The sequence below is a fragment of the Pseudomonas sp. IT-P258 genome (assembly GCF_949767825.1).
GTDB lineage: Bacteria > Pseudomonadota > Gammaproteobacteria > Pseudomonadales > Pseudomonadaceae > Aquipseudomonas > Aquipseudomonas monachiensis.
Map to the genome: position 1 here is coordinate 171,318 of NZ_CATKPU010000076.1, position 56,178 is coordinate 227,495.

54 protein-coding genes and 3 pseudogenes (1 of these 57 cut by a window edge) are annotated in these 56,178 nt (G+C 56.6%); 39 read left to right on the top strand and 18 right to left on the bottom strand.

Features of this window, described 5'->3' with window-relative positions:
* A protein-coding gene (gene sthA, locus ACM6G4_RS23310; protein WP_007984277.1) for a Si-specific NAD(P)(+) transhydrogenase crosses the window boundary here: on the top strand, positions 1-909 show its 3' portion. The gene continues 486 nt to the left of window position 1, outside the view; only the last 909 of its 1,395 coding nucleotides appear in the window; the start codon falls outside the window, past its left edge; its stop codon occupies positions 907-909.
* Between the two features lie 42 nt (positions 910-951).
* Here sthA and ACM6G4_RS23315 read toward each other — a convergent pair whose 3' ends face one another.
* Positions 952-1,674, bottom strand: coding sequence for a glycerophosphodiester phosphodiesterase (locus ACM6G4_RS23315; RefSeq protein ID WP_056722015.1), 723 nt, complete (start codon positions 1,672-1,674; stop codon positions 952-954).
* A 14-nt stretch (positions 1,675-1,688) separates the two neighbouring features.
* A complete protein-coding gene (locus ACM6G4_RS23320; protein ID WP_414914701.1) occupies positions 1,689-2,270 on the bottom strand; it encodes a PilZ domain-containing protein in 582 nt (193 codons plus the stop codon).
* 94 nt (positions 2,271-2,364) lie between these two features.
* Between ACM6G4_RS23320 and ACM6G4_RS23325 the strand changes: the two genes are divergently transcribed.
* From ACM6G4_RS23325 to ACM6G4_RS23335, 3 genes are all read left to right on the top strand, one after another.
* Positions 2,365-3,615, top strand: a complete 1,251-nt coding sequence (locus tag ACM6G4_RS23325) for a lipoprotein-releasing ABC transporter permease subunit (RefSeq protein WP_056722020.1) — start codon at positions 2,365-2,367, stop codon at positions 3,613-3,615.
* Between the two features lie 7 nt (positions 3,616-3,622).
* Positions 3,623-4,306 (top strand): lipoprotein-releasing ABC transporter ATP-binding protein LolD, encoded by a 684-nt coding sequence (gene lolD / locus ACM6G4_RS23330; protein WP_173677889.1) that lies wholly within the window; start codon positions 3,623-3,625, stop codon positions 4,304-4,306.
* 63 nt (positions 4,307-4,369) lie between these two features.
* Positions 4,370-5,614 carry a lipoprotein-releasing ABC transporter permease subunit gene (locus ACM6G4_RS23335; protein WP_414914702.1) on the top strand — a complete coding sequence of 415 codons (1,245 nt, stop codon included), beginning with the start codon at positions 4,370-4,372 and terminating at the stop codon, positions 5,612-5,614.
* Positions 5,615-5,734: 120 nt separating this feature from the next.
* On the opposite strand, the gene ACM6G4_RS23340 is transcribed toward ACM6G4_RS23335, so the two are convergent.
* Entirely contained in the window at positions 5,735-7,084 is a 1,350-nt protein-coding gene (locus ACM6G4_RS23340) for a heavy metal sensor histidine kinase (RefSeq protein WP_414914703.1), read from the bottom strand.
* Complete coding sequence (locus ACM6G4_RS23345) at positions 7,084-7,764, bottom strand: heavy metal response regulator transcription factor (RefSeq protein ID WP_007995297.1); 681 nt, start codon at positions 7,762-7,764, stop codon at positions 7,084-7,086. Before ACM6G4_RS23345 ends, ACM6G4_RS23340 begins: the two co-directional genes overlap by 1 nt.
* Before the next feature lie 155 nt (positions 7,765-7,919).
* Here ACM6G4_RS23345 and ACM6G4_RS23350 point away from each other — a divergent pair, with 155 nt between their 5' ends.
* Positions 7,920-8,456 (top strand): plastocyanin/azurin family copper-binding protein, encoded by a 537-nt coding sequence (locus tag ACM6G4_RS23350; RefSeq protein ID WP_056722025.1) that lies wholly within the window; start codon positions 7,920-7,922, stop codon positions 8,454-8,456.
* Positions 8,457-8,517: 61 nt separating this feature from the next.
* Positions 8,518-9,348, top strand: coding sequence for an NADPH-dependent 7-cyano-7-deazaguanine reductase QueF (gene queF / locus ACM6G4_RS23355; protein WP_414914704.1), 831 nt, complete (start codon positions 8,518-8,520; stop codon positions 9,346-9,348).
* A gap of 186 nt (positions 9,349-9,534) precedes the next feature.
* On the opposite strand, the gene ACM6G4_RS23360 is transcribed toward queF, so the two are convergent.
* Both ACM6G4_RS23360 and ACM6G4_RS23365 read right to left on the bottom strand, forming a co-directional pair.
* Complete coding sequence (locus ACM6G4_RS23360) at positions 9,535-9,798, bottom strand: DUF4404 family protein (protein WP_008053327.1); 264 nt, start codon at positions 9,796-9,798, stop codon at positions 9,535-9,537.
* Positions 9,799-9,923: 125 nt separating this feature from the next.
* The gene (locus tag ACM6G4_RS23365) at positions 9,924-10,544 is read right to left on the bottom strand and encodes a hypothetical protein (RefSeq protein WP_056722029.1); all 621 of its coding nucleotides are present in this window, start codon (positions 10,542-10,544) and stop codon (positions 9,924-9,926) included.
* A 201-nt stretch (positions 10,545-10,745) separates the two neighbouring features.
* Here ACM6G4_RS23365 and ACM6G4_RS23370 point away from each other — a divergent pair, with 201 nt between their 5' ends.
* The 3 genes from ACM6G4_RS23370 (at position 10,746) to rssC (ending at position 13,487) form a co-directional block, all read left to right on the top strand.
* Positions 10,746-11,435: a VacJ family lipoprotein gene (locus ACM6G4_RS23370; protein ID WP_056722030.1), complete on the top strand. Its 690-nt coding sequence runs from the start codon at positions 10,746-10,748 to the stop codon at positions 11,433-11,435.
* Between the two features lie 388 nt (positions 11,436-11,823).
* On the top strand, positions 11,824-13,005 hold the full coding sequence (gene rssB, locus ACM6G4_RS23375) for a two-component system response regulator RssB (protein WP_056722032.1): 1,182 nt from the start codon (positions 11,824-11,826) through the stop codon (positions 13,003-13,005).
* Positions 13,005-13,487 (top strand): anti-sigma factor antagonist RssC, encoded by a 483-nt coding sequence (gene rssC / locus ACM6G4_RS23380; protein WP_046038063.1) that lies wholly within the window; start codon positions 13,005-13,007, stop codon positions 13,485-13,487. The genes rssB and rssC overlap by 1 nt, the downstream gene beginning before the upstream one ends.
* A gap of 263 nt (positions 13,488-13,750) precedes the next feature.
* Here the strand turns inward: rssC and tal are convergent, their stop codons facing one another.
* Both tal and ACM6G4_RS23390 read right to left on the bottom strand, forming a co-directional pair.
* Positions 13,751-14,677: a transaldolase gene (tal, locus tag ACM6G4_RS23385; protein WP_056722034.1), complete on the bottom strand. Its 927-nt coding sequence runs from the start codon at positions 14,675-14,677 to the stop codon at positions 13,751-13,753.
* Positions 14,678-14,878: 201 nt separating this feature from the next.
* Entirely contained in the window at positions 14,879-15,844 is a 966-nt protein-coding gene (locus ACM6G4_RS23390) for a glycosyl hydrolase family 5 (RefSeq protein WP_414914705.1), read from the bottom strand.
* 291 nt (positions 15,845-16,135) lie between these two features.
* Here ACM6G4_RS23390 and ACM6G4_RS23395 point away from each other — a divergent pair, with 291 nt between their 5' ends.
* The 8 genes from ACM6G4_RS23395 to ACM6G4_RS23430 are packed head-to-tail and all read left to right on the top strand — an operon-like array spanning position 16,136 to position 25,623.
* Positions 16,136-16,576 carry a low molecular weight protein-tyrosine-phosphatase gene (locus ACM6G4_RS23395; RefSeq protein WP_414914706.1) on the top strand — a complete coding sequence of 147 codons (441 nt, stop codon included), beginning with the start codon at positions 16,136-16,138 and terminating at the stop codon, positions 16,574-16,576.
* Between the two features lie 39 nt (positions 16,577-16,615).
* A complete protein-coding gene (locus ACM6G4_RS23400; protein WP_414914707.1) occupies positions 16,616-18,844 on the top strand; it encodes a polysaccharide biosynthesis tyrosine autokinase in 2,229 nt (742 codons plus the stop codon).
* Positions 18,845-18,884: 40 nt separating this feature from the next.
* Positions 18,885-19,967: a glycosyltransferase gene (locus tag ACM6G4_RS23405; RefSeq protein ID WP_056722040.1), complete on the top strand. Its 1,083-nt coding sequence runs from the start codon at positions 18,885-18,887 to the stop codon at positions 19,965-19,967.
* A 15-nt stretch (positions 19,968-19,982) separates the two neighbouring features.
* Positions 19,983-21,095 (top strand): polysaccharide pyruvyl transferase family protein, encoded by a 1,113-nt coding sequence (locus tag ACM6G4_RS23410; protein WP_414914708.1) that lies wholly within the window; start codon positions 19,983-19,985, stop codon positions 21,093-21,095.
* On the top strand, positions 21,092-22,321 hold the full coding sequence (locus tag ACM6G4_RS23415) for a polysaccharide biosynthesis C-terminal domain-containing protein (protein ID WP_414914709.1): 1,230 nt from the start codon (positions 21,092-21,094) through the stop codon (positions 22,319-22,321). The genes ACM6G4_RS23410 and ACM6G4_RS23415 overlap by 4 nt, the downstream gene beginning before the upstream one ends.
* The gene (locus ACM6G4_RS23420) at positions 22,312-23,415 is read left to right on the top strand and encodes a hypothetical protein (protein WP_414914710.1); all 1,104 of its coding nucleotides are present in this window, start codon (positions 22,312-22,314) and stop codon (positions 23,413-23,415) included. The genes ACM6G4_RS23415 and ACM6G4_RS23420 overlap by 10 nt, the downstream gene beginning before the upstream one ends.
* A 12-nt stretch (positions 23,416-23,427) precedes the next feature.
* Complete coding sequence (locus tag ACM6G4_RS23425; RefSeq protein ID WP_414914711.1) at positions 23,428-24,465, top strand: acyltransferase family protein; 1,038 nt, start codon at positions 23,428-23,430, stop codon at positions 24,463-24,465.
* Between the two features lie 27 nt (positions 24,466-24,492).
* A complete protein-coding gene (locus ACM6G4_RS23430) occupies positions 24,493-25,623 on the top strand; it encodes an SGNH/GDSL hydrolase family protein (RefSeq protein WP_414914712.1) in 1,131 nt (376 codons plus the stop codon).
* A 73-nt stretch (positions 25,624-25,696) separates the two neighbouring features.
* Here ACM6G4_RS23430 and ACM6G4_RS23435 read toward each other — a convergent pair whose 3' ends face one another.
* Positions 25,697-26,119, bottom strand: coding sequence for a mannose-1-phosphate guanylyltransferase (locus ACM6G4_RS23435; protein ID WP_414914713.1), 423 nt, complete (start codon positions 26,117-26,119; stop codon positions 25,697-25,699).
* A gap of 47 nt (positions 26,120-26,166) precedes the next feature.
* The gene (galU, locus tag ACM6G4_RS23440; RefSeq protein WP_008053311.1) at positions 26,167-27,000 is read right to left on the bottom strand and encodes a UTP--glucose-1-phosphate uridylyltransferase GalU; all 834 of its coding nucleotides are present in this window, start codon (positions 26,998-27,000) and stop codon (positions 26,167-26,169) included.
* A gap of 390 nt (positions 27,001-27,390) precedes the next feature.
* Here galU and galE point away from each other — a divergent pair, with 390 nt between their 5' ends.
* The 6 genes from galE to ACM6G4_RS23470 all read left to right on the top strand — a co-directional run bounded on the left by galE (position 27,391) and on the right by ACM6G4_RS23470 (position 33,595).
* Entirely contained in the window at positions 27,391-28,407 is a 1,017-nt protein-coding gene (galE, locus tag ACM6G4_RS23445; RefSeq protein ID WP_056722052.1) for a UDP-glucose 4-epimerase GalE, read from the top strand.
* Between the two features lie 232 nt (positions 28,408-28,639).
* The gene (locus tag ACM6G4_RS23450; protein WP_046038091.1) at positions 28,640-28,876 is read left to right on the top strand and encodes a hypothetical protein; all 237 of its coding nucleotides are present in this window, start codon (positions 28,640-28,642) and stop codon (positions 28,874-28,876) included.
* Between the two features lie 144 nt (positions 28,877-29,020).
* The gene (locus ACM6G4_RS23455; protein ID WP_056722054.1) at positions 29,021-30,082 is read left to right on the top strand and encodes a polysaccharide biosynthesis/export family protein; all 1,062 of its coding nucleotides are present in this window, start codon (positions 29,021-29,023) and stop codon (positions 30,080-30,082) included.
* Positions 30,083-30,096: 14 nt separating this feature from the next.
* Positions 30,097-30,762: a YjbF family lipoprotein gene (locus tag ACM6G4_RS23460; RefSeq protein ID WP_082562893.1), complete on the top strand. Its 666-nt coding sequence runs from the start codon at positions 30,097-30,099 to the stop codon at positions 30,760-30,762.
* Positions 30,759-31,520 carry a capsule biosynthesis GfcC family protein gene (locus tag ACM6G4_RS23465; RefSeq protein ID WP_414914714.1) on the top strand — a complete coding sequence of 254 codons (762 nt, stop codon included), beginning with the start codon at positions 30,759-30,761 and terminating at the stop codon, positions 31,518-31,520. The genes ACM6G4_RS23460 and ACM6G4_RS23465 overlap by 4 nt, the downstream gene beginning before the upstream one ends.
* Positions 31,517-33,595 carry a YjbH domain-containing protein gene (locus tag ACM6G4_RS23470; protein WP_056722059.1) on the top strand — a complete coding sequence of 693 codons (2,079 nt, stop codon included), beginning with the start codon at positions 31,517-31,519 and terminating at the stop codon, positions 33,593-33,595. The genes ACM6G4_RS23465 and ACM6G4_RS23470 overlap by 4 nt, the downstream gene beginning before the upstream one ends.
* A gap of 869 nt (positions 33,596-34,464) precedes the next feature.
* Here ACM6G4_RS23470 and ACM6G4_RS23475 read toward each other — a convergent pair.
* The 3 genes from ACM6G4_RS23475 to ACM6G4_RS23485 all read right to left on the bottom strand — a co-directional run bounded on the left by ACM6G4_RS23475 (position 34,465) and on the right by ACM6G4_RS23485 (position 37,931).
* Positions 34,465-35,859: an undecaprenyl-phosphate glucose phosphotransferase gene (locus ACM6G4_RS23475; RefSeq protein ID WP_056722061.1), complete on the bottom strand. Its 1,395-nt coding sequence runs from the start codon at positions 35,857-35,859 to the stop codon at positions 34,465-34,467.
* A gap of 390 nt (positions 35,860-36,249) precedes the next feature.
* Positions 36,250-36,909 carry a winged helix-turn-helix domain-containing protein gene (locus ACM6G4_RS23480; RefSeq protein ID WP_056722063.1) on the bottom strand — a complete coding sequence of 220 codons (660 nt, stop codon included), beginning with the start codon at positions 36,907-36,909 and terminating at the stop codon, positions 36,250-36,252.
* A 281-nt stretch (positions 36,910-37,190) separates the two neighbouring features.
* Positions 37,191-37,931: a winged helix-turn-helix domain-containing protein gene (locus tag ACM6G4_RS23485; RefSeq protein WP_056722065.1), complete on the bottom strand. Its 741-nt coding sequence runs from the start codon at positions 37,929-37,931 to the stop codon at positions 37,191-37,193.
* 558 nt (positions 37,932-38,489) lie between these two features.
* On the opposite strand from ACM6G4_RS23485, the gene ACM6G4_RS23490 reads away from it, so the two are divergent.
* Positions 38,490-39,323 carry an undecaprenyl-diphosphate phosphatase gene (locus tag ACM6G4_RS23490; protein ID WP_223542357.1) on the top strand — a complete coding sequence of 278 codons (834 nt, stop codon included), beginning with the start codon at positions 38,490-38,492 and terminating at the stop codon, positions 39,321-39,323.
* Positions 39,324-39,378: 55 nt separating this feature from the next.
* On the opposite strand, the gene dusA is transcribed toward ACM6G4_RS23490, so the two are convergent.
* Positions 39,379-40,389, bottom strand: coding sequence for a tRNA dihydrouridine(20/20a) synthase DusA (gene dusA / locus ACM6G4_RS23495; protein WP_414914715.1), 1,011 nt, complete (start codon positions 40,387-40,389; stop codon positions 39,379-39,381).
* A 101-nt stretch (positions 40,390-40,490) separates the two neighbouring features.
* On the opposite strand from dusA, the gene ACM6G4_RS23500 reads away from it, so the two are divergent.
* From ACM6G4_RS23500 to ACM6G4_RS23550, 11 genes and pseudogenes are all read left to right on the top strand, one after another.
* Complete coding sequence (locus tag ACM6G4_RS23500) at positions 40,491-41,603, top strand: tyrosine-type recombinase/integrase (protein WP_414914716.1); 1,113 nt, start codon at positions 40,491-40,493, stop codon at positions 41,601-41,603.
* A 27-nt stretch (positions 41,604-41,630) separates the two neighbouring features.
* Positions 41,631-41,759, top strand: a pseudogene (locus ACM6G4_RS23505) (flagellar motor protein MotB); the annotation flags it as partial.
* Positions 41,744-41,893: pseudogene (locus ACM6G4_RS23510) on the top strand (M48 family metallopeptidase); the annotation flags it as partial. The pseudogenes ACM6G4_RS23505 and ACM6G4_RS23510, both read left to right, overlap by 16 nt.
* A gap of 198 nt (positions 41,894-42,091) precedes the next feature.
* The gene (locus tag ACM6G4_RS23515) at positions 42,092-42,745 is read left to right on the top strand and encodes an HNH endonuclease (protein WP_414914717.1); all 654 of its coding nucleotides are present in this window, start codon (positions 42,092-42,094) and stop codon (positions 42,743-42,745) included.
* A 22-nt stretch (positions 42,746-42,767) separates the two neighbouring features.
* Positions 42,768-43,433: a hypothetical protein gene (locus ACM6G4_RS23520; protein WP_414914718.1), complete on the top strand. Its 666-nt coding sequence runs from the start codon at positions 42,768-42,770 to the stop codon at positions 43,431-43,433.
* Positions 43,434-43,799: 366 nt separating this feature from the next.
* Positions 43,800-44,561: a hypothetical protein gene (locus ACM6G4_RS23525; RefSeq protein ID WP_414914719.1), complete on the top strand. Its 762-nt coding sequence runs from the start codon at positions 43,800-43,802 to the stop codon at positions 44,559-44,561.
* Positions 44,562-45,065: 504 nt separating this feature from the next.
* On the top strand, positions 45,066-45,896 hold the full coding sequence (locus ACM6G4_RS23530) for a PD-(D/E)XK nuclease family protein (protein WP_414914720.1): 831 nt from the start codon (positions 45,066-45,068) through the stop codon (positions 45,894-45,896).
* Between the two features lie 14 nt (positions 45,897-45,910).
* On the top strand, positions 45,911-46,534 hold the full coding sequence (locus tag ACM6G4_RS23535) for a hypothetical protein (protein ID WP_414914721.1): 624 nt from the start codon (positions 45,911-45,913) through the stop codon (positions 46,532-46,534).
* A gap of 180 nt (positions 46,535-46,714) precedes the next feature.
* On the top strand, positions 46,715-47,773 hold the full coding sequence (locus tag ACM6G4_RS23540) for a hypothetical protein (protein ID WP_414914722.1): 1,059 nt from the start codon (positions 46,715-46,717) through the stop codon (positions 47,771-47,773).
* A 714-nt stretch (positions 47,774-48,487) separates the two neighbouring features.
* Positions 48,488-49,693 (top strand): hypothetical protein, encoded by a 1,206-nt coding sequence (locus tag ACM6G4_RS23545; RefSeq protein WP_414914723.1) that lies wholly within the window; start codon positions 48,488-48,490, stop codon positions 49,691-49,693.
* A 552-nt stretch (positions 49,694-50,245) separates the two neighbouring features.
* Entirely contained in the window at positions 50,246-50,761 is a 516-nt protein-coding gene (locus tag ACM6G4_RS23550) for a hypothetical protein (RefSeq protein ID WP_414914724.1), read from the top strand.
* 207 nt (positions 50,762-50,968) lie between these two features.
* Here the strand turns inward: ACM6G4_RS23550 and ACM6G4_RS23555 are convergent, their stop codons facing one another.
* Positions 50,969-51,790, bottom strand: coding sequence for an HNH endonuclease (locus tag ACM6G4_RS23555; RefSeq protein WP_414914725.1), 822 nt, complete (start codon positions 51,788-51,790; stop codon positions 50,969-50,971).
* A gap of 318 nt (positions 51,791-52,108) precedes the next feature.
* Between ACM6G4_RS23555 and ACM6G4_RS23560 the strand changes: the two genes are divergently transcribed.
* The gene (locus tag ACM6G4_RS23560) at positions 52,109-52,366 is read left to right on the top strand and encodes a hypothetical protein (RefSeq protein WP_414914726.1); all 258 of its coding nucleotides are present in this window, start codon (positions 52,109-52,111) and stop codon (positions 52,364-52,366) included.
* Positions 52,367-52,377: 11 nt separating this feature from the next.
* Here the strand turns inward: ACM6G4_RS23560 and ACM6G4_RS23565 are convergent, their stop codons facing one another.
* A complete protein-coding gene (locus ACM6G4_RS23565; protein ID WP_414914727.1) occupies positions 52,378-52,698 on the bottom strand; it encodes a hypothetical protein in 321 nt (106 codons plus the stop codon).
* Between the two features lie 192 nt (positions 52,699-52,890).
* Between ACM6G4_RS23565 and ACM6G4_RS23570 the strand changes: the two genes are divergently transcribed.
* The 3 genes and pseudogenes from ACM6G4_RS23570 to ACM6G4_RS23580 all read left to right on the top strand — a co-directional run bounded on the left by ACM6G4_RS23570 (position 52,891) and on the right by ACM6G4_RS23580 (position 54,624).
* On the top strand, positions 52,891-53,127 hold the full coding sequence (locus ACM6G4_RS23570; protein ID WP_414914728.1) for a hypothetical protein: 237 nt from the start codon (positions 52,891-52,893) through the stop codon (positions 53,125-53,127).
* A gap of 312 nt (positions 53,128-53,439) precedes the next feature.
* Positions 53,440-53,634, top strand: a pseudogene (locus tag ACM6G4_RS23575) (transposase); the annotation flags it as partial.
* Positions 53,635-54,405: 771 nt separating this feature from the next.
* A complete protein-coding gene (locus tag ACM6G4_RS23580; RefSeq protein ID WP_223542387.1) occupies positions 54,406-54,624 on the top strand; it encodes a hypothetical protein in 219 nt (72 codons plus the stop codon).
* A gap of 50 nt (positions 54,625-54,674) precedes the next feature.
* On the opposite strand, the gene ACM6G4_RS23585 is transcribed toward ACM6G4_RS23580, so the two are convergent.
* Both ACM6G4_RS23585 and ACM6G4_RS23590 read right to left on the bottom strand, forming a co-directional pair.
* Complete coding sequence (locus ACM6G4_RS23585) at positions 54,675-55,103, bottom strand: DUF2628 domain-containing protein (protein WP_056722089.1); 429 nt, start codon at positions 55,101-55,103, stop codon at positions 54,675-54,677.
* Positions 55,104-55,334: 231 nt separating this feature from the next.
* The gene (locus tag ACM6G4_RS23590; protein ID WP_411741812.1) at positions 55,335-56,096 is read right to left on the bottom strand and encodes a transporter substrate-binding domain-containing protein; all 762 of its coding nucleotides are present in this window, start codon (positions 56,094-56,096) and stop codon (positions 55,335-55,337) included.
* Positions 56,097-56,178: the final 82 nt, after the last annotated feature.

A 56,178-nucleotide genomic window follows, 5' to 3' on the forward strand; every position in this document is an offset into this window, starting at 1 on the left:
TACGATAGCGACACCATCCTCAGCCTCGGCCACACCCCGCGCAAACTCATCGTTTACGGCGCTGGCGTGATCGGTTGCGAATACGCTTCGATCTTCAGCGGCCTGGGCGTATTGGTCGAACTGGTGGACAACCGTGGCCAGTTGCTGAGCTTCCTCGACTCGGAAATCTCCCAGGCGTTGAGCTATCACTTCAGCAACAACAACATCACGGTTCGCCACAACGAAGACTACGACCGCGTCGAAGGCGTGGACAATGGCGTGATCCTGCATCTGAAGTCCGGCAAGAAAATCAAGGCCGACGCCTTGCTCTGGTGCAACGGTCGTACCGGCAACACCGATCAGCTCGGTCTGGAGAACATCGGCGTCAAGGTCAACAGCCGTGGCCAGATCGAAGTCGACGAGGCGTACCGCACCTGCGTGCCGAACATCTACGGCGCCGGTGATGTGATTGGCTGGCCGAGCCTGGCCAGTGCCGCCCATGACCAGGGTCGTTCGGCCGCCGGCAGCATCGTTGATAACGGTAGCTGGCGCTTTGTGAATGACGTGCCGACCGGCATCTACACCATTCCGGAGATCAGCTCGATCGGCAAGAACGAGCAGGAGCTGACCCAGGCCAAGGTGCCGTACGAAGTGGGCAAGGCGTTCTTCAAGAGCATGGCGCGGGCGCAGATCGCCGGCGAGCCGCAAGGCATGTTGAAGATCCTGTTCCACCGTGAAACCCTGGAAGTGTTGGGCGTTCACTGCTTCGGTTATCAGGCGTCGGAGATCGTGCACATCGGTCAGGCGATCATGAACCAGCCGGGCGAACTGAACACGTTGAAGTACTTCGTCAACACCACGTTCAACTACCCGACCATGGCCGAAGCCTATCGGGTAGCTGCGTACGACGGCCTCAACCGGCTTTTTTGACGGGCTCCGGCCGGTGGCCTGAGCCGGCCGGGGAGACCGATTTCAGCAATTCTCGAGCGTGGCAGTGGCCAAACCGGGAAAGTCTGTAATCAGGCTGTCAACGCCGAAGTCGGCGAGTCTGCGCATCAGCGCGGGCTCGTTGACGGTCCATACCGACACATGCAGCCCCTGACGCTGCGCCTTTTGCAGGCGTTCCGGCGTGCACAGGGTCCAGTTCAGCGCCAGAATCTCACAGCCATAGCTGGCCGCGACCTTCAGCGGGTCGAGCCAGGCATACTCGGCCACCAGCCCGCGGGACACGTCCGGCACCAGTTCCAGCGCAGCCTTGAGCACTTCACGGGAACTTGAGGTGATGGTCACCTTGTCCATCAGGCCATGACGCTGCGCCATTTCACGGATTGCCAGCACGGTGGTCGCGGCACGCATCCTCGATGCGCTTTTGACTTCCAGCTGCCAGTGATCGAAGTCGCATTTCTCGAACAGTTGTTCCAGCGTCGGAATCGGGCACGGCTTGATCCAGCCCGGGCCACCCTTGCGTGCGTCATACGTCACCAGCTCGGCCGCCGTGTGTTCGACGACCTTGCCGCGACGGTCAGTGGTGCGCTTGAGGGTCGGGTCGTGGATGACCATCAGCTCGCCGTCCATGGACAGGTGCAGGTCCAGTTCGCAGCGACGCACGCCGTGCTTGAGACATTCCTGAAAGCTGGTCAGGGTGTTTTCCGGTGCTTCGCCCTTGGCGCCGCGATGGCCGTAGATGAGGGTCACGGTTCTTCCTTAAATTAATTGCCTGATTCTAGTTGGTCGCGGGCCAGGCGTCGTTCCTGGGCCTGCTTCTGCAAGATGTGGCGGGCCAGCAGTTGGCGTTGGGCGTCGGTCAGGTGTTCGAACTCGGTACCGACGTCATAGCCGTCGTCCTTGCGGTCGCAATGGGTGACGCGGGCGCGCAGCAGCAGGCCCAGGGCTTGCGGCATCAGCACCAGCTTGACCGACAGGCGTGCGCCGGCGGCAAGGGGCGATGGATGCTGAAAGTCGATGCCGCCTTCGGAAATGATCACCGGCTGCGGTTCGCCGATCTGTCCGAGCACGGTGATGGCGATCACCTGGCTCAGCAGGTCGATGCGTTTGTTCTGGGATTTGAGGAACGCCGCGAGGTTGCGGTCGCGTTCGCTGATCTGGCGCAACAGGTGTTGCGACTCGAATTCGCTCAGGTGCAGTTCGCTGAGCAAGTTGAAGAGTGGGGAAGCATCCTGCAACACTTCCTGGCCTGTGGCTTCAGAAGCGGACAGGGGCCGAATTTCCAGTGCGATCGTATCCTCGATACGGTAGTATTCGCGGCGATCTTCTTCATCTAATGTCGACATGGCGAACCCATGGTAGCGGCGGTGGTCTGAGTGTAAAGCTGGTTATCGACCCCCGCCACAAGGACGTTCCTTTTCCCTCCGAACAAGCCCCGACATGTTCAGACCTCTCTTCGTATTTATCGGCACGCGTTACACCCGTGCAAAGCGTCGCAATCATTTTGTGTCATTCATTTCCCTGACTTCGATGATCGGGCTCGCCCTTGGCGTGGTCGTGATGATAGTGGTGTTGTCGGTGATGAACGGCTTCGATCATGAAATGCGCACCCGCGTGCTGGGCATGGTGCCCCACGCGACCATCGAGTCCGGCGAGGCCATCAGCGATTGGCAAAGCCTGGCCGCGAAGGTCAAGCAGAACCCGCAGGTGACGGCCGTGGCGCCGTTTACGCAAATGCAGGGTTTGCTGACCAACAACGGCAAGGTCTCGAAGGTCCTGCTCAATGCCATTGACCCGGTGCAAGAGCGCCAGGTGTCGATCATCGATCAATTCATGACCCAGGGAAAACTCGACGACCTGGTGCCGGGTGAGTTCGGCATCGTCATCGGCGATAAGGCCGCGGCCAAGCTCGGGGCCGCGATTGGCGACAAGCTGACCTTCGTCGCGCCGGAAGTCACCGTGACCCCGGCCGGGATGTTCCCGCGCATGAAGCGCTTTACCGTGGTCGGCATCTTCCATGTCGGCGCTGGTGAACTCGATGGCTATCTTGGCGTCACCAACCTGCAGGATCTGGCCCGGCTGCACCGCTGGAAACCGGATCAGGTCCAAGGCCTGCGCCTGAAGTTCGACGACCTGTTCCAGGCACCGCGCACCGCGTGGAGCATCGCCCGCGATCTCGGCGAAGACCGCTTCTACGCCCGCGACTGGACCCGCACCCACGGTAACCTGTACCAGGCAATCCGCATGGAAAAAGCCATGATCGGCCTGTTGCTGCTGCTGATCGTTGCCGTCGCCGCCTTCAACATCATTTCCACGCTGGTGATGGTGGTGAACGACAAGAAGGGCGACATCGCGATCCTGCGCACACTGGGCGCCACGCCGGGCACGATCATGCGCACGTTCATGGTGCAAGGCACCGTCATTGGCGTGGTCGGCACCGCAATCGGCGCCGTGGTCGGGATCTTCGCCGCGCTGAACGTCAGCGCCGCGATCTCGGCCCTAGAAGGCCTGATCGGGCACAAGTTCCTCAACGCCGACGTGTACTTCATCGATTACCTGCCGTCGCAGGTGCAGAGCCAGGATGTGGTGATGGTCTGCTCCGCGGCGTTGGTCCTGAGTTTCCTCGCCACCCTGTATCCAGCCTGGCGTGCCGCGCGCACCCAGCCTGCGGAGGCGCTACGTTATGAGTGAGTCGGGCATGAGTGATAAAGCAATCTTGAGCTGCCGCAGCCTGGGCAAGTCCTACGAGGAAGGCCCGGAATCGGTGGAAGTGTTGGCCGGCCTGCAGCTGGAGTTGCACCCGGGAGAGCGTGTGGCGATTGTCGGCAAGTCAGGCTCGGGCAAAAGTACCTTGCTCAACCTGCTGGGCGGCCTCGATACCCCGACCAAGGGCAGCGTCTGGCTCGACGGTGAAGAACTGTCGGCGCTGAGCGAGAAGAAACGCGGCCTGCTGCGCAATCGCGCCCTCGGCTTCGTGTACCAGTTCCACCACCTGCTGCCGGAATTCACCGCCCTGGAGAACGTCTGCATGCCGCTGCTGATCGGCAAGACCGCGATCCCCGAAGCGCGCCAGCGTGCCACGGCGTTACTGGAGCGGGTAGGGCTGGGCCATCGCCTGGAGCATAAACCGGCCGAATTGTCCGGTGGTGAGCGCCAGCGCGTGGCCATCGCTCGCGCCCTGGTGAACAATCCGGGCCTGGTGATGCTCGACGAGCCGACCGGCAACCTCGATTCCCACACCGCCCAGGGGATCCAGGACTTGATGCTGGAGCTCAGCACCTCGATGCGCACGGCATTCCTGGTGGTGACCCACGACATGAACCTGGCCCGCCAGATGGATCGCGTCCTGCACCTGCAGGAAGGTTGCCTGACTCCCATCTGATTGGCTTAAACCCGATGCCTGAAAAGGCGTCGGGTCATTTATTTCCATACGGTGCCCCAGCGAATGTTCAGACCGTTATCGATCTTTATCGGCACGCGCTATACCCGCGCCAAGCGCCGCAATCGCTTTGTTTCCTTCATCTCGATGACCTCGATGATCGGTCTCGCCCTCGGCGTGCTGGCGATGATCGTGGTGCTGTCGGTGATGAACGGCTTCCAGCGCGAAATGAGCTCGCGCATCCTCGGCATGGTGCCCCACGCCACCATCGTCGGCGTCAATCCGATTGATGACTGGAAGCCCTTGGCGGCGGCCGCGATGAAAAACCCGCAAGTGACGGCGGCGGTGCCGTTCACCGAGATGGAGGGCATGCTGTCCTACAAGGGCACGATGCAGCCGATCCAGGTCAGCGGTGTCGACCCGGCGATGGAAGGCCAGGTGTCGATCGTTGCCAAGCACATCGTTCAGGGCAGCCTCGAAGCCCTGAAACCGGGCGAATTCGGCGTGGTGATCGGTGAGATCACGGCGCGCCGTTTCCGCTTGAATGTCGGTGACAAGATCACCCTGATCGTGCCGGAAGTCAGCAATGCGCCGGGCGGCATCACCCCGCGCATGCAACGGCTGAACGTGGTCGGCGTGTTCAAGGTGGGCGCCGAACTGGACGGCACCATGGCGCTGATCCACATGGCCGATGCCGCGCAGATGCAGCACTGGGAGCCGAATCAGGTGCAGAGCGTGCGCCTGGCGGTGAAGGACCTGTATGCCGCGCCGCAAGTCTCGAACGACATCGCCACGGGGCTGGGCGCCGCCTACAAGGCTGACGACTGGACCCACACCCAGGGCAGCCTGTTCAGCGCGATGAAGATGGAAAAAACCATGATCGGCCTGCTGTTGCTGATGATCGTCGCGGTGGCGGCGTTCAACATCATCGCGACCCTGATCATGGTGGTGAACGACAAGGGCGCGGACATCGCGATCCTGCGCACCATCGGCGCCACGCCCCGGCAGATCATGGCGATCTTCGTGGTGCAGGGCACGGTGATCGGCATCGTCGGCACCCTGATTGGCGGTGTGTTGGGCGTGATTGCAGCGCTGAACGTCAGCCAGATCGTGGGCTGGATCGAGCGGGTCAGCGGGCAGCACATCTTCAGTTCCGACGTGTATTTCGTCAGCAACCTGCCGTCCGAGCTGCAAGGCGCGGATGTGGCGCTGATTTGCACGGCGGGGTTTGTCATGAGCTTCCTGGCCACGGTTTACCCGGCCTGGCGGGCGGCGAAGATCGAGCCGGCTCATGCGCTGAGATATTCGTAACCAGTAACACCGCCTTCGCGAGCAAGCCCGCTCCCACATTAGATCTGAGTCAACTCGGTCAACTGTGGGAGCGGGCTTGCTCCGGGCGGCGTTCCGACGAAGAGGCCGGTACTGCCAGCCTCAATCCCCCCTTGGCAACTCGATCACAAACCGCGTCCACCCAATCTCCGATTCACAACGAATCTGCCCGCCATGGGCGCGGATGATCGACTGGGTAATCGCCAGTCCCAGTCCCGCATGTTCACTGCTGCCTTCGCGGCGCGCAGGATCGGCCCGGTAAAACCGGTCAAACAGGCGCGGCAATAAATCTTTGGAAATCTGTTGGCCCGTGTTTTCAACGGTCAGGCGCAACTGTTTTGGCTGATCGACGATTCGCACCCGAACCTCACCATCGGCCGGCGTGAAGCGCAGTGCGTTGTCCAGCAGGTTCGACAGCGCCCGCCGCAACATGCTGCGGTCACCTTCGATGCGGGCATTGCCGTCACGACTCAGTTTTACCTGCGCGTCTTCGGCCAATGGCGCAAAGAACTCCAGCAACAGATCCGCTTCCTCCGCCAGTTCCAGTGGCTCGCATTTGGGCATTAACAACCCGTGATCGGCTTTCGCCAGGTAGAGCATGTCGTTGACCAACTGCGCCATCCATTGCAGCTCTTCGAGGTTGCTGTGCAGGGCTTCGCGGTAATCCTCGATGGGGCGAGGGCGGGTGAGGGTGACCTGGGTATGGGTCAGCAGGTTCGACAGTGGCGTGCGCAGTTCATGGGCAATGTCGGCGGAAAAGGCCGACAGCCGCTGAAACGAGTCGTCCAGGCGTCCGAGCATGGCGTTGAAGTTGTGGGACATTTCCGCCAGTTCCGGCGGCATGTTTTCCTCAGGCAACCGCGCGTTCAGCGATTGCGCGGAAACACCGCTGGCCACCGCGCTGATCCGCCGCAACGGGCGCAAGCCGCTGCGTGCCGCCCAGGCGCCCAGCAGTGCGGTGGCCAGGGCTGACAGGCCGACGGTCAGCCAGATCAGATGCTGCATGCGTTGCAGGAAGTGCTGGTGGTGGGTGATGTCCAGCAGCAACGTCAGTTGCGGTGAGTCGGATTTGTCGGCGAAAAGCGGCGCATTCAGGACGCGGTAATCCATGCCCTCATGGCTCACCGTCGATAACCCGGGCTGGCGCGGCAGTGCCTGGGGAATGTTGGCCGAGCTGTCATACCAATGCTGGCCGTCGCTGCCGGTGATTCGCAGGGACAGGTCCGCCTGCCGGCTCAGTTCTTCGGCCAGTTTCACCTCGCTGTCACTCGACTGAAGGTCGTGCAGGGCCCGACGCAAGCCAATCAGCTTGCCGTCCAGCAGTTGCTGGTCGAGCTCAACGAAGTGCGCCTCGCTGGCGCGACTGAACAGCACGCCGGCGAACAACGACACCACGGCGGTGCACGCGGCAAACAGCAGCGCCAGGCGGCTGCTCAAGGAGAGGCGGCGCATCAGGCCGGGCGCTCTTCAAGGACATAGCCCATGCCGCGCACGGTATGAATCAGCTTGTTGGGGAATTCATCGTCGATCTTCAGGCGCAGGCGACGGATCGCCACTTCGATGACATTGGTGTCGCTGTCGAAATTCATGTCCCACACCTGGGACGCAATCAGCGACTTGGGCAGGACTTCGCCCTGGCGGCGCAGGAGCATTTCCAGCAGGGCGAACTCCTTGGCGGTCAGGTCGATGCGCTGGCCGCTGCGTTCGACCCGGCGCCGGATCAGGTCCAGGCGCAAGTCGGCCAGTTGCAGGCTGGTTTCCTGCGGCGTGGCGCTGCCGCGGCGCAACAGGCTGCGAACCCTGGCCAGCAGTTCGGAGAAGGCAAACGGCTTGACCAGATAGTCATCGGCGCCCAGTTCGAGGCCGTGAACCCTGTCTTCCACGGCGTCCCGGGCGGTCAGGAAAAGTACCGGCGTGTCCAGGCCGGCGCTGCGCACCGCTTGCAGGATCTGCCAGCCATCACGACCTGGCAGCATCACATCGAGAATCAGCAGGGCATATTCGCCGCTGAGGGCCAATTGCTGGCCGGTGTTGCCGTCGGCTACCAGTTCGGTGTTGAACCCGGCCTCGGCCAGGCCCTGGCGCAGGTAATGGCCGGTTTTCGGTTGGTCTTCGACGATCAGCAGTTTCATGGGCGACTCTTGGCAAGTGGAACGAACGCTTTATACCGTGGGCAGCATTGGCACAGGGCAACCTGACAAAGTTGTAATCTGGCTGTCAGGTTACGGGCAGTGGCAGCAGTTTAGAGTTTTGCCCATGCTGAGCCTTATCTTGTTGGAGTATGACGATGTTTTTACACAAAACCGTGGCGCAAATCCTGTGTTTGCTGGCGCTGAGTTCGCCGGTGTGGGCGGACGCCGGGCATACCTTCGATTTCGGTCAGCCGGCCCCGGCGGCCAAGGCGACCCGCAGCATCGAGGTGGTGATGGAGGACATGTCCTTCACGCCGCGGGCCATCGACATCAAGGCCGGGGAAACCGTGCGCTTCGTGCTGGTCAATAAAGGCCAGTTGTTGCATGAGCTCAACCTGGGGGATGCGGCGATGCACGCCAAACACCAGCAGGAAATGCTGCAGATGCAACAGAGCGGCATGCTGACGCCCACCGGCATGAAAGCAATGGACCACGGCAACATGGCCGGCATGGATCACGGCAAAATGGACCACGGCATGAAGCATGACGACCCCAACAGCGTGCTGGTGGAGCCAGGCAAGACCGCCGAGCTGACCTGGACCTTCAGCAAGGCCACCAGTCTTGAATTTGCCTGCAACATTCCCGGTCATTATCAAGCCGGCATGGTCGGCAAATTGACTGTCAGTCAGTAAGCACTCAAAGGCGGGAGCAAAGGCTGATAGAATCCGCTGATTCTTCAGTCAGGTTTCCGTCATGCATCCCGCAGCCGAACATTCGCCGCTGGGCAAGTCCAGCGAATACATCGCCACCTACACGCCGTCCTTGCTGTTCCCGATCCCGCGCACCGCGAAATGGGCGGAACTGGGCCTGACGGCGCAAACCCTGCCGTACAAAGGCGTGGACTTCTGGAACTGCTTCGAGCTGTCCTGGCTGCTGCCTTCGGGCAAGCCGGTGGTGGCGATCGGCGAATTCAGTATCCCGGCGGACTCACCGAACATCATCGAGTCGAAGTCGTTCAAGCTGTACCTCAACTCCCTGAACCAGACGCCGTTCGCCGATACCGCGAGCCTTGAGGCGACGCTGGCCAAGGATTTGTCGGCGGCTGCCGGCAAGCCGGTGGGTGTGCGTATTCGCAGCCTCAAGGATGTCGAGAACGAAGGCGTCGTGGCCTTGCCGGGCGTGTGCATCGATGAGCTGGATATCAGCGTCAGCAACTACGAGCATCCACGGCCGGAACTGCTGCGTTGCGATTATTCGCGCATTGTCGAGGAGAGCGTGCACAGCCATTTGCTCAAGTCCAACTGCCCGGTCACCAGCCAGCCGGACTGGGGCAGCGTGGCGGTGGAGTACCGTGGCTCGGCGCTGGATCACGCGAGTCTGCTCGAGTACATCGTCAGCTTCCGCCAGCACTCGGACTTCCATGAGCAGTGTGTGGAGCGGATTTTCCTCGACCTGCAGCGGTTGCTCAAGCCGGAGAAACTGACGGTGTATGCGCGTTATGTGCGCCGTGGCGGGCTGGATATCAACCCGTATCGCAGCACTGAAGAGGTGCAACTGCCGAACCATCGTCTGGTCCGTCAGTAAAGATCTAATGTGGGAGCGGGCTTGCTCGCGAAAGCGGTGGGTCAGTCAACATCATCGTTGAGTGTGAAGCCGCCTTCGTCGGAGCGCCGCCCGGAGCAAGCCCGCTCCCACAGGGGATTTGTATTGCCAGGCGCAGAAACGAAAAAGCCCTGCTGGCGATAGCAGGGCTTTTTTTATCAGCAGGGTTCAGATCCCCATGTTGGCCAAGGCCTGCCCGATGTTGCGCAAGGTGCCAGCAAGGGTAGGGTGTTCGAGTTCGAAGCGTTCCACGGCCAGGTTGACGCCATCGGCGAGGCTGGAATCCTGGGTTTTGGTTTCGAGCTCAAGCTTCAACTCGATCTGTTGCATCAGTTCGTGTAGCTCGGCGCGTTCGGCTTCAGACAATGGAGGATTCTGTTCCAATTGCTCGCGCAGGGCATTGAGCTGTTCTTGCAGTTCGCGGGCAGGCATGGCGTTCTTCCTTCTTTAATCGATAGGCACTGGCATAGACCATGGCGGCACGCCAAGGCGGCGCGCCAAAGGTCGATGGCTGACCTTTAGATTAATCCACTCGCGCCCAACGTGCATGATCTCGATCAGGGCTTTTCGCCCTTGAGCCGACGCAAGCTGATATCCGCCAGGCAGGTGTCGAGTTCACCGAGATGATCGATCACCGAATGCACGCCCAGGCCGAACAGTTGCATCGTCGCCTTGGCGCGTTTGATGTCGCGTTCCTGCGGGGATAAGGCTTGCCATTGCTCGGGCGCCAGGCCGCACAGCGAGCCGCAGGAGGCCAGGCCGATGGTCCACAACCCGGCATTGAGCCCCGCTTGCAGCAAGCGGGGTTCGCCGCTCACCAGTACGCAGCCGTCGAGTCGCTCGACGTTCAGGGTCATCAAGGCTTGCCAGCAGGCATTCGGGGCGGGCCATGGGTTGTTTGTTGCTGGATGTTGCGAAGGTTTGATCCATTCCGGCAGCGCAGCGGCCAGGGATTGGCTGAGGGCAGGGGGCAGTTCATCGAGCCAGGCGCAGGGGATCTGCTGGCGCTGCAAGCTGCGCAGGCTATCCAGTGCGCCGGGAGTGGCCTCGGCGTGTTCGGCCGAGTGGCTGCCGTGCCTATGCGTGTGCGCGCCGAAATCCACCAGGCAGCCACTGAGGCCGAACAGTACGGCGGTCAGGCTGGGTGCGGTTTGGGGCAAGGCTTCGGCGAGCGGCATGTGGACGTCCCTGAAATAGCCTGAAGGCTAGTGGGCGACGGTGACAGTTCAATGACAAGGATGTGAATCGCTCACACTTGGCACGATTGTGTTTGTGTGGATCTCGTGCAAAGTGCGTTAAACGGCGTTTACGTCTTATACTTGGCAACTTATTGCCTGGGCCAAGTGCCCGAGCCGGTACAAACCAAGGAGTTTTTTTCTATGCGCTGGAGCAATCATCTAGCCAGGATTTGTGTATGCGCCAGTGTGATGCTGGTTCCGTTCGTTGCCCAGGCAGCCACGGAGGATGATCCTTGGGAAAGCGTCAACCGCCCGATTTACAAATTCAACGACGTGATCGACACCTACGCGCTCAAGCCCCTGGCCCAGGGCTACCAGTACGTGGCGCCGCAGTTTGTCGAAGACGGCGTTCACAACTTCTTCCAGAACATCGGTGATGTGCGTAACCTGGCCAACGATATCCTGCAGGCCAAGCCTCGCGCCGCAGGCGTTGATACCGCACGAATCATTTTCAACACCACTTTCGGTTTGCTGGGCGTCATTGATGTCGGCACCAAGATGGGTTTGCAGCGCAATGACGAAGACTTCGGTCAGACGCTGGGTTACTGGGGTGTCGGCAGCGGTCCTTACTTGATGCTGCCGCTGCTGGGGCCAAGCACCCTGCGTGATGCGCCGTCCAAGTACGTCGACAGCTATACCGGTGCTTATCGTTACGTAAACGACGTTCCGGTGCGTAACTCGTTCTACGCGCTGGACATCGTCGATACCCGTGCCAACCTGCTGTCGAGCGAGAAGCTGATCACCGGCGACAAGTACACCTTCATCCGTAATGCGTACTTGCAGAACCGTGAATTCAAGGTAAAAGACGGTCAGGTCGAAGACGATTTCTAATCTCGACCGATAAACTGAAAAAGGCGGCCATCAGGCCGCCTTTTTTGTCTGCGAAGACCGGCATGGGGATGTCATCGCGCTTTTTGCTGTAGTCACGAGGGGTTTGACTCATGGGTTCGAACCTTCCATTGGGTTACGGATTTGCCTGTTCTTATAACTCTCGGTGATTTGACAAATAAAGACGTCAAGCGACCATCGGCGTGAGCTTGAAACGCCCCGCGGATGGGAGTACCGTCTGCGCCTTAGAAGGGCACCTCTGGTGAACATGTGTGTAGGGCAAATGCCCGAAAGCGGTGCGACAGAGAGGCTAGAAAGCGAATCCAGTAGTCAGTGCCGGGCCAAAGTCCCCGCCTGCTACGCCAACCTAATTCTGGCGCCGTTTGCCCACATGCCAAAAACCAGTGCCACGCTGCTGATAATCGATGATGACGAAGTAGTGCGCGCGAGCCTCGCCGCCTATTTGGAAGACAGTGGTTTCAGCGTCTTGCAGGCCAGCAATGGTCAGCAGGGTCTTCAGGTATTCGAGCAAGACAAGCCCGACTTGGTCATCTGCGATCTGCGCATGCCGCAGATGGGCGGACTCGAACTCATTCGCCAGGTGACCGAACGGTCACCGCAAACCCCGGTGATCGTGGTGTCGGGTGCCGGCGTGATGAACGACGCGGTCGAAGCCCTGCGCCTGGGCGCGGCGGACTACCTGATCAAGCCTCTCGAAGATCTGGCTGTGCTCGAGCACTCTGTGCGCCGGGCCCTGGATCGTGCGCGCCTGCTGCTGGAGAACCAGCGCTACCGCGAGAAGCTGGAGAAGGCCAACCGCGAACTCGAAGCCAGCCTGAACCTGCTCCAGGAGGACCAGAACGCCGGTCGCCAGGTGCAGATGAACATGCTGCCGGTCAGCCCCTGGACCATTGACGAGTTCAAGTTTGCTCACCAGATCATCCCGTCGCTGTACCTGTCGGGTGATTTCGTCGATTACTTCCGGGTCGACGAGCGCCGGGTCGCCTTTTACCTGGCGGACGTTTCCGGTCATGGCGCCTCTTCAGCCTTCGTCACCGTGCTGTTGAAGTTCATGACCACGCGCTTGCTGTTCGAGTCCAAGCGCAGCGGCACCTTGCCGGAATTCAAGCCTTCAGAGGTTCTTGGTCATATCAACCGGGGCCTGATCAGTTGTAAGCTGGGTAAACACGTCACAATGGTCGGTGGAGTCATCGACGAGGAGACCGGTTTGTTGACCTATAGCATCGGCGGTCATCTGCCGTTGCCAGTGTTGTACACGCCAGACAGTGTTCGTTATCTGGAAGGGCGTGGCCTGCCGGTGGGCCTCTTCAACGAAGCCACCTACGAAGACCACGTGCTGGAACTGCCACCGACGTTCAGCCTCACGCTGATGTCTGATGGCATTCTGGACCTTTTGCCAGAACCCACACTCAAAGAAAAAGAGGCGGCGTTGCCCCAACGGGTCAAGGCTGCGGGCGGCACCCTGGATGGGTTGCGGCAGGTTTTTGGATTGGCCACGCTAGGGGAGATGCCGGATGATATCGCCCTGTTGGTGTTGAGCAGGAATCTTTGATGAGTACCGGTAGAATCCAGTTCGCCGAGCAGGATGGCACCTTCGTCCTGAAGTTCGTCGGTGAAGTTCGCCTGACCCTGTGTTCGGCGTTGGATGCGACTATTGAGCGGATCTTCAGCGCGTTGAATTTCAACACGATCGTGATCGATCTGACCGAAACCCGCAGCATTGACAGCACCACCCTTGGCCTGCTGGCCAAGCTGTCGATCCTGTCGCGGCAGAAGGTCGGCCTGCTGCCGACCGTCGTCACCACCCACGAAGACATTACGCGTCTGTTGCAGTCCATGGGCTTCGAGCAGGTGTTCAACATCGTTGACAAGCCGGTGCCGTGCCCGGAATGCCTGGACGACCTGCCAGACCAGGATCAGTCCGAAGAAGTGGTGCGGATCAAGGTGCTCGAAGCGCACAAGATCCTCATGGGGCTGAACGACACCAATCGTGAAGCCTTCCATGATCTGGTGAATGCGCTAGAGCGTCACTGATTTCCTGAAGTGATGTGGGTCAGCCTGGCCCACAGAACTCCAATTCCAACTTCAATCTCCTGTGGGAGCGGGCTTGCCCCGCGAAAGTGTCAGTCCGTTCACCGCGATGTTGAATGCGAGGCCGCCTTCGCGAGCAAGCCCGCTCCCACATTGGTTTTGCACTGAACGCACGAATCGATTTCAACCCATAATCCCTGTGAGTGCGCTCACAAAAAAGGGCGAACCTGTGAAGGTTCGCCCTTTTTGCATTACACCCGCTCAGATCACAGCTTGGCCTGCAACAACGCCTCGAGCTTCTCCTGGTCCCGCGCAAACTGACGAATGCCTTCGGCCAGTTTCTCGGTCGCCATCGCATCTTCGTTGGACAGCCAGCGGAACTGCGATTCGTTGAGGCTCAGGCGCGCTTCACCGGCATGGCCCGGCACCAGTTTGCGCTCCAGCTTGCCGGTATCCGCGGCCAGCTTGTCGATCAGGTCCGGACTGATGGTCAGGCGGTCGCAGCCGGCCAGTTGCTCGATCTGACCCAGGTTGCGGAAGCTCGCGCCCATGACCACGGTCTTGTAGTCATTGGCCTTGTAGTAGTTGTAGATGCGGGTCACCGACTGCACGCCCGGATCATCGGCGCCGGTGTAGTCGTTGCCGTTGGCTTTCTTGTACCAGTCGTAGATACGGCCCACGAACGGCGAAATCAGGAACACCCCGGCGTCGGCGCAGGCGGCTGCCTGGGCAAAGGAGAACAGCAGGGTCAGGTTGGTCTGGATGCCTTCCTTTTCCAGGATCTCGGCAGCGCGGATGCCTTCCCAGGTGGAGGCGATCTTGATCAGCACGCGGTCGCGGCCGATGCCGGCCTTGTCGTACAGCTCGATCAGGCGATGCGCACGCTTGAGCATGGCATCGGTGTCGAACGACAGGCGCGCATCCACTTCGGTGGAAATGCGGCCCGGGATCACTTTCAGGATTTCTTGCCCCACGGCCACGCCAAAACGGTCGCTGGCCAGTCCCACATCGCCCTTGCAGTCATGGACGCAGGCGTTCAGCAGCTCGGCATACGCAGGAATGGCCGCGGCCTTGAGCAGCAGGGAAGGGTTGGTTGTGGCATCCACGGGTTTAACGCGAGCGATAGCTTCGAAGTCGCCGGTATCGGCAACCACGGTAGTCATTTGTTTGAGTTGTTCCAGCTTGGAAGTCATGGGCGTGCTCTGTCCTATGGGTCTGATGACATTACCCGAGCGCTGACAGCCACTCAAGGGCGTGTACGTGTATCGACGGCCCCTGCGGCAACAACCTGAAAACAGTTGTTTGAAAGGCGGGGCCCGGTATTGATCAATACGATGCCGAAACGCGGCACAGGTTCCAGGCAACTGACCGTCAGCACCCCGTGGACGTACCTCCTACTGCGGATTCAGCTGGGTAGAGGCAGCCATTTTTGCTGGTTTCGCTTGACCGTCGGAGGTCAGGAAACCGAAATTTCGCTCTCGGTCATTGCCGCCCGTTTCACTGTTTTTCCACTCGTAAATCGATGTCAGCGGGATGTCGAGCTTCTTGACGTCGGCGATGAAGGTGCTGATTTTGCTGGCCTGCGCTTCGATCCCGCCGTTGGAACTGAGCGAAGGAACGCCCCATTCACTGATGACCCCCGGTAGATGGAAGTTTTGCTGAATAAACGCCTGGGTTTTGCTGATCTGCGCGCCCGACATGCCGTAGGGGTGATAAGAGATCGCACTCAGGCACTGGGGGTATTCACTGACGATTTTTTTCAGCGCCAATGCTGACGTCGTGCCGGCACTCGGTGCCCGGGCGAAGCCAAAGCCGATCAGCGGCGTCGATTGTGGTTGTTCCTGCAGCGACTTGCACAGGGCGCTCATGAACGGAACAAAGGTCGTGTCGAGATTTCGGGTTGGCCAGTACTTCGCCAGGTCCGGTTCGTTCCATATTTCAATCGCGACGAGCTGTGCGCCGTATGACTGCTCCAGCCCTTTCACCGAACTGGCGAACGATTCGCCGGCAGCGACGAGTTCGCTGGTGTTGTCGGGCGCGGAGGTCAGCGCCTTGGTCGAGCGTACGGTCATCAGTACCGGCAGGTCGGCGGACTTGGCCGCGGCGAAGGCATCGCTGATCTGCTTTTGATACGCCGCGCCGCCCAGGCTGTTGGTCCACACGCCAAAGCGCACGAATCCGAAGCCAGCGGCCTTGATTTGCTCGGCGTCGGTGGGGGAGAAGGTCTGGATCTTCACCTGGACACCGATGGTTTTGTTGGCGGCAAGCAGGGGGAACAAGTCGCTGGCGTCAACCTGGCTGGCTGCACCCAGCATTAACAGGGTTGAGGCGGTGAGCCGTTTGAGACGTGCTGATTTCATGCCTGCACTCCTGGCGGGTAATGACATTTTCCAATGATTGGTTCGTTACTTTCATTTGGATGCTCGCGAGGGTGCCAAGTGCGCGAATGTTATTTTTTGTCAGGTAGTTAGTTCCGGAAAATCACAGTTATTTTTGGTCCGGTAATTCTGGTTGGGTGGCTTTTGGGGGCTGTGGTACTTAATGCACTTGTATTAACAGGGCGAATCTATTTCTCAGTGCCGCAAGGTCTTTTGGGTTCACTAAAGCCCACTCGAAATGTTGGCATATTGATATTACACGGGAAAGTAACCTTGTTCAGAAAGATCCTTGTCGTCTGCGTGGGCAATATCTGCCGAAGTCCGACAGCAGAAACTTTGCTGCGTAACGCGCTGGCCCCTTCAGCGATCTCGGTCACCTCGGCGGGCCTTGCCGCACGGGTTGGCGAGGCCATGGAACCGTCAGCCCTCCAGGTTCTGGAAGACCACGGGCACAACGCCCAAGGGTTTAAGGCGCGGCAAATTACACCGGACATCGTCAATGAATCAGACCTGATTCTGGTCATGGAAAAAGAGCATGTAAATCAAGTACTGAAGATTGCCTCTCATGCCAGGGGCAAAGTGTTTCTGCTCGGCAAGTGGCAGAGCGAGCGAGAAATACAGGATCCGTATCGTCAGGGAAAGGCCGCTTTTATTCATGCCCATGCATTGATTGAAGATGCTGTTAGCTCATGGGCGCAGCGCCTCGGACATTGATGAATATTCTTCAGATCAGTGAATGGTAAGAACAGACTTATGCAGTTACCGTCAGTAATCGGCACCCGTGACAACGATCAAGACAGCATTGATCTTCTCGGCATATTTGGCAGTTTGGTCGACCAGAAATGGTTGATCGGCGCGCTCACCGGTGCCTTCATGGCGACCGGCGTTGCCTATGCGGTTTTGGCGACTCCTGTGTACCTGGCGAACGCGCTGGTGCAGGTCGAGCCGAAGAAGAACGACATGCTCGGGTTCTCCGATCTCAACAGCATGCTCGGCGGGCAATCGCCGTCGGTGACCGAAATCGGCATCATCAAGTCCCGCGCGGTGATCGGCAAAACGGTCGATGATCTTCGCCTTGATATCGACGTCACCCCCAACACCTTCCCGGTCATTGGCGGCTTCCTCGCCCGACGTTATCGCGGCGAGACCGAGTTCAGTGTCGCGGCGCCGCGCTTGGGCCTGAACAGCTACGCCTGGGGCGGTGAGCGTCTGGAGATCAACCGGCTCAATCTGCCGAAAGAACTGCTGGGCAAGAAGCTCACGCTGGTCGCTGGCGAGCAGCATCGATTCCAGTTGTTCGATGAAAACGACAACTTGCTGGCCGAAGGCGTCGCAGGCGAAGCGTTCAAACAGGACGATGTAGAGGGGTTGATCGCTCAACTCTCGGCAAACCCTGGCACCCGTTTCGAAGTGGTGCGCAATCCACGGATCGTGACCATCCAGAGTTACCAGGATGCGCTGGATATTTCCGAGCAAGGCAAGGAGTCGGGGATCATCCGTTTGGCCCTGGCCAGCAGCGACGCGGCCGAGGCAGTGAAAATCCTCAATAAAATCGCTTCGTTGTATGTGCAGCAGAACGTGCAACGCACATCGGCGGAAGCGGCGCAGAGCCTGGAGTTCCTGCAAGGCCAACTGCCGCAGGTCAAACGCGACCTGGCCAAGGCCAGCGATGCACTCAATGGTTATCAAACCCGTGGCAAGACGGTCAACATTTCCCTCGAAACCCAATCGGTGCTGGAACAGGTCGTCAGTCTGGACACCCGTATCTCCGAACTGAAAATGCAACAGGCGGAGATGGATCGCAAGTTCACCAAACAGCATCCGGCGTACCGCGCGTTGATGACCCAGATCGGCGAATTGACCCAGCAGCAGAAGGCGCTGGAGGGCAAGGCCCAGGACCTGCCTGCCACGCAACAGGAACTGCTGAACCTGACCCGCGACGTGGAAGTGGCGTCGCAGATCTACACGCAACTGCTGAATAAATCCCAGGAGCTGGACATCGTCCGGGCGGGGGCCGTGGGCAACGTGCGATTGGTCGACCCCGCAGATGTCGACCTGACCAGCCCGGTCAAACCGAAAAAAGCCTTGATCGTGCTGATTGCAACCTTCCTCGGCGCCTTTTTCGGCGTTGCGCTGGTGTTGCTGCGCAAGTCCCTGAGCCGGGGCCTGGAAGGTCCGGAGGCCATCGAGCAACTCGGTTTGCCGGTGTACGCGTCGATTCCCTATAGCGCCTTGCAACAGGAAGAGGACAGCAAAAAAGGTCGCGCCCGGGACGGCGCGGACAAGCCGGCGTACCTGTTGGCCCTGCGTAACCCGACGGACCTGTCCATCGAGTCGATCCGCAGTCTGCGCACCTGTCTGCACTTTGCCGGGCTGGATTCGACCAACAACCGGATCATGATTTCCGGCCCGAGCCCGCAGGTCGGCAAAACCTTCGTTTCTTCCAACCTCGCGGCAGTCATGGCGCAGAGCGGACAGCGGGTGGTGCTGATCGATGCCGACATGCGCAAAGGCCATCTGCACAAGACGCTGAACACACCGATCACCAATGGCTTGTCGGACCTGTTGGTCAAGCGCTGCAGCATCGAGCAGGCGATCAATAAAGTCGAAGTCGACAACCTGCATTTCATCAGTCGCGGGCAGGTCCCGCCCAATCCTTCAGAACTGCTGATGCACGTCAATTTTCGTGAGCTGCTGGCGCAACTCAGTGAGCTGTATGACGTGGTGATCATCGACACGCCACCGCTGCTGGCGGTGACGGATGCGGCGATTGTCGGTCGTGACGCGGGGATCTGCCTGATTGTCACGCGCTTCGGGGTGAACCCGGCCAAAGAGATCGAACTGACGATTCGTCGATTCGCCCAGAACGGCATCGAGTTGAAGGGCGCGGTGTTCAACGGCGTCGAGAAGCGTGCGGCCAGTTACTACGGTAACGGTAGCTACGGCTATTACAACTACGAATACGCGTCCGACAAATCCTGAGTGTCAGCGATTGTCCTTTCATGTTTGAAGTGGGTGAGTTGTGAAAAAAATACTGCACGTGGCAGAGACGATCAAAGGTGGCGTCGCGACGGTGATCCGCACGATTTCGGCTTCGCCCGAAGGCGACGCGGCAAGCTATGAGCTGGTCTATCTGGTCCCGCAGGATCAGGAAAAGGAACTGCACGGGATTGCCGGGCAACAGATCCGCACCTTCGCCCGGACCGGACGCAATGTGCCGTCGTTGCTGCGCTTCGCCTGGCGACTGACCCAGGTGATGCTCAAGGAAAAACCCGATGTCGTGCATTTGCATAGCACCTTCTCCGGCGTCATCGGGCGTTGTGTGTGCGTGCTGTTGCGACCTTGGCGCAAGCCGAAGATCGTCTATTGCCCCCATGCCTTTTCGTTCCTGATGGAAAGTTCGCCGACCAAGCAGAAAGCCTACGCGTGGATCGAGCGGGTATTGCAGAAGGTCACCGACGTGATCATCTGCGTCAGCCAGTACGAGCTCGACAAGGCCGCGCGGTTCGGCATTGAGCGCAAGCGCATGAAGCTGATCTACAACGGCATTCATCACAAGGATGAAGCGCCGAAAGCCAGCAATCCCGAGCCGATTCATCTGCTCTTTGTCGGCCGCCTCGATTATCAGAAAGGCTTCGACGTGTTGCTCAAGGCTTTCGCCAAAGTCCAGCGCAGTGATCTGAAACTGACGGTGGTTGGCAGCGCCGTGAACGAGGATTCGGTCGAGTGTCCGCCGATGGAAGGGGTTGAATACCTGCCGTGGGTGACACCGAGCGAAGTCCAGGCGCTGTACCGCAAAGCCGATGCGCTGATCGTCCCGAGCCGCTGGGAAGGCTTTGCCATGGTGCCGCTCGAAGGCATGGCCATGGGCTTGCCGGTGATTGCCAGCAACTGTACGTCACTGCCCGAACTGGTCACCAACGAGGTGTCCGGCTACGTCTTTCCCAGCGGCGACCACCAGGCGCTGGCCGATGTACTGAAGAAAATCCAGAAGCCGCGGTTGCTCGACCTTGGCAGCGAAGGGCGCAGCATCGTCCGCGAGCGCTTCAGCGCCGCGTTGATGATCCGCCAGACCTATGACCTGTATCGCGCCCCCACTTTTTAAGTAGAACTCAAGCTTATGAACGTAACGATTTTGCATGGCTACAGTGCGTCCAACTCCGGTGACGGTCTGCTCGTGGATCTGGCCATTGCCCTGGTGCAGCGAAACTTTGGTGACGACACTTCGATCAGTGTCGTGGCCTCCGATCCAGAGTCCTTCAGCTACTTGCCGCACCCGCGTTTTGACGCGCCGGTGATGGCGGCCAAGGGGTTGGGGCGGGTCAAGCAGGCGGTGTTCCTCAACCAGTCCTACGAAGGTCTCGCTGACCTGTTGAAGAAAACCGATTTGATCGTCGGCGTCGGTGGCGGCTACATGCGTTCCAAAAGTGCCTTTGAGCACATCAAGTTGAAACTGGGCCACGCCAAGCAACTGGAAACGGCGATCCTCAGCAAAGTGCCGTCGGTGTACCTGCCGCAAAGCATCGGGCCGTTCCACGGCGAGAGCAGCAAGATCGTCGAGCACTACGCCAGCGCCGATGCGGTGTTCGTGCGTGACAACAGGTCGTCGGCGATTTTCGATGCCTGTGAAAATGTCTACCGCGCACCGGATCTGGCGGTCCAGTCATTGGCCAGCAAGATCCTCATGCAGCCCAAGTTCACCCGTTGCGCGTCATCGCCGGCAACGGTGTGCGTGGTGCTGCGCAAGCCGCCGGAGTGGAGCAAGGAAAAGAAGGTCGCCTACGTGGCCAACTTGAAGTTGCTGCTGCAACGCTTGAAGAACAAAAGCAAAGTGGTTTGCGCGGTCCAGAGCGCCGTTCGCGGCAACGATGACGGTGCGTTCTATCGCGAGTTGGGCATTACCGAAGACCTGCTGCCGTTGAAGGCCACGCTGGCCAAATATCAGCCGGACCTGGTGATTTCCGTGCGCCTGCACGGCGCCATCGAGTCGCTGCTGTCCGGCGTTCCGGCGTACCACATCAGCTATGAGCGCAAAGGCTTCGGCGCCTATCAGGACATGGGCGTGGAAGACTGGGTGATCAACGGCGGCGACATCAATGTCGATACCATCATCGACACGGTCTACGCGCCGAACGCACTGTCCGGTTTCGGCAAGCGCCTGACCGACACCTGCCGCGAGATCGAGGCAAAAACCGTGGCCATGGACGACATCATCAAAGGTATCGTTCGATGATATTTCGGCTACTGCTTCGCGGCGGGGCATTGGGCGCGAAGTTTTTGCTGGTGCTGGCGATCACCCATTTCCTCGGTTATGAGGCGCTGGGCTTTTACGGCGTGGTGGTCGCCGCCTCGTTGATTGCGTCGAAGTTCTACAGTGTCGGCTTCAGTTCGGAAATCAATCGGCTGATCAGCGTCGGTGGCAGTTCGCGACGGGTCGTCGACAAGGTCCTGCTGCTGTACCTGGCCGTGGGGCTGTTGTTGTCGGTGGTGACGGTGTTGGTGTATTCGCTGTTCCAGGCAGTCGAGGCAACGACCGTGCTGATCCTCTGCGTGACCCTGGTTCTGCTCACTGAACACCTGTCGTTCGAAATCAACTCCTTCGTGTTTTCCGCGCAGAAAGCCACGGCCGGTGCGCTGCTGTTTTTCATCAAGACCGGCCTCTGGGCGCTGTTGGCGGTGGGCGGGATGATGCTCGGCTGGGTGTCCGGGATCGCCAGTGTGCTGTGGCTGTGGGTTGTGGCCAACGTGCTGGTGATCGTCGCCGGTTACTTGATTGTGGTGAACGTGCACAAGGGCCGGGTGAGCGGGACGCTGGCCACGGCAACCGTGTGGAAGGCCGGGTTGCCGTTCTATCTCGGCACAGGCTTGATCGCGTTGAGTCAGTACGCCGAGCGCTTTCTGATTATCGACATCGAACCCTACGCCAGCCTCGGTAAATACGTGTACGCCTGGTCGGCGGCCAATACCTTGCAGGCGCTGTCCTATGCGGTGGTGGCGGTGGTCGGCATTCCGGTGCTCGCCAAGCGCTTTCAGGCTGATCAACAGCCGTTCACGGTCCGGCAATTGTTCGTCAACAAATGGGTCATGCGCTCGCTGGTGGTGTCCGCCGCGGTGGCGGTGCTGATTTATCTGTTCTTCAACGTTGTGCTCGATTACGTCGCCACGACAGTGCCGCGTCCGGACAACGCGATCCTCGGCGTGCTGATTTTTTCCTTCGCCCTGCGTGCCATTGGCGACATCGTCTGGGGTGGTTTGATTGCCTCGAAGAACAGTCGCGTGTCGCTGGCCAGCGCGGCGATTTGCCTGTTGGTTTCGGTGCCGGTCAGCTACCTGCTGATCAAGCACTATTCGATTTATGGCGCTGCCTGGGGCAACGTCTTTGCGATCATCGTGCAACTCGGCGTGATTGCCGTGTTGACCCGTGTGACTCGGCCGAAAGGGGCTCTGGCATGGGGTTGAAGCTGCCGTGCATCGAGTTTCGCGGCAAGAAACTCGATTCCTCTATTTCGTTCCTGATCCTGTTCACCGGGTTGTTTCTGTCGGTGGCCATGCCGCTGTTGATTCCCCGCGATCCTGGCCCGGATGCCATGACCTTGTGGTCGTCCTACGCGCGGGCCGACAACTGCAATTTCTGGAACCCGTTCTCGCCGGATCGCTCTTCCTATGAATGTTCGGCGTTTCTGCTGCGGCCCACGGGGATCAATCTGACCAATGCCTGGGCCTATGGCATGTTCTGCAATTTTTTCCTCACGGCGATCCCGGTGGTGGTCTTCCGGCGCATGCCGCTGGCGATCTTCGGCACGCTGTGTCTGTGGGGCATCGTTCGTTCGTTCTTCCTTGAGAACCTGACCAAGGAAATCATTGTGTCGGTGGCGGTGTTGAGCATTTTGCTCAGCTCCTTGACGCGCAAATATCGCGGCGGATTTTTCTTCTCGGCAGTGATCTACGGCGTGTTGATCCGCCCCTACTGGATTCTGTTTTCACTGTCCTGGGTCGGCGTCTGCGTGATGAAGAAGTATGTCTCGCGCTTCACTTTCTTCCTGATGCTGTTCCTGTTCTACCTGGCGGTCGCCATGGCGATCCAGGTGGCGCTTGGGTTTCCGGTGTCGTCGATTCGCGCCAGTAACAACGAACTGCGCACCGCGGGTGAGGAGGGGTCCAAGTCGTTGATCGTCTCGTGGCTCAACGGCAGCGACTTTGTCTCGCAGGCACTGGACTCGATGATCATCTTCTTCCGGCTGTCGTTCCCGGTGGAGCTGATTTTGCTGTCGGGGCCGGGCCAGGTGATCTTCGTGGCGTTGATGATCATGACCGCGTTGCTGCTGTTCAAAGTCATCACCTCGACCGATTACAAAGGTGCGCCGATCCAGACCAAACCCAAGGAACTGATCGCGATTCCGCTGGCATTTTTGCTGGTTCAAGGCCTGTTCGAACCGGACTTCGGCTCCTTCGCCCGGCACTTCTCGATGGTGGTGCCGGTGTTGTTCGTCGGCCTGGGATTGATGTTGCGGGCGAACAAGCCGGTGCAGGTTGAATCAAGAATTCTGAATTGAGGCAGGTGCTTTATGTCGAGCAAGAAAAAGTCCCTGGAGATCGAAACCCTGCGTGGCCTGGCGTGCCTGCTGCTGGTGCTCTATCACGTCATCGGCCCGTTGGGTGGCGGCTTGAAGATAGACCTGGGCTCGCCGTTCCGGGTGATCGCCGACTCGATGGTGTATGTGCGCATGCCGCTGTTCACCTTCATTTCCGGCTATATCTACTCCATCTACAAAATCCGCGGCAATGACTTTTCCGCGTTCTTCAGCGGCAAGGTGCGACGCTTGATCGTGCCGCTGTTTTGCGTGGGCGTACCGTTCTCGGTGTTGCAGGCGGTGGGGCCGGGTGTGAACAAGGACGTCGGTGTGATCGACGCGTTGTTGTCGTTCTGGGTGCCGGTCAACCACTTCTGGTTCCTGCAGGCGGTGTTCATCATTTTCATGTTCGTCGGCCTGCTGGAGTGGCGCGGTTTGCTGCGTTCGGCAACGCGCTTGTATCTGCTGTTTGCCTTTGCGGCGGTGTTGTTTGTGCTGCCGCCGTTCAAGCTCGATGCGTTTGGCATTAATGGCGCGATCTACCTGCTACCGTTTTTCGTGGCGGGGATGATTGGCCAGGAAAACGTCGATGCGTTGAAGCAACGGTTCAAGGTGATCGGGCCGTTGGTGTTTGTGTTGATCTCGCTGACACTGCTGTACGTGGCGGCGGTGGATCGCGAGTTGATCGTCGACCGCCGCAGCCTGATCGGTTTGACCGTGGGTTGTGTGTCCTGCATTGCGTTGCTGTCCAGTGACATGCGCTCGAAGTGGCTGACCTGGCTCGGCGGGTATTCCTACGCGATCTTCCTGTTCCATGTGTTGTTTGCCGCCACTTCCCGGTTTGTCCTGGGTCGTTTGGGCGTGAAGGACGAAAGCCTTCTGGTGCTCGGTGGCCTGGCGTGTGGCTTGCTGGGGCCGGTGGTTCTATCGATGGTTTTCAGTCGATTCAACGTCACCTCCATGCTGTTCCTGGGTGAGCGCGCGGCGGCTAAAAAACCGCCGGCAAACGCCACCCCGGTGCCCCAGACTTGAGGTTTGTCCGAGTGAAGGAAGCGATGCATGTTGGCAGTTGATGACGTCCAGCCTGTTGCGGCGTCAGTGGTCGAAGTCGGCGACGCTCGCGAACGGTTTGGCCAGTGGCGCGAAGGCAAGGGCGGGAAAGTCCTGTCCATCTCGGTGATCGGCGACAGCTACAGCGCCGGGCAGGATTTCTATCTGAACAAACTGGTGCAGCGGCTGGCCGGGGAGGCGGGTTTCGCCGGCCCCGGCTATGTCGGTTTCAACCACGGCGCGGCACTTGGCGGCACGCACTTCAAATACAGCCGCAGCAGCGAAAAATACTTCGGCGGTGACTGGCGGGTGTCCGCCCTTGGCCAGGCCAGCCCCGACAGTCGTACCCTTGCCGGAGGGCCTGGCGCCTGGCTGGAGATCGATGCCAGCCCGACACCGGCCATCAACACGGCTGTCACCCAAGCGAAATTGCTTTACCTCGGCAATGGCGAACCCAATGAGGTTCGCTACCGCTGGGCACCGTCGCAATCCTGGCAGCCCTTGACGCTCGCAGGCTCAGGGGTACAGGAAGTGCCACTGCCAGGCATGTCGGCAGCGAAAGACTGGTCGTTCCGGCTGGAAGTGGTGAAAGGCGCGCCAACGCTCTTCGGCCTGTGGATGAGCAACGACCAGGGCGGCGTGCGGGTATCCAAACTGGCGGCGTCCGGCGCGGCGTCCGCTGACTTCTACCACGGCGATGGCCGTTGGCAGGCGCAGTGGAAGACGGTGGTGTCGAAGATTCCCGCCGACCTCTACCTGATTATGCTGGGTGGTAACGACCAGGGTTTTGGCGTGAAGCCCGAGCAGTACCTGAAGAACGTTCAGGGTTTGGTGGGGATGGTCCGCGAGATTCAACCGGCGGCGAGCATCAACCTGATCCTGCGTCAGGACACGACGCGTTCCAGTGCCTACCCGATGTCGGCCTATGCGCAAGTCCTGGAACCCTGGGCACGCAAGGAACATCTTGGTTACGCCAATCTGCAGTGCGCATTCGGCCCTGACTTCAAGCGCTATGCCGCCACCATGATCGGCCCGGACAAGATTCATCCGGTTCCGGCCACGGGCGGGCGAGTGATTGCCGATTACTTCTATCGCTGGATTGTTGGCGGGCAGGACCGCTGCGATGCGGGCCTGATGTAGGAGCTGCCGCAGGCTGCGATCTTTTGACTTGATCTGAAAAACAAAATCAAAAGATCGCAGCCTGCGGCAGCTCCTACTGGGAGTTGCGGCAATTTTCGAATGTCTCCAGATGAGCAAGTAGCTCTGCGGTTTTTAGCGGCATCAGCTGCGTAGCGCACCGGGTCTCCACGTTGATGATGATGGCTGGGTCGTTGCAGCAAATGCGCACCCGGAATCGCCAGTCGCTGAAAATCGCTTTCAGCCCATCGCGGTCATCGATTTCCAGCGCCTGCCCGCGGTAAAGCCTTTTCAGGTGAGCGAGCAGGGGATAGGGGTCGCGCATTGGCCGGCGGATGTCTCCGGAAGAGGGAAACATACCGATCCGTTCCACCAGCAGAGTGGGGCCGAGCCAGGACTGGTTGGCGCTCGGCAACCGCTGATGTCGCGATAACGAGGACATCACCCCGAGGTTGCCCACCTCCATTTCAATGTATGCCGAGAGCTTTTTAATGTTCATGGTTGGCCTGCCTGAATGAAGAGTGGGCGTCGGGTGCTGGAGCCGTCTTAGCGGCCCTTGAGGTACAGGTTTTCGTAGCAGAAGTTGGTCGCCTGCAGGTAACCCTCGGCGTCGCCGCAATCGAAGCGCAAACCCTTGAACTTGTAGGCCAGCACGCAGCCGTTCTGCGCCTGTTTCATCAGCGCGTCGGTGATCTGGATCTCGCCGCCTTTACCCGGTTCGGTGTCGGCGATCAGGTCGAAGATATCTGGCGTCAGAATGTAGCGGCCGATGATCGCCAGGTTCGACGGGGCGTCCTGCGGGGCCGGTTTTTCCACCATGTTGTTGACCCGGTAGATCCCGTCGGAGATCGGCTCGCCGGCAATCACGCCGTACTTGTGGGTCTGGTCGCGGGGGACTTCCTGGATGGCCACGATCGAGCAGCGGAATTTCTTGTAGAGCTCGATCATTTGCGTGAGGACGCCATCACCTTCCAGGTTCAGGCACAGGTCATCGGCCAGTACCACGGCGAAGGGTTCGTCGCCGATCAACGGGCGGCCACTGAGAATGGCGTGGCCCAGGCCCTTCATTTCCACCTGGCGGGTGTAGGAGAAGGTACAGGTGTCGATGAGCTCGCGGGTTCCGGCCAGGAACTTCTCTTTCTCGGTGCCGCGAATCTGGTGCTCCAGCTCGTAGCTGATGTCGAAGTGGTCTTCCAGCGCGCGCTTGCCCCGCCCGGTGACGATCGCCATGTGTTGCAGGCCGGCGTCCCGTGCTTCTTCGACGGCGTACTCGATCAACGGCTTGTTGACGATCGGCAGCATTTCCTTGGGCATGGCCTTGGTCGCCGGCAAGAAACGAGTGCCATAGCCGGCAGCGGGGAACAAACATTTACGAATCATAAAAGTATCCTGGACAGTCATGGAACACAGCCAACGGGTGCGCGCAACAACGAGTGATTGCAAGTTTCAATGTTTATTGAAGGCTTACTTTAATACCTGAGTCTGGCCACTAGTGGCAAATAGCAATGTGCGGATAACACGACAATGTTATGAGATGTCGGGTTGATAGTTGTTGGTTATTTTTAGTCGGTATCTGTTGATAGTGGTGCGTGCGTCGGAATGCTAATAAGTATCTCGCAATACAGTTTGGCCTGAAAAAATATTTATTGCCAGTCGTTGAACTAATTTTGTTTTGGGTTGTTGTCGCTCTTATTTGTGTGGTTCAGCACACAGCTTTAACAAGAGGGGCTTGACACGCAACTTCGCACTTTTCCCACTATGGACCGCGCTATGAAAATTCTGGTAACGGGTGGAGCTGGATATATCGGTTCGCACACCACGCTCGCACTGCTTGAGGCAGGCTATGAAGTTGTTGTGCTGGATAATCTTTGCAACAGCAGCGACGCGGCATTGCACGCGGTGGAAGCCATTTGCGGCAAGAGTGCGCTGATGATTCAGGGTGATGTGTGCGATCGGGCCTTGCTGGACCGGATTTTCCAGCAGCATGCCATCGATGCCGTCCTGCACTTTGCCGGTCTCAAGGCCGTGGGCGAGAGCGTGCGCAAGCCCCTTGAGTATTACGAGACCAACGTCAGCGGCAGCATCACGCTGTGTCAGGCGATGGCGGCTGCCGGGGTGTTTCGCCTGGTGTTCAGTTCGTCGGCCACGGTATACGGCGAGCCGGAGCAGATGCCGATCCGCGAGGATTTCCCCACGGGCATCCCGACCAATCCCTACGGTCAATCCAAGCTGATCGTCGAGAATGTGCTGCGCGACCTGGCCTTGGCCGAGCCGCGCTGGAGCATCGCGCTGTTGCGTTACTTCAACCCGATCGGGGCGCATGACAGTGGCCATCTGGGCGAAGACCCGAGTGGCATTCCGAATAACCTGGTGCCCTACATCAGCCAGGTGGCGGTTGGCAGCCTGCGGGAGTTATCGATCTTCGGCAACGATTACCCCACGGTCGACGGTACCGGGGTGCGGGACTACATCCACGTCGTGGACCTGGCGGACGGCCATCTAAAGGCCTTGCAGTCCATCGCCGGGCGTACCGGCATTCATACCTGGAACCTCGGCACGGGCGATGGCTACAGCGTGTTGCAAGTGCTGCGGGCGTTCGAGCAGGCGTGCGGTCAACCGGTGCCCTATCGAATGATGCCGCGTCGCTCGGGTGATATCGCCGAGAGCTGGGCCGACCCTTCGAAGGCGGAGAAAGAGCTGGGCTGGAAGGCCACGCGCAACTTGCAGGACATGGTCACGGATACCTGGCGCTGGCAATCGAATCATCCCAAAGGCTATCTGGGATGATGGCGTTTTAGCCAAATGTTATTTCCGGTCAGGTTGTTAGATATCGTCGGGAAAATACACTGGTCATGCCTTTTGCAAGTCCGTAGATATAAACCTGCCGTTCGACTTTTATCAGTTGGGTAAGACTGTGAAAGAACAACGGATCTTGTCCGCATTTTTCGCGGACTTGAACTCTACCACCTCTAACGCACTACCCGATTTCGATCGGGTTGAATGTTAGAAAGGAGTTGATATGAAGAAAGTGATGGCAATTGCCCTGTTGACGATGTTGAGCAACTGGGCGTCCGCGGTAGAAGCGCCGCTTACAACTGCGACCAATGTATTGGGTAACGTGGCGGCGACTCAAGCCACTGCAGCCAGTACAGCAATGGTCGCCAGTGCTGTAGCGGCGTCCAACAGTGGTGGAAGTGCAAACGGCGGTACGACGGGTACGACAGGTACCACGGGTACAACCGGCACGCACAACTAACTGAAACATCTGTTGGTGCAGTACAAGGTCGCCCGATGCAAATCGGGTGACTTTGTTTTTAGATTCGCCCTTGAATAGCGTAGTGCCATTATGACTCGTAGTTTTTCTCTTTTAATGTTGGCAAGCATCGCTTTACAAGGTTGCATGTTTTCCCCCGGCCAATACCTGAGCACCAGTGATATCACGCGCCAGGGCGCCAGCGAGAGCAGCCGGGTCGAGCTCATTCCGATCACGCCCAAGCTCATCGCCATGAACAGGGCCACGCAAAAGCGTGAGTCCGTGCCGACGGAACTGTTGGCGGCCCCGGCCGAGTACCGCATCGGCAGTAACGATGTCCTGTACATCACGGTCTGGGATCACCCGGAGCTGACCGCACCCTCCGGCGCGCAACAGCAGATCGATGCCAACGGTCGCCTGGTGCGTGCCGATGGCACGCTCTACTACCCGTTTATCAAAGAAGTCCAGGCGGCCGGCAAAACCGTCCAGCAACTGCGATCGGACATCGAAGCCAGGCTGTCGGCCTTCATCGCCGAACCGCAAGTGGATGTCGCCGTGTTGCGCTTTTCCAGTCAGAAAGTCGTGGTGACGGGCGCCGTTTCGAAGGCTGGTCCACAAGCGATTTCCACCAATCCGCTGAGTGTGGTCGAGGCTCTCGGTTCCGCCGGTATCGATACGACGAGTGCCGACTTGTCCGGCCTGTTGCTGACGCGAAACGGGCGGGTCTACACGCTCAATCTCGACACGCTCAACCAGCCGGATTCCGAGTTGCAGAACGTTTACCTAAAGGGTGGCGATCAGTTGTATCTGCCGTACAACGACAAAAAGCGCATCTACGTCATGGGCGAGGTCAACCAGCCCCGAGCACTGAGCTTCAAGACCGCCACCATGAACCTGTCCGATGTGCTGGGCTCGGTCGGCGGATTGAGTCAGACCACCTCCAACGGTAACGCCGTGTACGTGATCAGAGGTGTTGAAAACCTCGATGTGGAGCCGGCGAAGGTCTACCAGTTGCAAGCCCAATCACCGACCGCCATGGCGCTGGCCACGCACTTTGAAGTACGTCCCCAGGACGTTGTCTACGTAGGTCCTGCCAACGTGACTCGCTGGAATCGCTTCGTCAGCCAATTGGTGCCGTCGGCAGCGATTGTCGGTACGGGCGCATCCGCGGCGAAAAACATGAGTGAAGTCAGCAGCAACAGCAATTAAGGCCGGGTCCGATCGTGAGAACGTTGAATGTTGGCGTCTGCTTGATAGCGGCCTTGATGTTGTGTGGCTGTAACCCGCTGATGGTCGCTTCGGTGACCAACCTCAAGTCGGCGGTGTCGGGGCCGGATGAGCTGGACGTGACGGCGGCCCAGGTGGCGGATGTGCGCTATCCCCAGCTCAAGCTGACCACGCCGTCCGGTTCCGGCGTGCTGGCGCTGGTGCGTGAGCGCGACGACCTGCAATTCTGGGTCGCGTCCGGCAAACAGGTTCTGCTCATGCGCGATGGCCTGGCGGTGCGCAGCATCGGCCTGGGCCTGGACGGCGATCTGGACGGGACGCGCCTGGCTGACGTCTCGCCCTTCAAGCAAGGCCTCCATCAAGTGCCCGATGGCTACACCAGCCAGCGCTGGATCGACCTCTATCAGGGCCAGGAAGTCGGGGTGACCTTGAACAGTCGCTTCTCCCGCAAATCCATGGAAACCCTGGAAATCCTCAACAAGGAATACGCCGTGCTACGTGTCGATGAGCAGATTGACGCGCCGGCCATCGGCCTGCGTGCGACCAATCGTTACTGGGTCGATCCCGTTGACGGTTTCATTGTGCAGAGTGAGCAGCAACTGACCTCGCAGTTGCGGGTCAAGATCGTGCAACTGACCCCAGACCGCAGGCATGCCCGGTGAAGCGGGTCAGGGCTCTATCGGCGTGCCTGCTGTTGATCACCGGCATCAGCCATGCAGCGGTCACCGTCACCGGTGACGTTGCCAACCCGGGGGCGGTCGAGCTGCCGGCGGGCGGGCGGTTGCTGGACGTGATCAGCGCGGCACAACCCAATGCCGAGAGTTACTGGTTGGCGGCCGTACTGCTGCGTCAGTCCCTGGTCGAGCAACAGACCCGCCTCAAGGCCGGGGTGCTGTTCGATCTGGACGTGTTGCAGCGCATGGCCATGCTTTTCGACAGGCCGAGCCGGGCTGCCCTGGCGGTGCGGTTGGCCGAGCAAGTCAGGCGCATGCCGGTCACCGGACGCCAGGTAGCTGTCCTGGACCCGGTCGCCGTGGAAGTCGGGTTTGCCCGCAACATTCGCCTGGACGACGGCGACCGCCTCATCTACCCGTTGCGGGTCGACGAAGTCGAGGTGCTCGGCGCTGTCGCCGAGTCGTGTCGGTTGCCCTATCAAGCGCTGCAAGAGGCCCGCGATTACCTGCGGGGTTGCACGCCGCTGGTCGATGCGGACGCCGATTACCTGTGGTTGATCCAGCCCAATGGCGTCACCCGGCGCGTCGGCATTGCCCACTGGAATCGCGAGAGCGGGCAGATACCGGCCGCCGGCAGCAAGATTCTGGTCCCGGTCAAAAACGATGACCTTGATCCGCCTATCCCTGAACTGAATCAGCAGTTGGCCGAATTTATTGCCACGCAGCTGGCTGAGGTGGTTCGTTGAATTTACGTTTTGCAGCCGTATTGTTATTGCCGTGTGGTCTGGCTCATGCAGAACCACGCATTACCCAGAATGATTTCGGTGGCGCGGGCTTGTTGCAAACGCCGACGGCGCGCATGGCGCCGGCCGGTGAGTTGAGCCTGAATGCCAACCGCACCGACCCCTACAGCCGTTACAGCGTTTCACTTCAGCCACTTGAGTGGCTGGAAGGCTCGTTTCGCTACACCGCGATCACTAACCGCCCTTACGGCCCCGAATCGTTGAGCGGCAACCAGAGCTATAAGGACAAGGCGGTCGACCTCAAGGCCCGCCTGTGGGAAGAAACCCATTGGGCGCCCGAAGTGGCCTTGGGCTTCCGGGACATCGGTGGTACAGGCCTGTTCTCCAGTGAATTCGTGGTGGCCAACAAGCGCTACGACAATTTTGATTTCAGCGCCGGCATTGCCTGGGGTTACCTGGGCAACCGCGGCGACTTCGAAAACCCGCTGGGCTACGTCAGTGATCGCTTCAAGACCCGACCCGACAGCGAGGGCACCGGTGATGTCAACGCCGGGGCCTATTTTCGCGGCAGCCCATCCTTTTTCGGCGGCGTGAGCTACCAGACACCCTGGGATCGGCTCAGTCTTAAACTCGAATACGAAGGCAACGATTACAAGCACGAGCCGAAGGACAACCAGATCAAGCAGGACTCGCCGATCAACCTCGGCGCGGTGTTCAAAGTAACTGACTCGATCGACCTCAGCGCAGCCTGGGAACGCGGTAATACGGCTATGTTCGGCGTCACCTTTCACACCAACTTCGCCAGCCGCAAGGCGCCGGCGAAGACGTTCGATCCGCCGGCTGAACCCTTGCCAGCGAAGGCGCCGAGCACCGGGATGGATCAGGTCAACTGGGCCGATGTGTCCCGGCGCCTGCAGCAAAATGCCGGGTACAAGGTCGAGCGTATCAGCCAGCGCGATTCCGAGTTGATCGTGTATGGCGAGCAGCAGCGTTACTTCCATTCGGCCAAGGCCGTCGGCCGCGCGAGCCGGATCCTGGACAACAGCGTCAACGACGATATCGACTGGTTCACCGTGGTGAACAAGCGCTACGACCTGGCGCTTGAAGAAACCAGCGTGCCTCGGCAAACCTTCCGCGAAGTGATCAACAACGAAGAGCCGTTGCAAGCCCTGCATCGCACCACCGAAATCAATCCGGCGATGCCGCACAACGAGAAAACCCTCTACACCGAAGCGATGCAGCCATTCGCTTATGGCGTCGGGCTGGGCTTCAAGCAGAATGTCGGCGGCCCCGATGGCTTGCTCTATCAGTTCAGCGCCGACGCGGACGCCGAGTACCGCTTCAACCGCAACACCTGGTGGAGTGGTTTGCTCAGTGCCAACCTGATCAACAACTTCGACAAGTTCACCTATGACGCACCCAGCGGCTTGCCCCGCGTGCGCACGGACTTGCGCCAGTACATGACCACGTCGGATGTCACCATGCCGTTGTTCCAGGTCAGCCATGCCGAGCAGTTGGACAAAGACCTGTATGGCATGGTGTACGGTGGCTACCTGGAGTCGATGTTTGCCGGCGTCGGGGGCGAGGTGCTGTTCCGTCCGACCGGCGAGCGCTGGTCGGTGGGCGCGGACCTGAACTACGTGCGCCAGCGCGAGTTCGACCAGGGTTTTGGCTTGCGTGATTACTCGGTGTTGACCGGCCACATCACCGGCTACACCGACTTGCCCTACGATACGCTGGCAGCCGTCAGCGTCGGGCGTTACCTGGCTGGCGACTGGGGCGGCACGCTGGATATCTCGCGAGAGTTTTCCAACGGCGTACGCTTTGGTGCCTGGGCAACCATCACCACCGCAACCGGTGCTGAATATGGCGAAGGTAGTTTCGACAAAGGCATCTACCTGTCCATTCCATTCGACGAACTGATGAGCATGTCGACCATGCGCCGTGCCAACCTCGTCTGGTCGCCACTGACCCGGGACGGCGGTGCACGGCTCAATCGCAGCTACCAGTTGCACTCCATGACTGATAGCCGCGACGACGACATGTTCTACCGCAACTTCGAGAAGATCACTGAGTAACCTGTAGGAGCGAGCAGGCTCGCGAAGGCGTCGGCACACTCAGCATGGATGTTGACTGACCCGCCGCCATCGCGGGCAAGCCACGCTCCCACAGTGGTCATTTGGCGAGCCGAAGACCCAGACAGCCCCCAATCCCCTGTGGGAGCGGGCTTGCTCGCGAAGGCGTCGGCACACTCAGCATGGATGTTGACTGACCCGCCGCCATCGCGGGCAAGCCACGCTCCCACAGTGGTCATTTGGCGAGCCGAAGACCCAGACAACCCCCAATCCCTTGTGGGAGCGGGCTTGCTCGCGAAGGCGTCAGCACATTCAGCATTGATGTTGACTGATGCCCCGCCATCGCGGGCAAGCCACGCTCCTACAGTGGTCATTTGGCGACCCGAAGACCCAGACAGCCCCCAATCCCCTGTGGGAGCGGGCTTGCTCGCGAAGGCGTCAGTACATCCAGCATTGATGTTGACTGACCCGACGCTTTCGCGGGCAAGCCACGCTCCCACAGTGGTCATTTGGCGAGCCGAAGACCCAGACAGCCCCCAATCCCCTGTGGGAGCGAGCTTGCTCGCGATGGTGTCAGTACATTCAGCATTGATGTTGACTGACCCGACGCTTTCGCGGGCAAGCCACGCTCCCACAGTGGTTATTTGGCGACCCGAAGACCCAGACAACCCCCAATCCCCTGTGGGAGCGAGCTTGCTCGCGATGGCGTCAGTACATCCAGCATTGATGTTGACTGATACCCCGCTATCGCGAGCAGGCTTGCTCCTACACTGGTCTTTTGGTGATCCATAAATCCGGGCAGTCCAAAATCACAGCCACAAAAAAGGGGACTTGCGTCCCCTTGCGGTGTTGCCTTGTGCAGCCCTAAACCTTCAGTAGATGTCCTTCGACAACAAGGTGAACGGCGTTTTCACCAGAATCTTCAGGTCCAGCCACAACGACCAGTTGTTGATGTACTTGAGGTCGATCTCGACACGCTTCTGCATCTTGTCGATGGTGTCGGTCTCGCCGCGACAACCGTTGATCTGCGCCAGGCCGGTGATGCCCGGTTTGATTCGATGGCGCGCCATGTAGGCGAGAATCTTCCCGGAGTAGTAGTTGTTGTGCGCGACGGCGTGAGGGCGCGGGCCGACCAGCGCCATTTGCCCTTGCAGCACGTTGAACAGTTGCGGCAATTCGTCCAGCGAAGTGCGACGGATGAAGCGTCCGACGGCGGTGATACGCGAGTCGTTGCGGCTGGCCTGTTTGACCTCATGGTCATCGTGCACACGCATGGAGCGGAACTTCCAGACCTGAATCACTTTGCCGTTCCAGCCATGGCGGTCCTGCTTGAAGAATACCGGGCCAGGGGAGTTGAGCTTCACGGCCAGGGCGATGACCAGCAACACCGGGCTCAGCAGGATAATGGCCAACAGGGCCACGCTTTTCTCCACCAGGCTTTTACTCAGCGCGGCGGTGGGCCGGCTGGTCAGCGGACTTTCGTTCAAGTAGATCGCCGGCAGGCCGTCCACGACTTTCACCGAGTGATTGAGCAGCGTCAGGCTGTTCAAGTCCGGCACCCAGACCACGTCAACGTTGGCATCCAGCAAATCGACGTACATGGCTTCGATTTTTGCCGCTTCCGACAGGGGCAGGGTGATGTACAAACGACGGATGTCATGGGTCTTGATCAGTTCCAGCAGGTCTTCCTGGGCGCCGACGATGCTGGGTGCGCCCGGCTCCAGTGAGGGAGGGGCGCCGTTGCTGACCAGGCCCACCAACGGCAGGTTTTCGAGGTCGCTCAGCTTGTTCGCCAATCCCAGCGCCAGTTCACCGGTGCCGACGATCAGGGTTTTATGCTCGCTTTTGCGTGACCGCTGGTAGAACTTCGAGAACGCATGCAGCGGCGCATACAGCAACGCCTGGCCGAGGAAACCGTACACCGCCCAACCCAGGATGACTTGTCGGGAAAACAGTTCATCGGCCTTGCAGATAAACGCGATGCACGCCAGCGCGGCCATCGTCATGGACCAGCCCATGAACAGGCGTCCCAGCCCTGACAGATAATTGTCTCTTTTGCGGTACACACCGCTGAACGTATAAGCCGGAACCGAGGCCAGTACGGCGAGCGTTGCGCACATCCGGTAATAGAACTCGACCGTTCCAGTGTGCCGCTCGGCAAGTATGAACAACAGGGAAACTACAAAGCCCTGTGCCAGCGCCCATTGCCCCCAAAAGGTAAGTCCCTTGAGGCCGGTGTTTCGATTGATACTAAGAGTAAGATCCATACAATATCCCCAAAAGACGTCCATTCAGGTTTCGACAGTTGAAATCCGAGTTGTTAAACAGACTTGTTATTGTTGTTATAGCGAGTGTCCTGAGGTAACAACGTCGATATGCCGAACTGTCGTCAGTCAATAGACTAAGTTATTGGTGGAGATGCTGTCTGACGAGTTCTAACAGGGTGGCAAAGTGCCAACTATCAGAATTTTAGAAACCCCGATCGTTAGAAAAGGTCGAATGGAAGAGGGTGAATAATTAGAGTGGTCTTTGGTATTGTAGGAGGGGAGGGGATGAGGGCGGTCTGACTAGCGCGGAGGTTGAAACCAAACAGAGTGCTTTTTTATTATTGTAGTCGCACTGTTTCTGTTTGTTTTATTCGCTAAGGGTGGAGGTGTTTACGCCACGACTTCCTGGATCAGGCAATAGCCACGATTTCTTACTGCGCGAAACAGTCGTTCACCGTTACTGGCCATTTTGAATTTGTCTTGCAGCCGACTCAGGCACATTTCCAGGCCACGATATTGTTCCGGCTCCCTGCCGATGCTGAGGATCAGTTCGTCTCGACTGACGACACGCTCTTCATGGTGCAGCATTTTCTTTACCAGCGCGGCTTCCAATCCGGTCAGGCTGATCTCGACGCCCTCTTTTACCAAGGCGCTTTGATCCTTGTCGAGTTGCCAGGCTTCGCTGTAAGGAGTGTCGCCCTCAATGGTTTGCGCAATATCGTTGGCTGCCCCGGTCGTTGCCGGCATGCTGTGGAATGGATTCGTCGATTGCGCTGCCAGCCATTCGGATTCCAGGGTCGCCAGTAGTCGCTGTGTATCATGTTCGATACTGCGCGCTACGTTTTTCCTTGAAACGCTTGGGTAGCTGAACTCCATCAGCACAGGTGCGGAAGAGGGTGAAGCAACGCCTTCAATAAACATTTGTGCCTGGGAGGTGCCAAACGAGTTGAAGCGCTCACTGGACAGGATGGTCTCAAGTTCGCGCTGCGACGTTGTGCTGTGGGTCACGACGACAAAGTATTTCCTTGGGAGGGTTGTACTAGTTTCCATGTCTCTCTCCTGAAGTACACACCAAATTTGGCTAAAAGATGATCGGCAGGGGAGCAATGACTCCCTGGGAAGTAGTCGAAAGGCAGGGTCTGGGCCCAAATTTGGCCCTCGATGGGTTCCACTCGATCTGCTGCTATAGAATAAACTTTTATTGTTATGGTTAGATGTTGCCACGGTCATGGAATCGATAAGTGCCTTTGGTATGAAATACAAGAAACGCTGAAGCCGAGGTCTTTGTATTGTTGATAAAGTTGATGTTAAAGCGCCATCTTTTCGGTGTGTCAGAGAGTTGAAATCAGTCCCCTCATCAACCGGTACCCATGCCCGCGGATGCTCTGGATAGCGTTTGTGCCATAGGTGTCCTTGATTTTTCCACGAAGGCGACTGATCGATTTTTCCAGCGCCCTGGGGTCATAAAAGTTGCTGTTGAGCCCCATGATGTTGGCAATTTCATCGTGACTTAGTATGTGGTTACTGGTTTGTGCAAAGGCTTCCAGGATCTTCATTTCCGCAAAGGAGATGTCCAGCTTCTTGCTGGTGCCCAGTAGGCAAATACGGGTAGGGTCCAATATCAAATTGATATCTCTTTGCCATTCTTCACTGCTGAAGAACTCGGCGAGCAACTCAGAGCTTTCATCGGAAAGGGTATTGAACTTGATGCAGTAGTCGGCCCCCGCAAGATAGTACTTGATCTTGTTGTAGGTGCCTCGGCCCGTGATGACCGCGCAAATGATGGGCTTCAAGTTGCCGTTGCGCAGGTTTTCCACTAGCGCGAGGCTTTCCTCGAGCGCCTGGGGGCTGTCGATGATGATGAAGATGGCACGATACGAACCAGAGCGTTCATTCTTCTTGAATGAACTAGTGTAGGAATTGGCCTCTAGTGCCATATCGGTCCGCACATGCCTTGCGACTAGCGCTCTAAAATGTTCAGCCACGCCACGGGTACGACCCAGAGTGAGAACTCCGGGTTCATCGTTTGTCTGGCGCTGGCTTCTAGTCGCTAAGTTCCCTGTAAGCATCATGCATTGACTCGAATAGGTGCTGACATCGGGATGTTAAAGCACCGGTTCTCATCTGTGACTGACAATTGGTAACATTTACGCGAATTTTAGACGTGGCTCCCGAGTTTTTTAACAATACTTAAGCTTTTCAAGCTTTTAGTTGATTTTCTCGGCGAACTGAACTAGTGGAATATCGTCGTTAGATGGTGGCAATATGGAATTGTGCCACTATTTTGAAACGATGGCGATTAATTTTTTATGTCCTTTTGCCACTGTTTGGCCCACTACGTGCCACCATTCATGCCAAGGTGCTGAATCCACTAAGAAACACAAATAGTGTGAGAGCGATCACACTTTATTGAGTGGCGAGACTTTTTTCCACTAAATACCTAAATATATTTCCAGGGTGTTCGTACTCGGACGATTATTAACATGGCTTGAGTGTGCCTTTTAATAAGACATATTCTCCCTCGCTACATCAGATAATGGGTGTGGATGTGTCGAATGTTTTGCTTGAGCTACTCAATATCTGAGTGCAGTTGACGGATCGTTCCCAAAGAACGGTCTGATGGAGGATTGATGGATTTCTGGACCCTTTTCAAAGTGTTGATCCTGGGCGCGGTAGAGGGCCTGACTGAGTTTTTGCCGATCTCCAGTACGGGCCACCAGATTATTGTTGCGGACTTGTTGGAATTTGGCGGTGAACGCGCCATGGCGTTCAATATCATTATTCAGCTGGGCGCAATCCTTGCCGTTGTCTGGGAGTTTCGCCGCAAGATTACAGAGATCGTCAAAGGACTGCCGACCCAACGCAATGCACAACGATTCACTCTGAACTTGCTGATCGGTTTTCTTCCGGCCGTGGTTCTGGGTGTCCTGTTCGCCGACCAGATTCATCACTACCTGTTCAACCCGATCACCGTGGCAGTCGCCTTGGTCGTGGGCGGCATTGTCATGTTGTGGGCGGAGCAGAGAGACCACGTGGTGCACGTCGACCATGTCGACGACATGCGTTGGTCGGATGCGCTGAAGGTAGGCTTCGCGCAATGCCTGGCGATGATCCCGGGCACTTCCCGCTCCGGATCGACCATTATCGGCGGCTTGCTGTTTGGCCTGTCGCGCAAGGCCGCCACCGAGTACTCGTTCTTCCTGGCAATGCCCACCATGGTCGGTGCGGCAGTGTATTCAGGCTACAAGTACCGGGAGTTGTTCCAGGCCGGCGACCTGCCGGTTTTCGCCCTGGGCTTCGTCACAGCGTTCTTCTTCGCCATGATCGCCGTACGCGGTCTGCTCAAGTTCATTGCGAACCACAGCTATGCCGCCTTCGCGTGGTACCGGATCGTTTTCGGACTGTTGATCCTGGCAACCTGGGCATTCGGTTGGGTGAACTGGACGGCAGCGGCCGCCAGCTGACAGGCGAGCCAGGCGGATCAAACCGCCTGGCTGAAATGGCGAGAACAACCGGGCATTAACGCCCTTCAAGCAACCCGGCAGCTTGATCCAGCAGGGCCAGGGGCTCCTTGGCCTTGTGGATATCCACCGACAACAACTGCCGAAACTTGCGCGCCCCCGGGAACCCGGTCCCCAGCCCCAGCACATGGCGAGTGATGTGGTGCATCGAACCGCCGGCGTCGATGTGTGCAGCGATATACGGCCGCAACTGCGCCAGTGCTTCGGCACGGGTGATCACCGGCGCCGTGCTGCCGAACAGCTGCTGGTCCACCTCGGCCATCACATAAGGGTTGTGATACGCCTCGCGGCCCAACATCACACCGTCGAACGTCTGCAAATGCTCGTGGCAGGCCTCCAGCGTCTTGATCCCGCCGTTCAGGATAATCTCCAGCTCGGGAAAATCCGCCTTCAACCGCGCCGCCACGTCATAACGCAGGGGCGGGATGTCACGGTTCTCCTTCGGCGACAACCCCTCCAGAATCGCAATCCGCGCGTGCACGGTAAAACTGGTGCACCCGGCATCCCGCACCGTACCAACGAAATCACACAGCTGCTCGTAACTGTCCCGGCCGTTGATCCCGATACGGTGCTTGACCGTCACCGGAATCGACACCGCATCCCGCATCGCCTTCACACAATCGGCCACCAGTTGCGGATGCCCCATCAGGCACGCGCCGATCATATTGTTCTGCACCCGATCACTCGGGCAGCCGACATTCAGGTTCACCTCATCGTAACCATGCTCCTGCGCCATGCGCGCACACGCGGCCAGGTCCAGCGGCACACTGCCGCCGAGTTGCAGGGCCAGCGGGTGCTCGGCTTCGTTGTGCCGCAGGAAACGCTCGTGATCGCCATTGAGCAGGGCACCGGTGGTGACCATTTCGGTGTAGAGCAGGGCGTTTTTCGACAGCAGGCGCAGGAAGAAGCGGCAGTGGCGGTCGGTCCAGTCCATCATGGGCGCAACAGAAAACCTCCTGGATACCGTATCTGTTGGGGAGGCTAGGTTTTCTGCGGGTTTCGTCTGCATTTAGCTACTTCTCATTTGCTGCTGTTTGCCACTGTTTTTGCTTGTTTTAGAAAGGTCGTTGCTACAATGTAGCAACTCAAACCTATCGTGTAGCAAAATTCATGGGATCAATCACCGTTCGCAAGCGCAAGGATGGCTCTGCAACGTACACCGCGCAGATCCGCATCATGCAAAAGGGTGTGACAGTTTATCAGGAAAGCCAGACGTTCGACCGTAAGACCACGGCTCAGGCCTGGATCAAGCGGCGCGAGACGGAGATGGCCGAACCTGGTGCGATTGCCAAGGCCAACCGTAGGGGCGTCACGGTCAAGGAAATGATCCAGCGTTACCTCGATGAGTATGAAAAACTCCGGCCTCTGGGCAAGACCAAGCGCGCCACCCTCAAGGCTATCAGCGAAACCTGGCTGGGCAAGCTCGAAGATAAGGACATCACCAGCCAGAAGCTGGTTGAGTACGCCAACGACCGGATGCAGAGCGACGGCATTCAACCGCAGACCGTTGGCAACGATCTAGCACACTTTGGCGCGGTGCTATCTATTGCTCGGCCCGCTTGGGGGTATGAAATCGATCCCTTGGCCATGCCGGACGCACGCCGCGTGTTGCGCAAGATGGGCGCCGTATCCAAGAGCAAGGAGCGCGGCCGCAGGCCCACGCCGGAAGAGCTCGACAGCATCCTGACCTACTTTGTCGATATGCGGGCACGTCGTAAGCAAGAGATCGACATGGTCAGGGTGACTGCTTTCGCACTGTTTTCCACGCGTCGACAGGAAGAGATCACCCGGATTCGTTGGGACGCCATGGACGAGGCTCGCCAGTCGGTGCTGATCACCGACATGAAGAATCCTGGGCAGAAATATGGCAACGATGTTTGGTGCCATGTTCCGGACGAGGCGTGGAAGATATTGAAGTCCATGCCGAAGATCGCCGACGAGGTGTTTCCATATAATGCCAGATCCATATCCGCGTCCTTTACCCGGGCCTGTCATTTCCTCGAAATCGAAGACTTGCATTTTCACGACCTGCGCCATGATGGCGTGAGTCGGCTGTTTGAAATGGGGTGGGATATTCCGAAAGTAGCCAGCGTGTCGGGCCACCGAGATTGGAACTCGATGCGACGCTATACGCATCTGCGGGGAAATGGCGACCCGTACAAAGATTGGCCGTGGTTGGAGAGAGTGGTAACTGGCCCCGTGATTGGGGCCAGGTCGCATTAAGACACTCGGTGTAACGGAGGCTAGTCGATGTTTGGTAAGCAAATGCCTTCGGCTGCCCGTTCAAAGGACGAGGGAGAGAAGCCGTTCTGGATCTCTTTCGCTGATTTGATGACCGCGATGATGATTCTGTTTCTTGTGGTTACGTTATCGTCCATGAGATGGTTCACCTGCTTGAGCCTACCCACAATGAGCGCTTTATCTCAATTCTTTACGAGCACTACCCGACCTGGCGTGAGGCTCGCGCTGAGTTGAACGAATTACCGCTAGCGGCTGAGGTTTGGAAGGAGTGAAGTAGCCCGTGCGTTCGACTTACGTCTAGTGGCGTGCGCTAAGTGCATGCCGATTTGCTCCCTATTGAGTGGCTGTTTCTGGCCAATTACGAAATCCCCGGCAGCTCGTATAGTCTTGGCATAAGCCTCATCGAAACCAAAGCGCTACCGGACGACTTGGAAGCGAATCTCGAATTCATTGGCAAAGGGAAATGTTGAGTGTTCAAAGATCAGGTCATCGAGCGTTTTCACCAAGAGTTTGGCAACCCAGACCGAATCACCGTGAAAGTCGCCGCCTTCAATATTGCGGGACTTGGAGTCGTTATTCAGACTGACCAACCAAATCGCGAAGATGCCGCGTTTGTTTGGCTGCCTTATCCACCAGACGATCAACCAGTACCGGAAATCGCCCTGGAATACGCGGGCGACTCTGGACGGCATAGCGGCACCCATGCTTCCGCGGGCCTGGAAAAAGGGCAGCCTGCGCTCAAGTTAATATTGAGATCCGACGCCGAACTCAATGACGTTGTGGCTTACATCAAGGCCTTTGCCGCCAAGGCCACCTTACCTTCAGTGATCGCGGCACCTCGGCCCACCGCTTCAAGCGAGGCTAGCGTCAAAGGCGCTTTTATCCCCGTCGATATGAAAATTATGCCCGTACCAAAGCCCGTTGCTCCGCGCAGAGAGGCCATCCCCAGGAGCGTGCAACGTGAAGTCTGGCAACGGGACGGCGGAGCTTGCGTACAGTGTGAGTCTCGAAAGTTATTGTGTTTCGACCATATCGTCCCGTTTTCCCACGGTGGCAGTAACACTGTCAGAAATCTGCAGTTACTCTGTGAGCCTTGCAACCTGTCCAAGGGTAACCGGATCTAGAGAATTAGCAGGAGATGGTTGGATGGACATTGCGCATCAGCGAGTTTTGGAGGGGGAGGTCTTTGAAGCGGTTCGCTCTCGCTCGCCCCTGGTCGGAAAACAGATCATCAATCTAGGTTCGTTTAGCGTCCTGTTCGAGGGCGAAACGTCTGACTCGGTGTATCGATTGTCTTCCGACAACGCCACCCATGACTTCGCAGCAAAGGCGAAAAAGCTCGGTGTACCAGGTGTAGTTCGACTATTGGCCGATTATGGCGCCGTCGCGCTTTATCAGAACGATGACTGCTGTCCCGACTACCTTTGGTTGGCCCATCTAGAACATCTAGATAGCCTAGAGACTTACCCTAATCAGCAAGCGGCCGTCGCGCGTCTCTTGCTGCATCTGACCGATAGTGATGACGGAGACTTGCTAGCCTCACCAGAAGACAAGCACGCCCTGTTGGCAAAGTTGGACAATGCCCCTATCGAGCCTTGCACGCGACAGGCCGTCGAAGCCATGCAACGCCTGCTCCCTGAATACATTGCGGAAACAGACGTCGATGTGGATCTTGGAGCCAGCAACTTCATGGTCTGCGCAGTGACAGGTGACGTGGTATTAAGTGATCCAGTCAGCGGGCTTTCCAACATATCGGAAGAGCACCGTAAGCGCTTGTTGGCGGAGGGGATTGTGGTAGAAGTCCAGCAATGAGTGAATCGCCCCAGCTTTTCTAGGCATCGCGATAGGTTTGCGTTGATCGCGACAGGCCGAACTCGATCCAGAGCGGCCCTTCGAGAAAGGCAGGTAACGAATCCTGCTGTCAGTTAGATGTGGCTCCGATAACAGGGACGATTCACACTGACCGATGTCTGATCACAAAGCATTGCAATGCTGTGGAGATTTCCTGTTGGAAGCCTTTGTTCACTCATAAGACCATACGTCGGCTCTTGCAGATCTATACAAGAGACGGAGAATGTGTACGATAGATGAGTGCTGGCTAATTGATATTAATTTGTTTATCCTGCTAGGAGCGCTTTTCGTGGGACTTCACAATAATTTCAGCGGTAGGCTTGGAAGTTGAATATAAAATACAAGAAACGACTGGTTGCATTTATTGATGTGCTTGGCTTTAAGAATCTTGTCTATGCCTCGACAACCGCTTCTATAGATACTTATTATACTTTTATCTTGTCAAACTTTCAGTCCGCAGTTGCGCAGCGCAATTTTGATTTTTTACTGATAAGTGATTCAATTGTTATTTACTGCGACGAATCATCTGATAATCTTATTGAGTTGATAAAATTGTCAAATATTTTGCAAGCCGGGCTACTCGCCAAAGGAATTCCTGTTCGAGGGGCAATCTCTCATGGAGATCTTTTCGTTGATAAGCTTAATAATATAATTGTCGGGGCGGGATTGGTAAATTCCTACATTCTTGAAAGTGCAGCAAAATATCCTAGGATAATTGTCGATCGCTCGCTTATTTTGAAGTACTACGGCTCTATGAAGGGTGCGTTGAGTGAGTGTGTTGTCTCCGAGCTTCCGCATTTGTCGATTGCTTCACATAATGGAGGAGTGGTTGATTATCCATATTTAAACTATGGAAGACTCTTGTCCACCTCCAAGAGCAATGCGCCGTTCGAAGGAGCTCTAAGCTTGCTCAAAAATAATTTTTATAAAAATGAAAACACTGAAAAATATGAATGGCTAAGACACTATCTTATTTCGGCTTTCACTGAGCAAAAAAAACACTTCGAAAATAAGCTTGAGCTTAATTCTAGTGAGCGGTCACGCTTGAGGCGAGTGTCAAAATATATCGACTCCTTTGGATGCCTTTGATCTAGGGAGGTGCTTAGGTAAGCTGGTTGCGAAGCAATATTCAACATCGTTTTGGTTTTGCGCCTAGCATCACTCTCAGCTGCTGGATGGCCGCTTCTGGCCGAGGCTGTGTAAAAACGTTTTAGAGCAGGTTTGACTGTCAGAACCAGAACGAAAATCGCGTTCCTACGCAGACTTCAGGTCTGCTGACTAGCCAAGCGCTGGCAGATTTCACGTAGCAACGCTGATTTCCAAACGGAGTCTGCATTTTTACACACTCTGGGCCGATTTCTGCCTGCCGCGAAGGGCGTCAGTTGCCCCTTAGCGGTCGTTTACCTACAAACCCTCCGAGCTGCTTTCAGGTTGAAAAGTCCTGCTGTGGAACTAACCTTGGATCGAACATTCGTAGGCGGGTGCCTTCAGATCTTATTCAGAGGTTCGAGCCCAGAAAAAATTGCAAGACTATGCCTCAACGATATTTAAATGCCATCATCTGGACTAAATACTGGCTAATGAGAAACGTTGATGAGCACTGGAAGCTCCGAAAAACTTCGCGACTTTTTTGATCGCCTTCGTAACCTGCCCCCGCCTACCTCCGCTACTAAGATACTTACGTTGAGTCCGGTCCATCTTTCTGGATTTTTCCACGCCTTGCGGGCTGTACCCCCGGACGCACTGGCGCTCAATCGCATGGCGCTAACTCCGGCAGAGATCGATGTGCGCTCTTTGGCCGTCTTATTCGACGGCATGCGCACCCCGTTCCAATACCTACGGGCTGCGGGCGGATTCTGTAATCCATGGCGAATCGCCCGACTGGGTAGGGACGAAGTGCGCGTTACGGCGGTGCTTGCTTGGCTACTTGACCCCGCTGGTGATCATGGTCTTGGTGATGTGCTACTAGGCGCTATGATGGCACGGGTGAATCGCACTCAGATGCAGATTCCGCATACACCATTGAGCCGTGTCAGCGTAATACGTGAGGCCCGCCTGAATAGCGATGGTAACAATAGGGTAGATATCGAACTTCGTAGTAACAGTCTAGGTGGCGCTTTTTATCTGCTGATTGAAGCAAAAATTGATGCGCCCGAGGGGGCGGATCAAATCCTGCGATATGTCAAAGCAGCAGAATTAGGCGCCGGCAGCCTACCATGGGCCGTCATCTATTTGACTACGGATGGTCGTGCATCGCGGAGCATCGTCGAACTGGACAGCCGCCGAGTGGTTAATCTTTCATGGAAGGAGCTGGCTCGCGTATTACTGCGTTCACTTGATTGCATGGCAGTCACTAATCCGGCCTTTCAGGGATTCAGTTACCGGCTGGCTGAAACTTTCCTGCGCCATGTGCGCGCTTTTTGATCGAGGAGTCTTTCATGAATCACAACAAGCAAGCTGGTCGCATGATTCTCGGGGATTTGCAACTATTTAACCAGGCTGCCGTTTTGTTCGAACAAGAACTTGAGCCAGAGGTCCTAGCCAATTTTTCTGAATTGATCCAGACGTGGGCTAATGATCATCGTTGGAGCTCTATGGTCGACGGTGAGGATATAGTTGGTTATTGGATAGCCCCACCAAAATGGAGTTTTAAAGATGAAAAAGGCGGTGATAGGGCTAATCCTTGGTATGAGATCGCAACCGTAGAAGAAAGCCAAAACTATTGTCTTGCCAATCTTTGTGGTGTCGCCTCAACGAGCGTGAGTCTGTGGTTTTCTGTGGCTGAGAAAGACTTGGGTTTTGAAGGCAAGAAGGCTTGGAAAAAATCCCTGCAAATAGTCGCTCAAAAGTATGCCGATTATCTAAAACCACTCGGCTTCATTTATGACGATCCGTACTTTCATCTTCCCCTCAAACTGGACCATGCCAAGCTTGCCGATGCGTGGGGGGATGACAGCTACGATGAGTTGTTCGAGCCGCTAATCGCCGCGCTTGAAGCGTTGGAAAAGGCAGTGCCAATATTCGATGAGATGATTGTCGAAATGCGGACTTGTCAACATTGAAAGGGGCTGCTCTATTAGCGAGGAGTCGTCGGAAGTGTTTTAAAATTACACTCCCTATACTATGTGCTTGGCAGTAAGTTAATCCTGAGCTCTTAAGTCAGCCGGATAAAGGCCAGCGGAATTTTGATTATGTGCGGAACAGGCGACGCCACCTTTGCATCAAAATAATTAAGGATAAATATGTCGAGCAGTAGGATAGAAATAAAGTTCGTTTGCGGTGCAAGCAAGAAAAAATTGTTTTCCGGGAGCGCAATTTACCGATCCAGCAACGCTAGTGCCGACGTGCTCCACTGGTACAACAAAGTCGTGATCATCGAGTCGAGCAGAACAACGACGCAGCAGCAACCACTCAAACAGCATAACAGCACATTTTACAAACAAATTATCAAAGCAATATGTATGTACTACGTCTTGGAGCGAAATCCCAGGCCTATCCGTGAAATTGCGATAACTCAGTATGTTGGCAGTGCTCGGGAAAAACGGCATTCCCTGGGCCAGAAAGATCTAAAGCAGATAGTCTCTAAGGGGACTGATTTGGTAGCCCTACAGGCGATTGTCAACGCAAAGGCTGCTTTGCTTCTAGAGGAGACATTAAGAGGGCGAGCGGTGCTTTATGCAATAACGCATCTCATTAGGTCATTAGACTCAAACAGTCCCTTTGACCGTTTCGAGCGGCTGTGGCGCGCTTTCAATGCGCTTTATCGCGCCTTCGCGAAAAAGAGTAGCGATCACGAATGTCATGTGGCTTTAAGGGATCATATCCAGCAATTTCCCCAGCTTTTCCCCCTATCGCTAAAGCAAGTCTCCCCACTTACGACCGTTAATATACGGTTTCATTTGAGATGGATTCAGATGATTCAGAACAATCACGGAACGATAAAAAAAGCCGCCATGTTGCGAGACAGCATTTTGAGGGTTGAGGATCATCGTATTCTTGAGATCTACCGTGATTCTTTAACTGTTCGTACAGCACATCTGAATTCTATAGGTGCTATGCCGGCAATCCAGTCACATATTGCAGTACACACACATTTACGGTCAATTCGCGATTCCGACGTTCTGAGTACTCTCTGTGTCAAATACATGTACTTTGTACGTAATAAGATTGCACATGCAGAACGGCCAGATCACAGTTTTTCTTTCCTGACGGGATCGGCCGAGGAAGTAGAAATTCAGTGGCTGATCCCAACCTTGGAAGCGCTAGTGATCGATCTTGTCAACATTTCGGATACTTTTTAACGACTTCAGGTGGGCGTTGCCGATTGTCCCTTCTGGCCTATTGTGTTGAAAAAGTCGACCCGGCTTGGCTACCCTTGCATGGAGCAGTGAAAGCGTCTTTTTTGCACGCTGCTACGTCAAATCTGAGTCCTGAACCTTCTACGCAAAACACGGATTTCAATTTCAGACGTGTACTTTCCTGCCGTGGGAACCGAAGCCGACTTTTTCAACACAATCGGCCGATTACTACCTGTTGCGGAGGGCCGCAACCGACCCATAGCTGCCCCTAGTGAGGGGCAGTTATCGGCCGATTCTGTTGAAAAAGTCGGTTCGCCCAAACAGCCTGGTCGTTGACCGGTTAAAACGCCTTTTTTGCACACTGCTACGTGAGATCTGAGTCCGGAAGCCTCTGCCGAAAGTAAAGATTTCAATCTCGGACGCATACTTTTCTGCTGCGGAAACCATGGTCGACTTTTTCAACAGAATCGGCCAAAAGCAGCCCTCAGATGGTCTAAAAACTAGAGGCGACTCACCCCACCGCATTAGCTCGTCCAACAGATGGTGCGCATTCAGGGAGAGCCGGCAGAGGCGTTCGAGTGGTATCGGGTGGTTCGTTCCGTTGGCAACGTGCGGAAATAAGCCCTCGCTTGATCAATCCGATCGGCCCCAATTGGCCAGAAACCATAACCGTTGCTACGCTCATTTGTCTCAGCGACTAGACGCATGGGGCATACTGTGGACGTAATTTCCGATCCCCTTAATCTCTCGGATGAAAAACTTCTTGACTGGGTAAATCAAACTCACAAGAAGGGCGACTCTCTAGATTTGGTCATTGAACCATCGATCTTCGACGCACGGGGACTGACCCGCGAGGCGAAAATTGATCTTCCCGGCTCCCTAGGAGAAGTTCACACGATTACTGCGATACGGCGACAGTATCGAGTGGAGCGGTTCGGCCAGCCGGTTTCTGATTGTTTTGTGATCATCCCGCTGCGCACAACGTTGTTAGCCAATGCGAAAGCCGTACTTGGCGTACAAAGAAACTTGGGGGATGAGGCACTAAAAGCAATTATCGAAGCGTTTACCAGTTACTCACCTGCGACGCACGGCGCCGCAGCCACATACATATCTTCCCGACTGACTGAATACAACCAGAACCACAATCCAGTTTTCAGGGGAGACGAGTTCAACCTATTATTGGATGTTAGTTATGAGTGGAAGAGTGTTCAGAAAGACCTAAAAGAAGATGACTGGCTGCATCGCGTCTTTGAAATAGATGCATCAGACTCCCTGCCTGATATTTATCCGCAGGAGGGCCAGGATCTCGGCCAAGATGGCTATCGACTAACTTTCATTAATGACGAATACTTAAAAATAATCCCTCCTATACAGAAATCAAAGAACGAAATCCCCGTCAAGAATGGAAAAATAAGTGATGAAGCCTTTATAGACGAAATTGTTAAGAAACGGGCGGGCGAACTGTCGGAGGCAGGCAATCGAGATTGCGATTTTTTGGAAACCCATAAGATACGGATAACATCAATTAAAGCGCCAGATGAAACAAAATGGGAGTGGGCGTGGGTATATCTGGACACCGGGCGCGGCTGCGGATTCCACATGTATATGTATTCGATGTATACCCGAAGCTGTAGCAAGGTGCTATACGCCACAGTTAGATGGGCCCGACCTGAAGACGCCCTTAAGAAAATATTCATCGATAGCGCGCAGGAAGCAGCAAAGCTTGCCACCGCCGTAGCCATCATTGCAGGCAGCTTCGAAACAGGACTAGCCATTTTCAAAGCCGAGTTCTGGAGACTCATTAAAGAACATGCACTGCAAACATATAATTGTTTGATTCCCGACCTAATTTTTCCAAGTGAGACTGGAGAATGGAAACTTGCACAGTGGCCTGACCCAGTAGAACCAGAGCCAGAAGCATGAGGCTAAGGCTGCGAGTTTGTCAGACTCGCAGTCTCATCCATTTTCACGCTCCGTCAGCTGTCCTTTGGCTTTCACTACGGTGGTGAGCTTTGGATGATGGCGGCTCACGCCCATGCAGACCAGCTCCAGTTTCGAACCAACCTGCACGGCGATCCAAGCCAGCGCGAAGTGGCTAGCAGAGTTCGGATAGTCGATTCCAGCCGATTCATACAGGCCGCTATTGGCCGCTTGCTGTCCGTCACGAAGGGCAGCAGTCGACCCAGAGCTGACGTTCAGATCAACGCTCCAAAGCCGTCCTTCAAGATGGTGGCAGGCACAAGCTATAGTGTTTATGGTGCGCTAGCCAACCGAGTTGAACGGATGGTAGTACAACAACAGGCGCGGCTGATTTTATGACTGAATTTAGTAATGTGTTTTCACGCAGCTCACATGGTTAGGAGCTAGGCTGCAAGCTCATCCCGGGGCACTTGAATCACCAATTTAGACCCCAAGCGCTAGATATGGCCTGCGGGTTGGTGCGGTCTACATTACGTTATGTGCAAGAGGAGCAGCATGGAAGGCACTACCTTTGAGATTCTTCAATCCAAAAAAACGGGACTGAACAGCCCAGAAAGCTACATTGTTGTCAGAGAGCAGACTGGCTTTCTAAGAATTCTTGGGGATGATCCTCAGTGGGAACTTATGACTGCCACTGCGAGCGAAGATCATGGGCGCATCAAGGTATGCCCCAACCAGCTCCGCTTGATTGAATCTGCTTTACGACTAGGAGCCGAGTTTGAGACATCCCCATCGGTAGAAAGGGATTGGGCAGGAAGAGAGTACGTAAAAATATGTGTCATCACTCAGCACAAGAATCAAAACGACCAAGAATTCAACAGCGAGCTTTCCGCTGCGTTCAGTAGATTCTTTGAGATCTATGATTCATACACAGACGTAAGACGTCGCGCCAGAGACGAAATGATTGAGCTCTACAATGATCTTTCAACTGGCGATCTGGGTGGCGAAGTTTATCTCAGTGATGGCGTTTGGCTTGGCAGCGACGGCTCACTGTTTGACCGAAGCAGATAGCACCGGCAATCGACTAGATCGGTAAGTAGATCGACCTGCGTTCGTGCGTGCTACCCGGCACGGGACAGTCGAATCCTGGCTTCGTCGTTTCGACTGAGGGGATGCGGCGAAGCATGCTGAAGGCGAGGCGGGAGGCTTGAGTGCAATCTAGGCAGGGCTTCAGTCGAGTGATGTATTTGACTTTGTTCCAGACGCCAAGGGTCCCGATCACCTACCGCTCCCAAAGGCCTGGAAATGGTCCATTAGTCCTCGAGGATCTGGGTGGTTTTTAGGATCAACAGGAAGGCGTAGAGGATGACCTTCGTACTGACGATACGTAGATCCCAGCGAGGCGGCGATAACAACTCTGCCGGTGCTCGGGTTAACCGATATCAGCCGCAGGTCGAAAAGGGTATGGATGTCTGCCCTCAGAAGAAGCCCATTGCTCGTCCTGTAGTCTTCATTCGTTGAATGCGGTGTGATGTGTGCCGCTTCGAGGGCTTCTACGTCTGAACAGCCCGAAATAGCGCACTCCCCATACGCTCGAATCAGCGCCGCACGAAAGGCTGGTTGGCCCCTTCGTGTTTGGATGTCGCGAAGGACTTGTTCATCGACACCATGAGGAGTGGCTTGTAGATCCTCAGCTAGTTTTGGAGCGGCAGCCCCGAGTGACTCCCTGGAATAAAGCTTCCGAAAGTCCTCATGGAACTGGGATAGTTGATCTGGTGATCGAAGTGCAATTCGAGGCCAACACTGCGGTGGCTTAGCCTCGGCGGCCGGGTAGCGTCGTTGTAGGTTAGTCATCCATTGTTCTACTAAGTGTATCGATAGTCTCAACTCCTCGGACAGATTCCGGCAGCCAACTGCAACTTCTATTGCACCCGAGTTCTCGGTGTCTAGGCGGTCGTGATAGACCGTCATCACCGTCGCACTCAGGTAGTTCTTGTACTCAATGCCATTACCCGATTCAGTAAGTGGGTAGCCTTGCAACTGAGTTTCTGACGAGATCTCGTGAAGCACTCGCCGGGCTTGGACTTGAAAGGGGCTCATCTGTGACTCCTAACGTTCGGAGGGTTGCCGGTGAGTGAAGGGTGCAGATTGAGGCGAGCCCAGTTGATAGAAGGGATAGGCCTCTCAGCGCTCCGAGTCAATGTTGAACCAGGGTCGCCAAGTCCCCACAAGACGGTCCGCTTCGAAAAAACGTTCAGCAATAGCATTGTCGACAAAATCTGTTCGGTACGAGAACCCGACGGATGCGTTGATCAATGCTAGTGGGTCTTTTTCATTCGGAAATATGTGCTCAATGCTCCAGCGTAACTGACATGACGTTATATGGGGTTCTGCTTTGTGGTGCTCAGGATGTGCCGCGTGGAAACGATCAGGGGAGCTGCAACATTCATTCGATTGCGACTCAGCCGACTATTTCCGGTGCCGCAGAAAGAAGACCCCGACACCGTAAACAATACGATGATAAATGTCGGAAATCTTTCTGATTTCGAAATAGCGACGCGAATCGTGTTTGCCCTAGCGAAAGGGGCTATCGAGGCCGAACCCGTGGCGAGGCGCGTACCGCCACAGGATGCCAGTGCCGATGCCAGTGCCGAGCACCGGGAGGATTTGCTGTGATGGATGAACAGCTAAACTTTAAAGCCATACTCTTTCTGAAGCATCACAACGATATTAAAAAGCGCTCTAACTATATGTAACTGATTTGCACCAAAAGCATAGTGCCCAGTCATGACCTTATTATGATCGTCCAGCCAATCTTTGTAATATATATATTTACTCTTGGTCTTGCCACGCTCAGCATCAAAAAACGTTATAGGATACCGAAACTCCCTCCCTTCTCCATTCCACTCCCCTCCCGGCCCATAATTCTGAATATTTCCGTTATAGCAGCTATTCCCAATTATGCATTCCATCCTGGAGATCAACTCACAAAAATCTTTATCAGTCATGCCACACCTCACTCACAAAAAAAGAAATCATGGCCAGAGCTAAGTCTTGCCCCTGACACAGCAAAGTTCTCTCGCCCATCGAAATATAAATGCCATTTGGAGTGCATCAACAGATATAGGTATACGTGGATGCTAACTGCTACGCTATTTACATTAGCTTGACTACCTGAAATCGCCAGCTACGACATCTCCATGCCCTCGCAAACCTTCCCCCACGAAGCCGACATCGGCGTGTGCGGCACTCGCGCCACGCTGGAAGAGGCCTTCGCCGGCGCCAAGTACGCCGACATGTATTATCGCCATGAGATCGCAGCCTGGCTTTTTGCCGACAACCGCACAATGTCATCATGGCCTAGGGAAATTGACCTGTGGCAATTCGAGCACGGCGAACAGCCGGCGATTGCACGGCTGCCCGAAGTGTTGGCGTGACCCGTCACGCGACCCCATAAAAAGCCTCGCCAGTGCGGGGCTTTTTAGTGTGGGGGGCAGTGCGGGCTCTAACGGACACACTGTAGACACGAAAAACGATCGTCCAACAAAATAGGCTTACTGCTCTCACAGTAAGCCTTTGATTTGTATGGTGCCTAGGGACGGAATCGAACCGCCAACACGGGAGTTTTCAAGACCAGCTCCGTCACCGACCGACAATTCACAGACAGGGTGTCGCAACGTCTGTGGGTAGTGCTGGTTCCCCTGACCGGCAATCTCTCCATGGTCACGCTTGATCAGACGTGACCATTGCCTTGGCAACGGGGATCGAATAAGAACACCAGCGGGCTGTTAAGACAGTACTTCCCGAAAGGGACTGACCTTGCTGATCACTCGCAAGCCACGCTCAATGAAGTGGCAAGGCAGCTAAATAGCCGCCCTCGGAAAACACTAAACTACGAAACGCCCGCTGAACGATTTAGCCAATCTGTTGCATCGACCGGTTGAATCCACAGCCGAAAGTGGTCTATCGAGATACTTTACAAGTGGCAATCACTGGGATTGCCGGCTGCCACCGAAAGTGCCCAATTCAATCACGGCTAGCTTTGCTAAGTAGGAAGGGGTTTAGGGTAAAAATAGGGCGGATTCAGGACCGCTATAGACCGTAGTACGCTACAGGAGAAGAGCGAAAGTACCGTGCTTTATAGTCTGGAGCAGTCCTCACTGATGTATGAAGGGGTACGAATCCCTTGCTCAGTTTTACTCCAGTGCAGCGGTCATGATTGCTGGCTAGTATGAGAAAACGCTTAGCGACATGTCTTGGATGTCAGTCCGGTATGTCATGGATTGGACCGACTTTCGTGTAAAAAATAGTTCTTTCGGGGCTATTTCAGCCTTTTTCACTGCTTGATTTTTGCTACAGCAAGAATGATTTTGTATTTATAATACTGAAATATAAAGAAATATTATTTTAGTCAGTCCAATCCATCATAGGCGCGACGGAGAAACGGCGGGAGAGCGGGGCAGGTGTGGCGGTGGCTGCGGACATGGGGATCTGGAATCGGTGAGGCTGGGAGGTGGGGGGAGTTTTTCAGGAATGGGCTTGTGGGGCGCGAACGGGTCCCAGGACGATTTAACGGGCGTTGCGTTGCCGACATTTCGACTGTTCCTGAACCGGAGCTGTCGCAGCGCTAAGTTTCATCATGCCTGGCCATTAACCTGCATAGGATCCAGGCCAAAGCTCTTCAATCTGCTTCCACACCCACAGGAACCTGCAAAATGATCGCAAACCTGATCAAAGTCTCGCTGATCGCGGGCGTCGTGCTGTTGAGCGCCTGTTCGGGTGTGAGTACCGACGACCGTTATCCGGATGACTCGCAGTCGTCTAACGGTTTCGGTCCAGGGCCGACCCACAACCCCAACCAATTGAATTTACATGGCAGTGCGCTCGGCAACAGCTTCGGCGAGTACAGTTCGGGGTTGTTGCGCGACGATTGACTGGTGGCACAACGGTGGAGTGATTTCCACCGTTGCGCTTCGGGTGAGACTCAGACGAACCTCAAGCCTTCAAAAGGATTCCAGCCTTGCGAACCTTTTACCTGTTTCAGGTAGTAGGCGTAGTTGGCGCTCAATCCGTACATAAGTGCAAAGGCGACGTTCATGCCGGTGTCAAGGGCCTTGGGCGCTTCTTCATAACCCAGCAGGGTGAAAATCAATGCCAGGGCAAAGGAAAGGGCAACGATGATCGCGATGATTGCCAGGTTCTTTTTCCACAGCCCAAGTACGAAGAAATAGATCGGCCCGAAAAAAAACGCGATGAAGTTCAGGTTGATCAGGATGCGCTTGCGCGCTGGCAACTGTTTGAAAGCCGTTTTGAATTCGGGGCTTTTGGGGCTGCCGTGTTGATCAAAAAAAGCGAAACGTTCTTGCCATTTCGGGCTGGCGTTGTAGGTTTGCAATTCATCCGTGCTGCTCATTGTCTGTCCTTTTTTGAGGGGGCTGCTCGGTCGAGGCATCGACCGAGTTTTCGTTCGGTGCGTGTCAACGCGTCTTGCATATGACCGGCTTGCTACCGGTGCGATAGTAGTTTTAATCATGTAACGATATTTAACAAGCCATGAGGTAGAGCCTTGGCGGGCTGTTGGCGCGTCACGGCTTGCGGGACAGTCGATCAGGCGGCGGTCTCCATTTCAGTGGCGGGCACGCCGTTATTTACCCCCAGGCACCGCCAGCCACTGGCGCAGGATCTTCTGGTAGTTGCCTGTCGCTTTGGCCAGGTGCAGCCACTGATCGACGTACAGCTTCCAGGTGATGTCGTCGCGGGGCAGCAGGTAGGCTTTTTCGCCGTATTGCATGTAGTGCGTGGGGTTGACTGCGCACAGGCCCGGCTTGAGCTTCTGCTGGTACAGCGCCTCCGAGGCGTCGGTGATCATCACGTCGGCTTTTTTATCCAGCAGTTCCTGAAAGATGCTCACGTTGTCGCGCAGTTGCAATTGCGCCTTGGGCAGGTAGGCGTGGACGAAGGATTCGTTGGTGCCGCCGGCGGGTTCGACCAGGCGAACCGTTGGCTGGTTGATCTGTTCGACGGTCTGGTACAGCGCCTGGTCTTCGCAGCGCACCAGGGGGATTTTGCCGTCGACGTCGAGGATGCTGCTGAAGAAGGCTTTTTTCTGCCGTTCCAGGGTGACCGAGATGCCGCCCATGGCGATGTCGCACTTGCCGGCGAGCATGTCGGGCATCAGGGTTTTCCAGGTGGTGGGCACCCACTCGACCTTGACGCCAAGGCTGTCGGCCAGGGCGCGGGCCATGGCGATGTCGATGCCGGAATATTCGCCGTCCTCGGCTTTGAGGGTGTAGGGCTTGTAGTCGCCGGTGGTGCAGACGCGCAGTTGTCCCTGTTGCATGACGCTGTCCAGGTGCGAAGGTTCTGCCAGGGCGCCAAGGGAGAGTGCGAGCAAGCCGCCGAGCATCATTGCTCTTTTGATGTTTTTCATTGTTATCGGGCTTTTGTGCTGGAGTGGTATTGAAGCGGGGAGTGTAGTGAAGTTTTCA

What these genes read in the sequence shown, in the direction of transcription:
- ACM6G4_RS23320 (WP_414914701.1), bottom strand. Translation starts at nt 2,270, where the DNA reads ATGTCGACATTAGATGAAGAAGATCGCCGCGAATACTACCGTATCGAG.
- ACM6G4_RS23325 (WP_056722020.1), top strand. Translation starts at nt 2,365, where the DNA reads ATGTTCAGACCTCTCTTCGTATTTATCGGCACGCGTTACACCCGTGCA.
- lolD (WP_173677889.1), top strand. Translation starts at nt 3,623, where the DNA reads ATGAGTGATAAAGCAATCTTGAGCTGCCGCAGCCTGGGCAAGTCCTAC.
- ACM6G4_RS23335 (WP_414914702.1), top strand. Translation starts at nt 4,370, where the DNA reads ATGTTCAGACCGTTATCGATCTTTATCGGCACGCGCTATACCCGCGCC.
- ACM6G4_RS23340 (WP_414914703.1), bottom strand. Translation starts at nt 7,084, where the DNA reads ATGCGCCGCCTCTCCTTGAGCAGCCGCCTGGCGCTGCTGTTTGCCGCG.
- ACM6G4_RS23345 (WP_007995297.1), bottom strand. Translation starts at nt 7,764, where the DNA reads ATGAAACTGCTGATCGTCGAAGACCAACCGAAAACCGGCCATTACCTG.
- ACM6G4_RS23350 (WP_056722025.1), top strand. Translation starts at nt 7,920, where the DNA reads ATGTTTTTACACAAAACCGTGGCGCAAATCCTGTGTTTGCTGGCGCTG.
- queF (WP_414914704.1), top strand. Translation starts at nt 8,518, where the DNA reads ATGCATCCCGCAGCCGAACATTCGCCGCTGGGCAAGTCCAGCGAATAC.
- ACM6G4_RS23360 (WP_008053327.1), bottom strand. Translation starts at nt 9,798, where the DNA reads ATGCCTGCCCGCGAACTGCAAGAACAGCTCAATGCCCTGCGCGAGCAA.
- ACM6G4_RS23365 (WP_056722029.1), bottom strand. Translation starts at nt 10,544, where the DNA reads ATGCCGCTCGCCGAAGCCTTGCCCCAAACCGCACCCAGCCTGACCGCC.
- ACM6G4_RS23370 (WP_056722030.1), top strand. Translation starts at nt 10,746, where the DNA reads ATGCGCTGGAGCAATCATCTAGCCAGGATTTGTGTATGCGCCAGTGTG.
- rssB (WP_056722032.1), top strand. Translation starts at nt 11,824, where the DNA reads ATGCCAAAAACCAGTGCCACGCTGCTGATAATCGATGATGACGAAGTA.
- rssC (WP_046038063.1), top strand. Translation starts at nt 13,005, where the DNA reads ATGAGTACCGGTAGAATCCAGTTCGCCGAGCAGGATGGCACCTTCGTC.
- tal (WP_056722034.1), bottom strand. Translation starts at nt 14,677, where the DNA reads ATGACTTCCAAGCTGGAACAACTCAAACAAATGACTACCGTGGTTGCC.
- ACM6G4_RS23390 (WP_414914705.1), bottom strand. Translation starts at nt 15,844, where the DNA reads ATGAAATCAGCACGTCTCAAACGGCTCACCGCCTCAACCCTGTTAATG.
- ACM6G4_RS23400 (WP_414914707.1), top strand. Translation starts at nt 16,616, where the DNA reads ATGCAGTTACCGTCAGTAATCGGCACCCGTGACAACGATCAAGACAGC.
- ACM6G4_RS23410 (WP_414914708.1), top strand. Translation starts at nt 19,983, where the DNA reads ATGAACGTAACGATTTTGCATGGCTACAGTGCGTCCAACTCCGGTGAC.
- ACM6G4_RS23415 (WP_414914709.1), top strand. Translation starts at nt 21,092, where the DNA reads ATGATATTTCGGCTACTGCTTCGCGGCGGGGCATTGGGCGCGAAGTTT.
- ACM6G4_RS23420 (WP_414914710.1), top strand. Translation starts at nt 22,312, where the DNA reads ATGGGGTTGAAGCTGCCGTGCATCGAGTTTCGCGGCAAGAAACTCGAT.
- ACM6G4_RS23425 (WP_414914711.1), top strand. Translation starts at nt 23,428, where the DNA reads ATGTCGAGCAAGAAAAAGTCCCTGGAGATCGAAACCCTGCGTGGCCTG.
- ACM6G4_RS23430 (WP_414914712.1), top strand. Translation starts at nt 24,493, where the DNA reads ATGTTGGCAGTTGATGACGTCCAGCCTGTTGCGGCGTCAGTGGTCGAA.
- ACM6G4_RS23435 (WP_414914713.1), bottom strand. Translation starts at nt 26,119, where the DNA reads ATGAACATTAAAAAGCTCTCGGCATACATTGAAATGGAGGTGGGCAAC.
- galU (WP_008053311.1), bottom strand. Translation starts at nt 27,000, where the DNA reads ATGATTCGTAAATGTTTGTTCCCCGCTGCCGGCTATGGCACTCGTTTC.
- galE (WP_056722052.1), top strand. Translation starts at nt 27,391, where the DNA reads ATGAAAATTCTGGTAACGGGTGGAGCTGGATATATCGGTTCGCACACC.
- ACM6G4_RS23450 (WP_046038091.1), top strand. Translation starts at nt 28,640, where the DNA reads ATGAAGAAAGTGATGGCAATTGCCCTGTTGACGATGTTGAGCAACTGG.
- ACM6G4_RS23455 (WP_056722054.1), top strand. Translation starts at nt 29,021, where the DNA reads ATGTTTTCCCCCGGCCAATACCTGAGCACCAGTGATATCACGCGCCAG.
- ACM6G4_RS23475 (WP_056722061.1), bottom strand. Translation starts at nt 35,859, where the DNA reads ATGGATCTTACTCTTAGTATCAATCGAAACACCGGCCTCAAGGGACTT.
- ACM6G4_RS23480 (WP_056722063.1), bottom strand. Translation starts at nt 36,909, where the DNA reads ATGGAAACTAGTACAACCCTCCCAAGGAAATACTTTGTCGTCGTGACC.
- ACM6G4_RS23485 (WP_056722065.1), bottom strand. Translation starts at nt 37,931, where the DNA reads ATGATGCTTACAGGGAACTTAGCGACTAGAAGCCAGCGCCAGACAAAC.
- ACM6G4_RS23490 (WP_223542357.1), top strand. Translation starts at nt 38,490, where the DNA reads ATGGATTTCTGGACCCTTTTCAAAGTGTTGATCCTGGGCGCGGTAGAG.
- dusA (WP_414914715.1), bottom strand. Translation starts at nt 40,389, where the DNA reads ATGCAGACGAAACCCGCAGAAAACCTAGCCTCCCCAACAGATACGGTA.
- ACM6G4_RS23500 (WP_414914716.1), top strand. Translation starts at nt 40,491, where the DNA reads ATGGGATCAATCACCGTTCGCAAGCGCAAGGATGGCTCTGCAACGTAC.
- ACM6G4_RS23520 (WP_414914718.1), top strand. Translation starts at nt 42,768, where the DNA reads ATGGACATTGCGCATCAGCGAGTTTTGGAGGGGGAGGTCTTTGAAGCG.
- ACM6G4_RS23530 (WP_414914720.1), top strand. Translation starts at nt 45,066, where the DNA reads ATGAGCACTGGAAGCTCCGAAAAACTTCGCGACTTTTTTGATCGCCTT.
- ACM6G4_RS23535 (WP_414914721.1), top strand. Translation starts at nt 45,911, where the DNA reads ATGAATCACAACAAGCAAGCTGGTCGCATGATTCTCGGGGATTTGCAA.
- ACM6G4_RS23540 (WP_414914722.1), top strand. Translation starts at nt 46,715, where the DNA reads ATGTCGAGCAGTAGGATAGAAATAAAGTTCGTTTGCGGTGCAAGCAAG.
- ACM6G4_RS23550 (WP_414914724.1), top strand. Translation starts at nt 50,246, where the DNA reads ATGGAAGGCACTACCTTTGAGATTCTTCAATCCAAAAAAACGGGACTG.
- ACM6G4_RS23555 (WP_414914725.1), bottom strand. Translation starts at nt 51,790, where the DNA reads ATGAGCCCCTTTCAAGTCCAAGCCCGGCGAGTGCTTCACGAGATCTCG.
- ACM6G4_RS23565 (WP_414914727.1), bottom strand. Translation starts at nt 52,698, where the DNA reads ATGACTGATAAAGATTTTTGTGAGTTGATCTCCAGGATGGAATGCATA.
- ACM6G4_RS23570 (WP_414914728.1), top strand. Translation starts at nt 52,891, where the DNA reads ATGCCCTCGCAAACCTTCCCCCACGAAGCCGACATCGGCGTGTGCGGC.
- ACM6G4_RS23580 (WP_223542387.1), top strand. Translation starts at nt 54,406, where the DNA reads ATGATCGCAAACCTGATCAAAGTCTCGCTGATCGCGGGCGTCGTGCTG.
- ACM6G4_RS23585 (WP_056722089.1), bottom strand. Translation starts at nt 55,103, where the DNA reads ATGAGCAGCACGGATGAATTGCAAACCTACAACGCCAGCCCGAAATGG.
- ACM6G4_RS23590 (WP_411741812.1), bottom strand. Translation starts at nt 56,096, where the DNA reads ATGCTCGGCGGCTTGCTCGCACTCTCCCTTGGCGCCCTGGCAGAACCT.